This window comes from Polaromonas sp., assembly GCF_039930745.1.
GTDB lineage: Bacteria > Pseudomonadota > Gammaproteobacteria > Burkholderiales > Burkholderiaceae_C > Polaromonas.
The window spans coordinates 1-56,027 of sequence record NZ_JBDTTH010000004.1; the positions used below are offsets into that span (position 1 = coordinate 1).

Consider the following 56,027-nt stretch of genomic DNA (forward strand, 5'->3'; position numbering starts at 1 on the left):
CCTCTTCGGCCAGCACGCGGAACATCTTGCTGGCGATGCCGACATGGCTGCGCATGCCGATGCCGACGATGCTGACCTTGCAGATCTTGGCGTCGCCGGTGATCTCCTGCGCGCCGAGCTTGGGCAGCACTTCGGCCTTGAGCAGGTCGACGGCGCGCGCGTAGTCGTTGCGGTGCACGGTGAAACTGAAGTCGGTTTTACCGTCCTTGCTGATGTTCTGGATGATCACATCCACTTCGATGTTGGCGTCGGCCACAGCGCCCAGGATCTGGTACGCAATGCCCGGGGTGTCGGGCACGCCAAGGATGGAAATTTTGGCTTCATCGCGGTTGAACGCGATGCCCGATACGATGGCTTGTTCCATTTTTTCGTCTTCCTCAAAACTGATCAGGGTGCCGGACTTGGCCTCTTCGTCGATGTCGATGTCCCAGGGCGTGAAGCTTGAAAGCACGCGCAGGGGCACCTTGTACTTGCCCGCAAATTCGACCGAGCGAATTTGCAGCACCTTGGAGCCCATGGACGCCATCTCGAGCATCTCCTCGAAACTCACGGTGTGCAGGCGGCGCGCCTCGGGCACGACACGCGGGTCGGTGGTGTACACGCCGTCCACGTCGGTATAAATCAGGCACTCGTGCGCCTTCATCGCAGCCGCCACGGCCACCGCCGAGGTGTCCGAACCGCCGCGGCCGAGCGTGGTGATGTTGCCCGCCTCATCGGAACCCTGGAAGCCGGTGATGATGACCACCCGGCCGGCGTCGAGGTCGGCGCGCACGCGTTTGTCGTCAATCGACTCGATGCGGGCCTTGGTGTAGGCGCTGTTGGTCTTGATGGGCACCTGCCAGCCGGCATAACTGACGGCGTCCATGCCCTCGGACTGCAGCGCAATGGCCAGCAGCGCACTGGAGGCCTGTTCGCCGGTGGCGGCCAGCGCGTCAAGCTCGCGGTGGTAGGCATCGTTCGCCTTGGCGGGGGCCAGCTCTTTGGCCAGGCCCAGCAGGCGGTTGGTTTCGCCGCTCATGGCACTGGGAACCACGACCATCTGATGGCCGGCGCGCGCCCATTTGGCAACGCGCTTGGCGACGTTGCGGATGCGCTCTGTCGAGCCCATCGACGTGCCGCCGTATTTGTGAACGATCAATGCCATTGCAGGGTGTCAATCAGGGGTTGTTGGTTGCGAGTTGCTTGCGGCGGCCTCTCCGGTTTTCACCCCGTACAGAAGGCTTGGGCCGCCAGCAAAGCTTTCAATTATACCTAGGACAACTACCTAGCCGCCCCCGCCGGAGGCTTGTTCCGGCTGGGCGCACAGCGCTGTTCAAGGCCTTGTCCGCACAAACGAACCCTAGCCGGCGTAATGCAAGTGGTCTCCCGCGCGTGTCACATGCCCTGACGCCACTTTCAGGTGAATCTGATGGCCGCGCGTGGTGCAGGCGGCCACCTGCACCAGCAATTGCTCAAGCTGTGCGGCGCTGGGCGTGGCCTGGTGCGCATCGAGCAACCAGTGGCGCAATGCATTGGCCTGCCGTGGAGAAGACAGAAGCTGCAGGGCCTTGATCTGCGGCGGGCTCCCCAGGCGTTGAAGGTCCTCGCGCGCCACTTCCGCCAGCAGCACCTGCGCCTGCGCGGCATGCCGGGCGCTGCGCGCAAAGGTGTCGCGAAACTGCGGGAAAGTTTCCGCCAACACCGGCAGCAGGCGCGCGCGAATACGGTTGCGGGTAAATCGCTCGTCGGCATTGGTGGGGTCTTCGATGAAGGTGGCACCGCGCCGCGCCAGCCAGGCGCGGATCTCGGGCGCGGGCACCTGCAACAGGGGGCGGTGATAGTCCAGGCCGCCACGCTGCCAGCTGGCGGGCATGGCGCTCAGGCCGGGCAAACCGGCGCCGCGGCTCAGCGCCAGCAGCATGGTTTCCACCTGGTCATCGGCGTGCTGGGCAAGCGCTATGCTTTTAATAGCTGGTTGCGCCCAATCTTCATGGGCCAGGGCCCGAAAAGCCTCATAACGCGCATTGCGGGCGGCGTCTTCCGGGCTTTCGCCCGGCGCATGCCCGGCCATGACGCGGCTCACCCGCAAGGGCACGTGCAGCTGCGCACAGACTGTTTCGCAATGGCCGACAAAATCATCGGCCGCGGCCTGCAGCCCATGATGCACGTGCAGCGCCCTCACCTGCCCCGGCCATTTTTCGGCGCAGGCCAGCAACAAGGCCGTGGAGTCCGCGCCGCCACTGTAAGCCACGGCCAGTGGCAGAGCGGGGGAAAAGACGCGCAGGGCGTCATCAACGGTGGTACTCATGGCATGCCGGCTATCGGTTGGCCGGCGGGCACTTATTTCGCGTCGGCCTTGGTGTCGGTGTAGCGGCCATAACTTTGCAGGCGCTCGTAACGGCGGTCCAGCAGCTCCTTGACCTTGAGGTCGCTGACCTGGCGGAAGGCGTCGTTGAGCGCGCGCTTCAAAAAGGCCGCCATCTGCTTGTGGTCGCGGTGCGCGCCACCCACCGGTTCGTTGACGATCTTGTCGATCACGCCGAGCGCTTTCAGGCGATGTGCGGTGATGCCCAGGGCCTCGGCGGCCTCTTCGGCCTTGTCGGAGGTCTTCCACAGGATGGAAGCGCAGCCTTCGGGACTGATGACGGAGTAAATCGAATACTGCAGCATCACCACCTGGTCGGCCACCGAAATCGCCAGCGCGCCGCCTGAGCCGCCTTCACCGATGATGGTGGTGATGATGGGCACCTCGAGCTGCGCCATCTCAAAAATGTTGCGGCCAATGGCTTCGGACTGGCCGCGCTCCTCGGCGTCGATACCTGGGTAAGCGCCGGGGGTGTCCACAAAGGTGAACACCGGCAGCTTGAACTTCTCGGCGGTTTTCATCAGGCGCAGCGCCTTGCGGTAGCCCTCGGGCTTGCTCATGCCGAAGTTGCGCAGGCCGCGCTCCTTGGTGTCGCGCCCCTTCTGGTGGCCCAGCACCATGCAGGCGGTGCCGTTGAAGCGAGCCAGGCCGCCCACAATGCTCAAGTCATCGGCAAAGTGCCGGTCGCCGTGCAATTCCACAAAATCTGTGAACAGCTCGTTGACATAGTCCAGCGTATAGGGCCGTTCGGGGTGGCGCGCAATCTTGGTGATCTGCCAGGGGGTCAGGTCGCTGTAGATGTCTTTGGTGAGCTGCTGGCTTTTTTTGGCGAGCTGGTCGATTTCTTCCGAGATATCGACCGCCGACTCGGTTTGCACGTAACGCAGCTCTTCAATTTTTCCTTCAAGCTCTGCAATCGGCTGCTCGAAATCGAGGAAGGTTTTTTTGGCCATGTTATGCCTCCTGACGAGCCGCCTCTAGGGAGGCATGGTCTTGCAGACCGCACTGCTGCGAGACGCAGCAGCTCTTTGTACCGTCCAAGCCTGCGCGGGCAGGCTTGGAGCCGCGGTACTCAGCCCCCTCGGGGGGCAGTGAACGAAAGTGAATGTCGGGGCTCATTTCTGCTCCTCAGGCTTGCTTTGAAATTCAGGTCTTCTCGGTGCCCAGAACCGGCAATGGGTCCAGCGAGCGCCAAATATACCAAGTTGCGACGCTGCAGTAGGGCGCCCAGGCGGCCGCCACTTCACGGGCATCGCTGCGACTCACCGATTCGCCAGAAAAATAGTTCTGGCTGATGCCGCTGATCAGGCCTACGTCGTCCAGCGGCAGCACGTTTGGGCGTGTCAGGTAAAAAATCAGGAACATCTCGGCCGTCCAGCGGCCAATGCCGCGAATGGCCACCAGTTCGGCAATGATGGCTTCGTCATCCATCGCCTGCCAGTCCTTGACGTGCACGGTACCCGCGTCGAAATGGATGGCCAGGTCCACCAGGTATTCGATCTTGCGCGCGCTCAGGCCCGCGGCGCGCATGTCGTCCACCTTGAGCTTGAGCACATTGCCCGGGGTCATCTTTTTCGGCAAAGCGTCAAAGCGGTGCCAGACGGTCTGTGCGGCCTTCACGGAAATCTGCTGGCCGACAATGCTGCGCGCCAGCGTGCTGAAGGCATCGCCGCGCGACTGCAGGCAAGCGTCGCCAAACTGCGGAATCAGGCGTTTCATCACGCGGTCTTTCTTGACCAGGTGTTTGCAAGCCTCGGCCCAGTAGCTGGGCACGATGGTGGTGACGCGCTCCGTCACATCGGCCAGCTCGGCACGGGCCGGGCCGCTTTTTACTATCTTTTTCATAGCTGCTTGCGCCCGTCCATCAAGGGCCAGAGGCCATTTTTCCCCAAAAATTGAATCAAGACTTCGCCTCCCAGGTCGTGCCGCCCGGCGAGTCTTTCAGCACAATGCCGCGTGCCAGCAAGTCCTGGCGAATACGGTCGGCTTCGGCAAAGTCCTTTGCGGCCTTGGCGGCGGCGCGCTGCTGGATCAGGCCCTGGATGGCTGTTTCGTCAAGGCCGGCACCGGCCTGCAAAAAAGCCGCAGGATCGTTTTGCAGCAGGCCCAGGCAGCCGCCCAGCGCCTTGAGCAAGCCCGCCAGATCGGCAGACCGGGTTTTGTTGATCTCGCCAGCCAGTTCGAACAGCACGGCCACGGCTTCGGGCGTGCCGAAGTCCTCGTCCATGGCCGCCTTGAAGCGGGCGGCGAAAGGGTCAGCCCAGTCGATGCTGACGTCTACCGGCTTGACGAGGTCAAGCGCGGTGTACAGCCGCTTGAGCGAATTGCGGGCATCGTCCAGGTGCGCGTCGCTGTAGTTCAGCGCGCTGCGGTAGTGCGCGCGCACGATGAAAAAGCGCACGGTCTCGGGGTCGTACTTTGCCAGCACCTCGCGGATGGTGAAGAAATTGCCCAGGCTCTTGGACATCTTCTCGTTGTCCACCCGCACAAAACCGTTGTGCACCCAGAAGCGGGCCAGGGGTTTGCCGTTGGCCGCTTCGCTCTGCGCGATTTCGTTTTCGTGGTGGGGAAATTGCAGGTCGGCGCCGCCCCCATGGATGTCAAAAGTTTCACCCAGGGTCTGGCAGCTCATGGCGGAGCACTCGATGTGCCAGCCAGGCCGGCCGAGGCCGTAGGCACTCTGCCATTTGGCGTCATCGGGCTCGCTGGGTTTGGCCGACTTCCACAACACGAAGTCGAGCGGGTCTTCCTTGCCGTCCAGCACGGCCACGCGCTCGCCGGCACGCAGTTCGTCCAGCGACTTGCCCGAGAGCTTGCCGTAGCCGGGAAACTTGCGCACAGCGTAGTTCACGTCGCCGTTGCCAGAGCGATAGGCCAGGCCCTTTTGCTCCAGGGTTTCGATCATGCCCAGCATCTGCGGCACATATTCCGTGGCACGCGGCTCCAGTGTGGGCGGCTCGATACCCAGGGCGCCAATGTCCTGGTTCATCGCCACGATCATCTCGTCGGTCAGCGCCCGGATGGAAATGCCGCGCTCCACGGCGCGTTTGATGATCTTGTCGTCGATGTCGGTGATGTTGCGCACATAAGTGACCTGGTAACCGCTGACCTTGAGCCAGCGCTGCACGATGTCAAAGGCCATCATCATGCGGGCGTGGCCGATGTGGCACAGGTCATAAATCGTCATGCCGCAGACATACATGCGTACATGGCCGGGAACCAGGGGCGAAAAATCTTCTACGGCACGCGTCAGCGTGTTGTAAATGCGAAGGCTCATGAAATTCTGGGTGTCAGTCCGGCAGGAAGCACCGGAACGGGGAGGAGTCGCTGGAACGGGGGCAGGTCATCAAGTGCATCAGCAAAGGGAAAAGCTGCTCCGGAAATCGATCAACGGGGAACGCGTGCGGTGATTTTTCACCGGGGCTTAAACTATACCCCTCAGATACAATCGCCCAGTATATCCAGCTAGGAGCCCTTGCACCCTGCAGCCAGCTGCAGTGCCGGCTTTTTCAGACTCCTGTTTCATACCAGCCACCCCATGCGTTCCAGAGGAAATATGTCCAAGTCAGCTTATCTTTCAACCCAGGCGCTGCCGACTGTCCTGCGCTGGCTGGCATTGGCTGCAACCCTGTTCATGACGGCTGCGCATGCCGACGATTATGCCGAGGTGAACGCCCTCGTGCGTGGCGGCCAGCTGACACAGGCGCTGGCCAAGGCTGACCAGTACCTGGCCGCCAAACCGCGCGACCCGCAGATGCGCTTTATCAAGGGCGTGATCCAGACCGAAGCTGGCAAGCCGAACGACGCAATTGCCACCTTCACCAAAATCACCCAGGACTATCCGGAGCTGCCGGAGCCCTATAACAACCTCGCCGTGCTCTACGCCGGCCAGAACCAGTTCGACAAAGCCAGGGCCGCCCTGGAAATGGCCATACGCACCAACCCGAGCTACGCCACCGCCCATGAAAATCTGGGCGACGTGTATGCCAAGCTGGCCAGTCAGGCCTATAGCAAGGCCCTGCAGCTCGATGGCGGCAACAGCGCCGTGCCGCCCAAGCTGGCACTGATACGCACACTCTTCAATACCGAACCCAAGGCGCAGAAACCTGCGGCAGCCACCGCCGTACCTCCCGCCGTGACTGCCCAGGTGCCTGCGGCGCCGGCCAAACCAGCGGCAACAGCTCCCGCGGCTGCAGCACCAGCTAAACCGGCAGTGGTAGCGCCAGCCACACCACCTGTAGCTGCGGCACCGGCAGCCCCTGCGGTGACGCCAACTCCCGCGCCTGCAGCCGCGGCAACCGCCAGCGCCGCCGAACAAGACGTGGAAAGCGCCGTCAAGGCTTGGGCCGGTGCCTGGGCGGCCAAAGACCTGAATGCCTACTTCGCAGCCTATGGCAAGAACTTTGACACGCCCGGCAAGCAGACCCGCAGGGACTGGGAAGAAGAGCGGCGCGCCCGCATCGTCGGCAAGTCGCGGATCAGCGTGAAGGTGAGCGACCTGTTGATCGACGTCAAGGGCAGCAAGGCCATCGCAAAATTCAAGCAGGACTACAGTGCCGACACGCTCAATATCTCCAGCCGCAAGACCCTCGAGATGGCCAAAGCCGGAGAGCGCTGGCTCATCGTCAGGGAATCGACGGGCGGCTGATGCCCGCCACCAGACCGGCGCCCTCTCTCAGGCACTTAGCTGACTTCTCTGGCTCCTGACCATCCTTCCATGCAACGGGCATCCGCCACCCTTCTTGTCACCGCACTGTCGCTGTTCTGCGGCGCTGCGCTGGCCAAAGACGCGGAAAAGAAAAAACCCGCGAGCAAGGCAACACCGGCCAATGCGACGGCCAGCCAGCACAAGACCGGCGCACCCCGACCGTCAGCCCGACTGGTGCACCAGGACGGCGAAGCCGAAGCTCGCCTGATCGAGATCTACAAACTCGCAGGCCAGGCCAAGGGGCGCGAGGCCCTGGCCAAGGCCGAACGCCTGGTCCATGACCACCCCAACTTCCAGCTTGCCCAACTGGTCTACGGCGACCTGCTGACAGCGCAGTCACGCCCACTGCGTGCAATGGGCGACGTCTCCGAAGCGGAGGCCAAGGCCGGCGCCAGTTCGCTGGCCGAACTGCGCCAGGAATCCCTGATGCGGCTGAAGGCGCTGCGCGACCGACCCGCGCCGGGTACTATTCCCTCCCAGTTCCTGGCCCTGGCGCCGCGTAACAAACATGCGATCGCGGTCGACGCCTCGCGGTCCCGTTTGTACCTGTTCGAAAACACCGCCACCGGCCTGAAGCTGCTGAGCGACTACTACATCTCGCTGGGAAAATCCGGCATCGAAAAAGCCGTCGAAGGGGATTTGCGCACCCCGCTGGGCGTTTATTTTGTCACCAGCAACCTCGACCCGAAGTCGCTCAAGGACTTTTACGGCTCCGGCGCCCTGCCCATCAACTACCCCAATCCGCTGGACATCAAGCGCGGCAAGACCGGTGGCGGTATCTGGCTGCACGGCACCCCGCCCACCCAGTTCTCGCGTGCGCCGCTGGCCACCGACGGCTGCGTGGTGCTGGCCAACCCGGACCTGGAGCGCATCATCCGGACCGTGGAAGTGCGCAGCACCCCGGTGGTGATTGCACAAAGCCTCACCTGGGTAGCGCCGCACAGCATCAAGGCCGACAGCAAGTCCTTTGAAGACGCGCTGAACAGCTGGCACCAGGCCAAATCCGGCGGTGACCTGGCCGCGCTGGTCAGCCTGTACAGCAGCGACTTCAACAGCTACGGCAAAACCCGCGATGACTGGACCGCCGTGTTGCGCAGCGAAGTCGAAAAGCGGCGTGGCCGGACGGTGCAGCTCAAGGACTTGTCCTACCTGCGCTGGACCGACAGCGCCGATACCATGGTGGTCACCTTTGGCGAGGTACTCAGCGGCTCGCGCACCGGCCCGGTCCGGCGCCAGTACTGGGTGCGCCAGGGCAAGCAATGGAAGATATTTTTTGAAGGAGTGATTGGATGACTTTCAGCAACAAGGCCCTTGGCCGACGTGCCTGCCTGATAGTGGCGGCATTGGGCCTGATGGCCAGCCAGGCCTGGGCGCAAGGCGCGGGCAGTGCACCCAAGGTGAAGTTTGCGACCAGCGCCGGCGATTTTGTGGTCGAAGTCTATCCCGACAAGGCGCCGAAAACCGTCGAGAATTTCCTGCAGTACGTAAAAGACAAGCACTACGACGGTACGGTGTTCCACCGTGTCATCGAAAACTTCATGATCCAGGGCGGTGGCTTTGACGCTGCCTACAAGCAAAAGCCCACCCGCCCGCCGGTTGCCCACGAAGGCCGCGAAGCGCTGGCCAAAGGCGGCGACAAAAACGTGGTCGGCACGCTGGCGATGGCCCGCACCAACGACCCGCATTCCGCCTCGGCGCAGTTTTTCATCAACGTCAAGGACAACGACTTCCTCAACCCCACGCCGATCCCGCCCGGCGACCCGGTGCCGCGGTTCGAGTACCAGGGCAAGGTGTATGAAAACACCCCGCGCGCCCAACTGGTCAACGCACCGCAGCTTTTTGGCTATACCGTGTTCGGCAAGGTGGTCAGCGGCATGGACGTCGTCAACAAAATCAAGGCCACCCCCACGGGCGCAGGCGGCCCTTTTCCGGGCGACGTACCCAAAACACCCATTCTCATCAACTCTGCAACCCTTTTGAAGTAAGCCATCATGAGCAATCCCAAAGTCGAACTCCACATTGCCGGCCACGGCGTCATCACCCTTGAACTCGACCAGGACAAGGCGCCGAAGTCGGTCGCCAACTTCCTGAGCTATGTCAACAAGGGCCACTACAACAACACGGTGTTCCACCGCGTGATCCCGGGCTTCATGGTCCAGGGCGGCGGCTTCGAAGTCGGCATGAAGCAAAAGCCGACCGATGGCGAGATCGAAAACGAAGCCAACAACGGCCTGAAGAATGAGCACTACACCGTGGCCATGGCGCGCACCAATGCACCTCACTCCGCCAGCTCGCAGTTTTTCATCAACGTGTCGGACAATGCCTTCCTGAACCACACCGCGCCCAACGCTTCCGGCTGGGGCTATGCCGTGTTCGGCAAAGTGGTCAGCGGAAACGACGTGGTCGACAAGATCGCTGCCGTCAAAACCGGCCGCAAAGGTTTTCATGACGATGTGCCGCAAACCGACGTGGTGATCGAAAAAGCTGTTGCACTGGCCTGAGTTCCGTCCGGACCGAGCCTGCCGGTGAAAATTCCGTCCACCGAACCCCGGATTGCGGAGCTTCACGCGCCGCCCTCCTGGGCTACGGTGGACTTCATATCCGACCTGCACCTGCAGGCCAGCGAGCCTGCCACCTTTGCAGCATGGCAGCACTACATGGAAAGCACCCCCGCCGACGCGGTGTTCATCCTGGGCGACCTGTTTGAAGTCTGGGTCGGTGATGACGCTGTCGGCAACAAGCTGCCCGACGGCGCTGACAGCAGCTTCGAGGACCGCTGCGTCCGCGTGCTGGGCCAGGCGGCCGGCCGCCTGGCGCTTTTTTTCATGCATGGCAACCGCGACTTCCTGGTCGGCCAGCGCCTCATGGACCTGTGCAACACCACCCTGCTCGCCGACCCGACCGTGCTGGACTTCAACGGCCAGCGCTGGCTGCTCTCGCATGGCGACGCGATGTGCTTAGGCGATGTGGACTACATGCAGTTTCGCCGCCAGGTGCGCAGCCCCCAGTGGCAGCGCGCCTTCCTGGCCAGGCCGCTGGCCGAGCGCCAGGCCATCGCACGCGGCCTGCGCGAGCAAAGCGAGGCCCGCAAAAAATCCGGTGCCCCCTATGCCGACGTGGACGCCGCAGCCGCCCTCGGGCAGTTGCAGGCAGCAAAAGCGCAGATCCTGATTCACGGCCACACCCATCAGCCGGCGGTGCACGACCTCGGCCACGGCCATTCGCGCGTGGTGCTCAGCGACTGGGACGCTGCAGCCCCCGTCCCACGCGCCGAAGTGCTGCGCCTGACGGCCGGCGGCCTGCGGCGCATCGCCCTGCTGTAAGGCATGCTGAACTGGTTGCGCCAGCTGTTCGGACGTCGCAGCACGCGCCCCGGCACCATTCCCGACGCCCTCTGGCAAGCCACGCTGGCCGCCTGCCCCTTCCTGGCAGCGCGCCCGGCGGCCGAACTGCTGCAACTGCGCGGCCTGGCCAGCGAGTTTCTGGCACACAAGGAGTTCACCGGTGCGCACGGCCTGGTGGTCACCGACGAGATGGCCGTGGCCATTGCCGCGCAGGCCTGCCTGCCGGTGCTGCACCTGGGTTTGGGCTGGTACGACGATTTTGTCGGTATCGTGGTGCACCCCGGCCAGATGCTGGCGCGCCGCGAAAGGCTGGACGAGGCCGGTGTCATGCACCGCTATAGCGAGGTGCTGGCCGGCGAAGCCATGGACCGCGGCCCCGTCACGCTGAGCTGGCAGGACGTGGCCTCGGCCGGCTCCCTGGCCGGGCACGGCTACAACGTGGTGATTCACGAGTTTGTGCATAAGATCGACATGAAGGACGGTGCCGCCGACGGCTGCCCGCCCCTGCCCTCGCGCGCGGCCTACGCGGCCTGGCGCGAAGTCATGCAGACAGCCTACGACAGCTTTCGCGAGCAGGTCAGCATGGCTGAACGTTTTGGCGGCGAGGCCCCCTGGCTCGATGCCTATGGTGCAACGGCACCGGCAGAGTTTTTTGCGGTGACCTGCGAAGCCTATTTCGTCAACCGCGAGCGCTTCACCCGGGATTTTCCCGCACTGACACGCCTGTACGATCAATTTTTCAAGGTAAATTCGCCTTCAGCCCTTTAGCCACGGGCACAATCAGCTATACATTTAGTAGCAACCCCCGATCCTCCGGGTAAGCGCCTGTTTATTTTTCGCGGCTTTTAACCCCATCGCCGCGCCTCGTTCGTTTCAGTCAGCTCCACCCACTTTTTATGGAGCTCACGTGAAAACCACCCTTCTTGCCTTTTCCCTGGCACTGACCACCGCCGCCTTCGCCCTGCCGGCCCATGCCGTGGGCAGCATGGCCGACGTGACCGTGATTGACCGCCACTCCGGGGCCACGCTCCCGGTGTACCGCCACCGCGGCGAATACTGGGTGGCCGGCCAGTTCGGCGCAAAATATTCCATCATGGTGCGCAATCGGATCGGCGAACGTGTACTGGCGGTGACCACCGTGGACGGCGTCAATGTGCTCAGCGGCGAAACCGCCGCCTGGGAGCAGACCGGTTATGTGTTTTCACCCTGGCAGCGGTACGCGGTGACCGGCTGGCGCAAAAGCAGCAGCGAGGTGGCGGCCTTTGAATTTTCCACAGTAGGCAACTCCTATGCCGGACGCACCGGGCGACCCGGCAACGTGGGCGTGATCGGCGTGGCGTTGTTTCGCGAAAGGCTGCCCGAACCGGTCGCCCAGGCGCCCGCCTATTCGCAGCGGGATGAATCACGCGACAAATCTACCGGGCGCTTGCGCAGCGCCCCGCTGGCTTCTCCGGCGCCGGCATCGCCCCCCGCCACAGGCAGCGCCGGACTGGCCGACCGCAGCGAGGAATCTTCGGCTCAGGCTGAGCGCTCGGCTTCTTCGTCCGCCGGCAACCTGGCCAAAGCGGCCCCACGGCTCGCGCCCCAGCTGGGCACAGCCCATGGCCAGCGTGAGACCTCCATGGTGTCGCACACCACTTTTGAACGCCTGCAGCCGCAGCCCAACGAGATCATCCGCATTCGTTATGACAGCCGCGAGAACCTGGTGGCCGCTGGTGTCATCCGTGAGCCGGTGGTGCATTTGCCACTGCCCAACCCGTTTCCACAGTCGGCCAACACCTCTTACGTGCCGGATCCTTACTAGCCCCCACGGTTGCTCACTGCGTGTAGCGCCCTGCCCCTTGCACCGGAAAAGGGGCCGCTGCGCCTGCGGGCCGGCAAAGCCGGACCCGCGGCCGCTGCTTGAAAAAGAAAGGCCCCACGGTCACTTACTGCGAGTAGCTCCCGAGGTCTTGCGGGCCGCGATGGCGTGCTAACGTGCGGCATGCCTAGCGTCACTACGCCCGCCGACGATGCACAGGAAAGCGACGAGTCGCTGATGCTGCGCTACGCCGGCGGCGACATTGGAGCCTTCGATGCGCTCTACGCACGCCATGAAATGGGCGTGTGGCGTTATGTGTTTCGCAGCGTGCGTGTGCAGGCGGTGGCCGACGACCTGCTGCAGGATGTGTGGTTTGCAGTGGCGCGGCAGTCAGTGAGCTATCAACCGACGGCGCGCTTCAAGACCTGGCTGTTCACCATTGCGCACAACCGGATGGTCGATCATTTTCGAACGGCAAAAAACCATGTGCGCATGGATGCCCATGGCGAAGAGGATGATGAACATGGCCTGGCCGACACGCTGGCGGCCGACTCCGGTTTTGGCCCGCTGCGCCAGTTGCAGTCGCGTGAGCAAGCCGCGGCGTTGATCCATGCAGTGGAGCAGTTGCCGGCGGACCAGCGCGAAGCCTTTTTGCTGCAGGCTGAAGCCGGCATGAGCGTTGAAGACATCGCCAGCGCCACCGGCGTGAGTTTTGAAACCGCCAAGAGCCGCCTGCGTTATGCCCGGCGCAGCCTGCGCCAACAGCTACAGGAGTTTGCATGACAGAACCCCGTTCAGGCGATGAGCTGACGCGGCGCTACCACGAGGCCAGCGCGCAGGACACGCGCCGCCCCGGCACGCATGTGCGCGATGCCGTGCGCGCGCATGCCCAGGCGGTACTTGACGGAAAGGCCACCACCCACGTAGCCGCGCCGCAGGCACCCGCAGCCAACCAGTCGCGATGGAAGCTGTCGCTGCTGGCCAGCCTGGCTTTGGTGGGCCTGACCAGTCTGCTGGTGCTGCAGTTCGAACGCGGCACACCCGACGAGCAAGAACTGGTGGCTGGCCGCGGAGCAGCGCCTGCGCCAGGGCCAGTTCCCTCTGCAACACCCGCGCCCTCGACGCCCGCCTTATCGTCCGCAAAGTCGGCCGACAGCGAGGCGAAAGCCGCTGCAACGGCCCCGGCCAGCCCGCCGGTTCCGCGTCCGGCCCCGCCAAGCGCACGCGCCGGAACAGGTGCCGCAAGCGGCAGCGCGGACAAAACCGCGCGACCGGCAGAAAACGCCCCCCTGTCACCTCCGGCAGCCGCCACGCCTGCGCCTCAAGCCCCCGCGCCTCGTTCTGATCCCAGGTCTGCCGCACAAGCCGAGTCCAGCACCCAGATGGCCGACACGGCAAGTGCGGCCAACGAGCCAGCGCCAGGCTTGCAAGGCTCCGCGGCGCCTGCCGCTGCCTTGCGTGCTGCCCCCGCGACAGCCCCGCCGCCCGCGCCGCGGGGTGCGATGTCTGCCGCCCCGAATGCGCAGGAGGAACGCGCCTCGCAGATACAACGCGACCGCGCGCGAGCCGGTTTGGCGAAGGCTCAGCAGCGCTCCGCAGGGGAATCGCTGCATGAGGCTGCCCGTCTCGGCCAGCTCCCGCAGGTCGAGCGCCTAATCGCGCAGGGCGCAAGCATCAACGCACCCGACGCAGCCGGCCGAACGCCGCTGATGCTCGCCGCCATCCACGGCCACACCGCCGTAGTGCAGCGCTTGCTGGCCGCCGGGGCAAACCCGGCGCTGGTGGATCGTGAGGGTGTCAATGCGCTGGGGCATGCGCGGCGGCTGGGCCAAGAGGAGATTGTGCGGATGATGGAGGCGGGGTCTTGAGAAGGCTTTCTACAGCCGAATAGATGGCCGGCCCTTTGGATACTCAGACATGACCCGGTTCATCTCCGGGACAGCAAAAACGGGTAGAGGCCGACCCTACTTCCCCATCAGCTGATTCAGCTTCTCGGCCTCGAAGGTTTCCTGCAAAGCTGCATCATCCGGCACACAGTCCCGGTGCGCCTTGCCGCTTTCAGACAGCTTTTCGATCGCCTGCCAGAGCAGCGCAATCTGGTGCTCCTGCGAAGAAGCGTTGTCGATCAGGCCCTTCATCGCCTGGGACACCGGGTCGTCTTCCAGCGTGATGCCGTAGGCCGAAAATTTGCCCTGCGCCGTCGTGACGTCGGCGCTTTCGCCGGTTTTGGAGGGGATGATGCGCGCCGGGATGCCGACCGCCGTGGCGCCTGCCGGCACCGGCTTGATCACCACCGCGTTGCTGCCGATCTTGGCGCCATCACCGACCAGAAAGCCGCCCAGCACCTTGGCGCCGGCGCTCACCACCACGTCCTTGCCCAGGGTCGGATGCCGCTTCGTGCCCTTGTAGAGCGAGGTCCCGCCCAGCGTCACGCCCTGATAAATCGTGCAACCGTCGCCAATTTCGGCGGTTTCTCCGACCACCACGCCCATGGCATGGTCGAAAAACACGCGTTCGCCGATGACGGCACCGGGATGGATTTCAATGCCCGTCAGCCAGCGCGAAATGTGGGAAATAAAGCGGCCCAGCCACTTGAGGCCACTCGTCCAGCAAGCGTGCGCCAGCCGGTGCAGCAGGATGGCGTGCAGGCCTGGGTAGCAAGTCAGCACCTCCCAGGCGCTGCGCGCGGCAGGGTCGCGGTCGAGGATGCACTGGATGTCGGAGCGAAGTCGGGAAAACATGCTGCGAGTTTATGGCTTGGCGCTCGTCTCTGCTGGCGCGGCCGTTTGGCCGCCCGACGCGAGGGCTTTCTGGCTCATGGCCTTGGCCACGCCGCGCAGGATGTGAATCTCTTCGGGGCTCAGTTGCGCCCGGTTGAAAAGCTGGTTCAGGCGCGGCATCAGCTTCTTGGGCGAAGCCGGGTCGAGGAAACCAATGTCAGCCAGCGCACGCTCCCAGTGCCCCAGCATGCCGGCCACCTCGGCGGCATCGGCCAGCCGGTGCTCTGCCGTCGCTTCCTGCACGGCAAAACCACCCAGCGCCTGGCGCCAGTCATAGGCGATCAGCTGCACAGCGGCGGCCAGGTTGAGCGAACCGAACTTCGGGTCGGTCGGGATGCTCAGCGCCACATGGCAGCGGTAGACGTCCTCGTTTTGCATGCCAAAACGCTCGGAACCGAATAAAAGGGCCACACCTTCCGGTTTTGAAGCCAAATCGGCCTCCAGCCCATGTCCCGCGGGCGCAAGCAGCTCTCTTTTTGATAGTGAATCGGCCGTACCCAGCAGCTCGGCGAAATGTTCGCGCGGCGCCCGGGTGGGTGGACCGAAGTCGCGTGGCGTCATGGCAGTGGCGCACAAGTGCGTCATGCCGTCCAGGGCTTCGTCCAGCGTGGCGACGATGCGGGCGTTTTTCAAGACGTCCAACGCCCCGCTGGCGCGCTGTATGGTTTCCTCGCGATTCAGCACATTGGCCCAGCGCGGCGCCACCAGCACCAGGTCACCAAAACCCATGACTTTCATGGCGCGCGCGGTAGCGCCTACATTGCCGGCGTGGCTGGTATTGATCAGGATGAATCTCGTATGCATGGAACTGGATTGTCCTACGCCGGCGGTCTCAGGACACGAAGCAGTGCCTCGACCTTCGGCGACTTTGCACCCTTGCGCCAGATCAGGTCAATCTGCGCGCAGTCGCTGCCTGGCGGCAAAGCGTGGACGCTGAGCCGACCTGTCTCTGGAAAGGTTGCCAGCACGCTGCGCGGCACCAGCGAAATACCCATGCCCACCACCACACACCCCAGCATGGCATGGTAAGACGTGATTTCGATGGTTTGCACCGGCATGCTGTTTTTAAGGAGATACCAGGCTTCCAGCCGCGCGCGATGCGGACAGCCCTTTTCAAAAGCCACAATAGCGTGTGGAGGCTTGCTGTTTTTGGCAGTGATGGGCGGATGCCCGGCGCTCGCAACGATCACCAGCTCCTCGGTGTAAATCGGCTCCCGTTCAAAGGGCCCCTCCGCCACCGGTCCAGTGACCAGTGCCGCGTCCATTTCGCCAGCCAGCACGGCCGCGGCCAGTTGCTGCGGGTTGCCGGTTTTGAGCGCGAGCCTGACCTCCGGATACAGACGCACAAAATCGCTCAAGGGAGCAGGTAGCCGAACAGCCGAGGTGCTTTCCATCGCGCCAAGCACAAATGCGCCGCGCGGCTGACCGCCCTGTACCGCATCGCGGGCCTCATCAGCCAGGCTGATGAGGCGTTCCGCATAGTCCAGCAGCACGCGCCCGGCTGGTGACAGATGCAGCCGCTTGCCTTCACGGATAAAAAGCAGCACGCCGAGTTTTTCCTCCAGTTGGCGGATACGCGTCGTGATGTTGGACTGCACGCGGTGCAGGCGTTCGGCGGCACGCGTTACGCCCCCAGCTTCCACCACGGCACGGAAGATAACAAGGTCGCTTAACTCCATTAAATCTCCATTAAGGATAATAAATATCTTTATTATTCATTTTTCAGAATGATCTGTCGCGCCTATCGTCCAGCCTTCATCCCTTCACAACACCAAGGAACAAGAATGTCAAAGGCTTATTGGATCGTGCGCGTCTCGGTGCGCAACATTGAGGAATATCCTCGTTACCTCACGGCGGCGCGGCTCGCCTTCGAGAAGTTCGGGGCGCAATTCCTGGTGCGCGGCGGTGCGTATGAATGTATGGAAGGCAGCTCGCGTGAACGCAACGTCGTTGTGGAGTTCGCCGACATGGCGACCGCCCAGGCCTGTTACGCCAGCCCTGAATACCAGGCGGCCCGGGCCATACGCCAGCGACATGCAGACGCGGATTTCCTGATTGTGGAAGGCGCCTAGAACAGGTTCCTGGGGTAGAGGGGCGACATATCGCCTTTGGGAAGGGGACCGGGTATCGCGTTTATGGGAAAATACCGCCATTGCCCGTCGCCCGCATCGCCAGCGCCGGTTTATCCCGTTCTTCCCTACAAATTATGTCGTCCCCCAATCTGCATCCCATGCTCAATGTGGCCATCAAGGCTGCGCGCGCCGCCGGCGCCATCATCAACCGTGCTGCGCTGGACGTGGAATCGGTCCGTGTCTCGGCCAAGCAGACCAACGACTTCGTCACCGAAGTCGACCATGCCGCCGAAGCCGCCATCATCGAAACCCTGCTCACCGCCTACCCGGAGCACGGCATCCTGGCCGAAGAATCGGGCAGCGAACACGGCGCCAGGGATTCCGAATTTGTATGGATCATCGACCCCCTGGACGGCACCACCAACTTCATCCACGGCTTTCCCGTCTACTGCGTCAGCATCGCCCTGAGCGTCAGGGGCAAGATCGAACAGGCCGTGGTTTACGACCCCACCCGCAACGACATCTTCTGCGCCACCAAAGGGCGCGGCGCCTATATGAACGACCGCCGGGTCCGTGTCGCCAAACGCACCCGCCTGCAGGAATGCCTGATTTCCACCGGTTTTCCCTACCGGCCCGGCGACAAACTCAAAACCTACCTCCACATGCTTGGTGAAGTCATGAGCCAGTGCGCCGGCGTGCGCCGTCCCGGCGCAGCCGCGCTGGACCTGGCTTACGTAGCGGCCGGCTTCAGCGACGGCTTTTTCGAGTCCGGCCTCAAGCCCTGGGATGTGGCAGCCGGCTCGCTGCTGGTGACTGAAGCCGGCGGACTGATCGGCAATTTCACCGGCGAAGCCGACTTCATGGACCATGGCGAATGCGTGGCCGGAAACCCACGCATTTATGGCCAGCTGGTGACCACGCTGGGCAAGTACAGCAAATTTGCAGGCGCCGGCGACAAGGCCAGTGTGCGCCAAGCCGTGCTTGATGCGGCCCAGGCCGTCGATGCCGACACGGCCAGCCAGACCCTGTCGGTTCCGCGCAGCGCGCGCGCCGCCAAGTCTGTCCCGTCCGATGGGTCCGGCGAACCCCTTTAACAACGATAACAAGGGAGGCGTACACGGCGGTTTTTACGTCTTGTTTCGTTTTGAACTGACACCCCCGAGGGGTGTATGCCTACATCTCCTCTGGGAGCGCAAAACAATGTCAGTTACCATCAAACCATCACCCTGATTGGGGCGCCAAACGCGCCGTCGCAGCTTTCATATTCGAAGAAAACCAGGTCTTACACGATGCCAGAATCCTCACTACAACCCTCCGCCGTGCCCGTGGCCGCCGATGCGGCCCTGATGCACGAAGTGGCCGAACTGGTGGTCACTTCCCTGAACCTGGAAACGGCCGCCGCAGACATCCAGCCTGATGAGCCGCTTTATGGCGACGGCCTGGGGCTGGACTCGATCGACATCCTCGAAATTGCCCTGGTGTTGTCCAAACGCTACGGCCTGCAGTTACGCGCCGACCACGAGGACAACACGGCCATTTTCCAGTCGCTGCGCAGTCTGAGCGACCATATCGCCCTGCAAAGAACGAAGTGAACCTCGGCTTGACGGCAACACTGCTGCGCGGCTTGCGCTGGGCAGCCATTGCCGGCGCCTGTCTGGCTTATGCCGTTCTGTCCCACCTGGCGGCGGCAGACCCCCACCCCGACTTGTGGGACGCAGCGGTTGCCATGGCACCGCTGATCCTGCTGGCCACAGTCCTGGCCTGGCGTTCGCCGCGCAGGCTCTGGATGCTGACGCTGTGCCTGGCAGGCGCTGCCGTCCTCTATACCGCGAGCGGGTGGCTGGTGCAGCACTACAACTGGGTGTTCCTGCTGCAGCATGCCGGCATACAGGCCCTGCTGGGCCTGGCCTTCGCGCGCACCCTGCGCCCCAGCCAGACTCCCATGGTGTCGCGTTTTGCAGCCGTCATTCACGGTCCCCTGTCACCCGCGCTGGCGCGTTACACCCGGCAAGTCACCTGGGCCTGGACGCTGTATTTCGCCGTGATGACCGGCTTGTCGCTGCTGCTGTTCTGGCTGGCGCCGGTGGCCGTCTGGTCGGCCTTTGCCAACCTGCTGAACCTGCCGCTGCTGATCCTGATGTTCACCGCAGAGTATGTAGTACGCCTGTGCCTGCTCGCACCGTCTGACCGGGCCGGCCCGCTGGAAGCGATCCGCGCGTACCGGCAGGCCGGGTCGGGCCGGTCGCCCCCTGCTTCCTGACCCGTCTAGCCTGCCCGTCCCATGACCACCTACGCGCTCATCAGCCACAGCAGCGGCAACGACATCCTGGCCTGGCGCTACGGGGAGAAAATCCCGGTGCGCCAGTACATCGCCGACGTGCGGCAACTGGCAGCAGCGCTGCCCCCGGGCAGACACATGCTCAATGCCTGCAGTGACCGCTATCACTTTGCGGTCGGCCTCGGCGCGGCACTCCTGACAAGAAAAATCAGCCTGCTGCCGCCCACGCACACCCCGGAAATGATGCGCCAGCTGCGCACGCTGGCACCCGACGTGTTTTGCCTGTCTGACGCACCCCATGCCATCGACCTGCCCGGTTTTGTCTATCAGGACGCATTTGCAGACGGCCCGACGCAAACTCACCCTGAAGAGCCCTGCGACATCCCTTACCTTCCCGGCGACCAAGCCGTCGCCGATGTATTCACCTCGGGCTCGACCGGCCTGCCGCAACCGCATCGCAAGACCTGGGGCTCGCTGGTACATAGCGCGCGTGCCGAAGCGCAGCGGCTGGGCCTGAGCGAGGAGCATCCTGGCACCATTGTGGCCACGGTGCCGCCGCAGCACATGTACGGCTTTGAATCGACGGTACTGCTGCCCATGCAATGCAGCGCGGCATTACACGCCGGCCAGCCGTTTTATCCGGTCGACATCATCAACGCGGTCAAGGCCGTGACAAGCCCCTGCATGCTGGTCAGCACACCGGTGCACTTGCGCGTGTTGCTGGCCTCGAACCTGGAACTGCCCGAACTGGACCTTGTCCTGTCGGCCACGGCCCCCATGGCCACCGAGCTCGCAGAAAACTGCGAAATCCGTTTCGGCGCGCCGCTCTACGAAATCTATGGCTCCACCGAAACCGGGCAGATCGCCTCGCGCCGGACTGCACTGACCGCCGAGTGGGAACTGTTTCCGCTGGTCACGCTGACGCCCCACGACAACCGCATGTGGGCTTGCGGCGGCCATGTGGACAAGGTGGTTCCGCTGAACGACGTGCTGCAGGCGGTTGACAACCACCGCTTCCTGCTGCATGGGCGCCTGGAAGACCTGGTCAACATTGCCGGCAAACGCAACTCGCTGGCCTACCTCAACCACCAGCTCACCAACATTCCCGGCGTGCTCGACGGCGCGTTTTTCATGCCTGATGACGATGGCCACGAAACCGTGGTGCGGCTGATGGCTTTTGCCGTCGCCCCCGGCATGAGCGCCGCCACCCTGCAGGCGGCACTCAAAGAGCGCATTGATGCGATCTTTCTGCCGCGTCCCCTGGTCATGCTCGAGTCCCTGCCGCGCAATGCCACCGGCAAGCTGCCGCGCGACGTCCTGCAGGCGCTCGCCCAATTGCACCTGGTGCGTCCCGCTCAGGAAGGCGGGCCCGGTGCAGAGTGAGGAAACCACCCTGCGCTTTGCCAACGGACATCCGGCTTTTGCCGGGCACTTCCCGGGCCGGCCGATGGTGCCGGGTGTATTGCTGCTGGACGCAGCCCTGCATGCTGCGGCGCAGGCACGCACTGCCGCGGACGCAGCCAAGAGCCAGCATTCCGGACCGCCGCCGCGCTGCTTGGTCAGCTCGGCCAAGTTTCTGAGCCCGGTGTTGCCCGGCGAAACCCTGACCATTTCCTGCGCGCCTACTGCCGCGGGGCACACCCGTTTTGACATCGCATGCAAAGGCCGGCCGGTGGCCACCGGCGCTTTTGTGTTTAAAAGCAACCCATGAGTCAGGCCGCGCCGAACCAGAACAGCCAGGCCAGGTGGCAAGACCGCCCCGAAAGCAGCAACATGCTCCTGCTGCGCGTCATGACCTGGATTTCATTGCGTCTGGGTCGCGCTGCCGGGCGCTTCGTGCTGTACGGCATCACCACTTATTTCATCCTGGTCAACGCCGAAGCGCGCCGCGCATCGCGCGACTACCTGCACCGCGCACTGGCACTGCCCGCACAGGAAGCCGTGAGCTGGCACCACATCTTCAGGCATTTTTTCAGTTTCGCATCCGTTATTCATGACCGGGTCTATCTCGTCAATGAACGTTTCGGGCTTTTCGATATCCATGTCCACAACGAACACCTGGTGGCCGACCTCACCGCGGACCGCAAGGGCGTGTTCCTCATGGGATCGCATGCCGGCAGCTTCGAGGTGCTGCGCGCGGTCGGCCGCCGTCAGCCAGGCCTGCGCGTGGCCATGGTGATGTACGAGGAAAATGCGCGAAAAATCAACGCGGCACTGGGCGCCATCAACCCGGCGGCGCAACAGGACATCGTGGCGCTCGGCCATGCAGACTCCATGCTGCGGGTTCATGACCTTATCGAAGGCGGAAGCGTCGTCGGCATGCTGGCCGACCGCCGCCTGAACAACGACACCACACGCCCCGTGGCGTTTTTGGGTGAAACCGCGGAGTTTCCCGTGGGCCCCTTCCGGATGGCGGCCATCCTGCGCAGGCCGGTCCTGTTCATGGTCGGGCTTTATGGCGGCGGCAACCGCTACGATATCCATTTTGAAACGCTGGCCGACTTTTCAGTGCCCTGCGCAGGCGGACGCGAAGCGGCGGTGCAGGCCGCCATGGCTCGCTACGCAGCGCTGCTGGAGCAGCATTGCCGCCAGGCACCTTATAACTGGTTCAATTTCTTCAATTTCTGGCAAGCGGCCCTTCCGCCCGCGGCCAAACCTGACCTCGCCCATGACTGACGCATCGTCCCTGACCTCTCCCCCTTTCAAGGCCTGGCTGGCTGGCGCCGGCTTGCTGATCGGCCTGCTCTGCGGCCCCGCCCACGCGGCCTGGGATGTCGCCCAGCTGATGCAGGGCTTGGCTCAGAACAAATCGGGACGTGCCAGTTTTGTCGAAAAGAAATACATCGCCGTGCTCGAGCAGCCTGTGGAATCTTCCGGCGAGCTGCTCTACACCGCACCCGCCCGGCTGGAAAAACGCACGCTCAAGCCCAGGCCGGAATCTTTGCTGATCGAGGGCGCTAGCCTCACGGTGGAGCGCGGCCAGCGCCGCATGCAGCTGCGCCTGCAGGACTACCCCGAACTTGCGGCCTTCACCGAAAGCATACGCGGCACCCTGGCAGGCGACATTGCCGCCTTGCGCCGCGTCTACAACCTGGAACTGGAAGGCTCCGAAGAGCGCTGGACCCTGGTCCTGCGGCCCATGGAAACGCGCATGTTGCAGGTGGTACAGCGCATCCGGATTGGCGGCAGCCAGGCCGAGGTGAAGTCGATTGAAATCGAGCAGACCGACAAGGACCGCTCGGTGATGATGATCACCCCGCTGACCAAGCCATGACAGCCCGCTGGTTCCGGCGCCAGCTTCTGCCGGTCTGGCTCTGGCTCGCCTTTTTGCTGGCCTGTGGCGCCATCATCAGCCGGACCCACTTCACCACGGACCTGTCGGCCTTTCTTCCGCGCACACCCACCGCCGAGCAGCAGTTGCTGATGGACCAGCTGAAAGACGGCCTGGCTTCACGCCTGATCCTGGTGGGTATCGAAGGCGCTGACGCACCTGCTCGCGCCAGGCTGTCCAAACAGGTCGCGCACGTGCTGCGCGCCGACCCGGCTTTTGTCACCGTCAACAACGGCGAACCCATCAACAAGGAGCGCGACCAGGCTTTCCTGTTCAACCATCGCTACTTGCTGAGCCCCGCGGTAACACCCGAACGCTTCAGCGCCGATGGCCTGCACGCAGCCTTGGCGGAAAGCATAGACCTGCTGGCCTCGCCCGCCGGGCTGCTGGTCAAGTCCCTGCTGCCGCGCGACCCGAGCGGCGAAATGGTGCAACTGCTTGAGCAGCTGGGCAGCGCCAGCCAGCCCCCCCTGGTGGACGGCGCCTGGGCCTCGCGCGATGGTGAGCGCGCGCTGATACTGATGCAGACGCGCGCGTCCGGCTCCGATACTGACGCCCAGGAAAGCGCCATGGCAGCCATCCGGCAGGCCTTCAACGCGGGTTCCGCACAAAGCCCCGATGCCCGGCTGGTGATGACCGGCCCCGGGGTGTTTTCGGTAACCTCGCGGGAAACCATCAAAAGCCAGGTCAGCCGCCTGTCCATCATCAGCGTGCTGATGATCGCCACCATCCTGCTGCTGGTTTACCGTTCCTTCAGCGCGCTGGCGCTGGGCTTGCTGCCCGTGATCAGCGGCGTCCTGGCAGGTATCGCGGCGGTCAGCCTGGGTTTTGGAACGGTGCACGGCATCACCCTCGGATTCGGCACCGCGCTGATTGGCGAAGCGGTGGATTATTCCATCTACCTGTTCGTGCAATCGGAACAGGGCAGCACCGACCAGCAAGGTTGGGTTCAACGCTTCTGGCCAACCATCCGGCTGGGCGTGCTGACATCGGTCGCCGGCTTTTCCTCGCTGCTGCTGTCGGGCTTTCCCGGTCTGGCGCAACTTGGCCTGTATGCAATCACCGGGCTGCTCGCCGCTGCGACCATGACACGTTTTGTCTTGCCGCATCTGTTGCCCGCCGGTTTCCGCATCCATGACGTGACCGCCATCGGGCGCGTGTTGACCCAGCTGGTTCGTCGCGCAGGCGCGCTGCGCTGGCCAGCTGCCATCGTCGTGCTGATGGCCTGCGCCGTCCTGGCCATCAACCGTGATCATCTGCTCAATGAAAAAATCTCGGCCCTGAGCCCCGTGTCTCAGGCTGATGTGGCACTTGACGAAAGCCTGCGTACCGACATGGGTGCGCCGGACGTGCGTTACCTGGTGGTGGTTTCCGGCGGCAGCCGGGAAGCCGTGCTGCATACCGCTGGACAGGTGTCCGGCGTGCTTCAAACGCAGGTCGATCAGGGGCGGCTCGCCGGTTTCGAAAGCCCCAGCCGCTACCTTCCCAGCCAGGCGACCCAACAAGCCCGCCAGGCCAGCCTGCCTGCCACGACGCTGCTACAGGCGCGCCTGGCGCAGGCTGCCCAGGGGCTGCCGGTGCGGGCACAGCTGTTCGCACCTTTTCTGGCCGATGTAGAAGCCGCCCGCAGCGGGCCGCTGCTGCAGCCCGACGATCTGGCGCAGACATCAATGGCCATGGCAGTAGATGCCTTGCTGCTGCAGCAGCCGCGCGGCTGGACCGCCCTGCTGCCGCTGAGGGCACCGGAAGGTGGCGACATCAATGCCGACGAGCTTCGCGCGGCGTTGGGCGCCACCGGTTTGCCCCATGTGCTGTTTGTGGACATGAAGGCCGAATCCAACCGCCTGTATTCGGGTTATCTCAACGAAGCCGCCCTGCTTTCCCTGGGCGGGCTGGCGGTCATCATCGGTTTGCTGCTGCTCGTTTTCCGCTCGCCCATGCGCGTTCTGCGCATCACCACGCCGCTGGCCGCGGCCGTGGTCACGGTGACGGCCGGACTGACGCTGCTCGGCCAGCAGCTGATCATTCTTCACCTGGTTGGCCTGCTGCTGGTGGTTGCCGTGGGTTCGAACTATGCTCTGTTTTTTGACCGTCCCGACCCGCATGCACCGATTTCGCCGCGCACGCTGGCTTCCATGCTGTTTGCCAACCTGACAACCGTCGCAGGCTTCGGCTTGCTGGCATTTTCCAATGTTTCCATCCTGCAAGCCTTGGGAGTGACCGTGGCGCCGGGTGTCATCCTCGCGCTGGCTTATGCAGCCATTTTTGCGAAACCGTCCCATGCCTGATTCATCCTGGCGGCTTCCCGCATTGATCCGGGCGTCCATCGTGCTGCACGGGCTGGCGCTGGGCCTCGTCCTGGCGCAGCCTGGGCTCTGGCCCTGGGCACTGGGCGCGGTGGTCCTCAACCACGGACTGGTGGCCGCAGTCGGCTTGTGGCCGCGTAGCCACTGGCTGGGACCAAACTGGACGCGGCTGCCCGCAGCCGCCACAAACAGAAACGAAATTGCACTGACCATCGACGACGGTCCTGACCCCCTCGTCACGCCGCAGGTGCTCGACCTGCTGGATCGCTACGGCGCCCGCGCCACTTTTTTCTGCATCGGCGACAAGGCAGCGCGTTATCCGGAGCTGTGCCGGGAAATCGTGCACCGCGGCCATGCGGTTGAAAATCACAGCCAGCACCACCGCCACCATTTTTCGGTCATGGGCCCGCGCGGCATGGCGCGGGAGCTCCAGGCCGCGCAGGACACGCTGGCAGCGATCACCGGGCAGCGGCCGCTGTTTTTTCGCGCGCCTGCAGGTCTGCGCAACCCCTTTCTCGACCCGGTGCTCACGCGGCTGGGGCTGCGCCTGGCCAGCTGGTCGGCCCGCGGTTTCGACACCCGGATCGGCAATGCGGCGCAAGTTGCAAGCAAATTGCTGCGCGGCCTGAAGGCCGGCGCCATCCTGCTGCTGCACGACGGCAACGCCGCCCGCACCGAGGCCGGCGTACCGGTTATCCTGGAGGTATTGCCGGTGGTTCTTGAATCCGCGGCAGCCGCCCACTTGCGGCCCGTGACCCTGTCTCAGGCCCTCGCATGACCACGCCCCTCCACAAGGAATTTTTGCCCTGGTACCGCCAGGCTGCACGGCTTATACCCCTGGACCTGGGCCTGAAAAGTATCGGCATCCCGGTTTTTATTGCTGTGTTTTTTGCCGCCTACTTCTATGTTCTCAAGAATCCGGCCTATCCCGTCACCGTGATGCCCGTCACATGGCTGGACCGGCTGATCGGCTTTCAGCCCATGGCCCTGCCCCTGTATGTTTCCCTGTGGGTGTATGTTTCCCTGCCACCGGCCTTTCTGGCAAACCGGCATGAACTCTATGTCTACGGTCTGGCCATGGCCGGCACCTGTCTGACCGGCTTGATCATCTTTTATTTCTGGCCCACTACCGTTCCCGTGGCCGATATCGACTGGGCCCTGTATCCGGGTGTGGACTTCCTCAAAAACATGGACGCGTCGGGCAATGCCTGTCCGTCCCTGCACGTCGCCACCGCTGCTTTCTCGGGGTTCTGGATGCACCATCTGCTGCGCCGCTTCGGCGCGCCGCTGTGGGTCCAATTGTTCAACGCGCTGTGGTGCATCGGTATTGTTTACTCCACGGTCGCTACCCGCCAGCATGTGGCCGTTGACATGTGGGCCGGGCTCGCGCTGGGCACGTTCGCTGCGTGGTGGGCCTTGCGCCATGTACAAGGTGCCGCAGCCCGCCATCACAGGCCTTCCACCCCCGCCTGACCCGTGTTCGGTAAAAATCAGCACCTCCTCATCGTCCATCAGGCCGAACTTCAACCGGTCACGTTACCTGCGACCCAGTCATGAATCCCACGCCTTCCGTTTTCATCAAAAAACTCATCTCGCTGGCTGCGGCGCCCTACAAGCCGGTCGGACTCTTCACCTGGATGTTTGCCCGCGGCAAGCTCGGCGGTGATCCGGTGTTTGTCCATCTGCTGGCCGCAGGCCTGCTGGCCGGCCGCTCACGCATCCTGGACATCGGCTGCGGCCAGGGTTTGTTGACCTCCTGGCTGCTCGCCGCGAAAACATGCGCCGCGCGCGGCCAGTGGCCGGTTGCCTGGCTGCCCGCGCCTTCGGCATCTCATGTACGGGGTGTTGAGCTGATGGCCCACGATGTCGAACGGGCGGAACGTGCCCTGGCCGGTGCCGTCCGCGGAGGACATGCCCACTTCCTGCAGGCAGACATGTGCCGCACCGAGTTCGATCAAGCCGATGCGGTGGTGATTCTGGATGTGCTGCATTACGTTCCGGTTGCCGCGCAGGACGAAGTGCTGCAGCGCGTGCGCCGGTCTCTGGCACCCGGTGGCGTGTTGTTGTTGCGTGTGGGCGATGCCGCCGCCGGCTTGCCCTTTGCCATCAGCAACTGGGTTGACTATGTGGTGACCACCTTGCGCGGTCATCGCCTGGGAACGCTGCATTGCCGTACCATCGCCGAGTGGCAAACGGTGTTGCAAAAGCTGGGGTTCACGGTTGAAGCCAAAGCCATGAGCCAGGGCACCCCTTTTGCCAATGTACTGCTGGTGGCTCGCCTGCCAGCCGCTTGAGCGGTTATCCCCGCGTTTGCTACCATGAATTCATCATCCAGCTTACCCCCCGGCACTGTGCGACCCCTTCTGCTTTCCCACTTCACTGCAACAAGCTGTATTGGGCAGGGCCTGCAGCCGACCCTGGCCGCGCTGCAAGCGCAGCGCAGCGGACTCCAGCCCTGTGATTTCGATTCGGTCGACCTGGCCACATGGACAGGCACCGTGGAAGGCCTGGACGACGAAGTCTTGCCTGCGGCACTGCAGGCCTACGATTGCCGCAACAACCGCCTGGCCCAACTCGGCCTGCGGCAAGACCACTTTGACGAAGCCGTGCAGGCCCTGGCTTCGCGCATCGGGCGCAAGCGCATTGGCGTGTTCCTCGGTACCAGCACTTCCGGCATCCTGCAAACTGAAATGGCCTACCGCCAGCTTGATCCCGTGACGGGCAAACTGCCCGACAGCTTCAAGTATGCAACCACGCACAACTCCTTTTCCGTCACTTCTTTTGTGCGTGAATTTTTCCAGCTGGAAGGCCCGGCCATGACGGTGTCCTCGGCCTGTTCTTCCAGCGCCAAAGTGTTTGCTTCGGCCCGCCGCATGATGGCTGCGGGGCTGATTGACGCGGCCATCGTCGGCGGTGTGGATTCGCTGTGCCTGACGACCCTGTACGGGTTCAACTCCCTCGGCTTGACGTCCACCCGGGCCTGCCGGCCGTTCGACGCAGAACGCGACGGCATTTCCATCGGCGAAGCTGCCGCTTTCGCTCTGCTCGAATGGGCACCCGAACACCTGGACGGGAAGGACGTGCTTTTGCTGGGTGTGGGTGAATCCAGCGATGCCCACCACATGTCCTCGCCCCACCCCGAAGGCCTGGGCGCGCGCATGGCGATGCAGAGCGCCCTGGATATGGCCGGGCTGGCCGCAGCGGATATCGGCTACATCAACCTGCACGGCACCGCCACACCAAGCAACGACGCGGCAGAAACCAAAGCCGTGGTCGCGCTGTTCGGGTCCGGCACGCCCTGCAGCTCCACGAAGGGCGCAACCGGTCACACCCTGGGCGCCGCAGGCGGTGTCGAAGCCGTGATCAGCGCGCTGGCCCTGCAAAATGGCCTGTTGCCCGGAGGCCTGAACACGCAAGTGCTGGACCCGGCGCTGCCCCTGAATTACCTGCTGGAAAATCGTGACGACGCCGTGACCCGCGTGCTGAGCAATTCCTTTGGTTTCGGCGGCACCAACTGCAGCCTGGTTTTTGGCCGTGCCGGATAGAACACCCATGACACCTCCATCCACTGCACAGCCTCTCACGGTTTTTGTCGAAGGCATTGGCCTGCTGGGGCCCGGTTTGTCGGGTTGGGAAACCGGCAGCAACCAGTTGGCGGACCGCGCCCCTTATGAAGCGGCGCACTGCGTGCTGCCACTGCCCATGGCCCTGCCCGCGGCAGAACGCAGGCGCGCAGGCGCCGTGGTCAAGGTGTCGCTGGCGGTCGGCCAGGAAGCGGTGACGGCGTCAGGCCGCGCTGCGACCGACCTGCCCTCGGTTTTTTCATCGTCCAGCGGCGACGCCATCAATTGCCATGAAATCTGCAGCGCCCTGGCATCGGGCGACAAGCTGATTTCTCCCACGCGTTTCCACAACTCGGTGCACAACGCCTCCTCCGGCTACTGGAGCATTTCAAGCGGGGCCATGGCCACCTCCTCGGTGCTGTGTGCCTATGACGCCAGTTTTGCTGCCGGTCTACTCGAAGCCATGACCCAGGTAGTGGTGGAACAGACCGCGGTGCTGCTGATCGCCTATGACACCGACTACCCCGAACCCTTGCGCAGCGTGCGCCCCCTGTCTGACACATTCGGCACCGCGCTGGTGCTGGCACCCCAGCGTAGCGAGCGCAGCCTCGCCCAGTGGACACTGGCGCCGTCAACCTGCCTGACAGGCGCCAGTGCCACCGTTATGGCAAACAGTGCACTGGAACACCTGCGCACGGGTATTCCCGCGGCGCGCTGCCTGCCGCTGCTGCGCAGTGTCGCCACGCACAATGCGGGCGACATCGTGCTCGATTACCTTGATGGCCTGCAGTTGGCCGTGCAGGTGGCTCCGTGCTGATACCGGCGCATCTTCCATGCACCCTGCAGCACGCGGATATTGCACGTCGCATTCCCCATCAGGGTGCCATGTGCCTGCTCGATAGCGTCAGCACCTGGGACGCGCAACATATTGTTTGCCAGGCCAGCAGCCACCGCGCACCCGACCATCCCCTGCGGGCCCACGACCGCCTGGGGGCGGCCTGCGGCATTGAATATGCAGCGCAGGCCATGGCCGTGCACGGCACCCTGGTGGCCCAGGCCCAGGCTGGCGAAGGTGCTGAAAACACACCGCCGCGCGCCGGCTACTTGGCCAGCGTGCGCAGTGTCACCTTGTGGGTCGAACGGCTGGACACCATAGATGGCCCACTGACCATCCGCGCCGACCGGCTGACAGGGGACGACAACACCATTCTCTATAGTTTCAGCGTTCAAGCCGGTGAACAGGATCTGCTCGCCGGACGAGCTGTGGTGGTGCTCGACGCCTCGGCGCTTGCGCTCTCCCCATCAACACAACAAACTGCAGCAGCAGGCGCATCTCCATGACATCAACCCCCAAACGCGCACTGGTCACCGGTGGAAGCGGCGGACTCGGCTCCGCCATCAGCCGGCGGCTGGCGGCTGATGGCTTTCACGTCATCGTTCACGCCAACAGCCACCCGGCAAAGGCGCAGGAAGTCGCCGACGGCATCGCGGCTCAGGGCGGCCTGGCGCAGGCTGTGGCTTTCGACGTCACCGATGCGGCAGCGACGGGCGCAGCTCTGGAGGCGCTGCTCGAAGAAGGCGCCATCCAGGTGCTGGTCAACAATGCCGGCATCCACGACGATGCCGTGTTTCCCGGCATGCAGCTGGCCCAGTGGCAGCGCGTGCTCGATGTATCGCTCAATGGTTTCTTCCACGTCACTCAGCCACTGACCATGCCGATGATCCGCACCCGATGGGGCCGCATCATCACCATCACGTCGGTGGCAGCGGTAGCCGGCAACCGTGGCCAGGTGAACTACTCGGCGGCCAAGGGCGCCCTTCATGCGGCCACGAAATCCCTGGCACTTGAAGTGGCCAGCCGCGGCATCACAGTCAATGCCGTGGCGCCGGGCATCATCGATACCGCCATGACCCAGGGTGCCTTCAGCAAGGACGTCATCGATCGCATGGTTCCGATGAAACGCGCCGGCAAGGCCGAGGAAGTGGCCGACCTGGTCGGCTTTCTGGCCTCGGAACGGTCAGCCTATATCAGCGGGCAAGTTATTTCCATCAACGGCGGCATGATCTGACCCGCTGTCGGGCCCTTGTCCGATTGACACCAAAAAAAAAACGCCAGAGACTTGTGAATTCGGCGTTCAGGGCAATGACCTTCAAGTAGTTCCCTTTTTATCCTTCCCGGCAGGCATCCACCTGCTTTTCAACGCACCTTGCCAACGCATGCCCATGGCGGCCATTCCAGGGCGTGTCCAACTGCCGCTCCAGGTTCAAAGGTAACAACTCCATGAAAACTTCCGTGCCCATCCCTGCGGCCCATGCTCCCCACCATCCGCTCACCGACTATTACCAGACCGAGCAGGACCGACAAGCGTATTTGCGCAAGATTTTTGACACGACTGCGGCCGACTACGACCGCATTGAGGCCATGCTGGCGTGGGGCACAGGTTCCCGCTACAGGCGTCAGGCCCTGATCCGGGGTGGCTTGAAAGCGGGCATGCGTGTGCTCGATGTAGGCGTTGGCACAGGTCTGGTTGCCGCGCAGGCCTGCCTGCTGGCCGGTGATCCCGCTCTGGTGACCGGCGTCGACCCCAGCCCCGGCATGATGGCGGCCAGCAAACTGCCCAGGACCATGGTGCTGACCGAGGGCCGGGCCGAATCATTGCCTTTCCCGGACAACCACTTTGATTTCCTGAGCATGGGTTACGCGCTTCGCCACATCAGCGACCTGGGGGTGGCGTTTGCAGAGTTTCAGCGGGTGCTGAAGCCCGGCGGCCGCCTGTGCATCCTTGAAATCACGCAGGCCAAAACCGCTCCAGGGCGGTGGCTGCTCAAAACCTATATGCGAAGCGTGATACCGCTGCTGACACGTCTGGTTTCCCGGCAGAAGGACACCGCGACAATCTGGCGCTACTACTGGGACAGCATAGAAGCCTGCGTTCCTCCGGAGCAGGTCATGGCGACGCTGAACGCGGCCGGGCTGGTACAGGTCAGGCAGCACCTGGAAGTGGGCGTGTTTTCCGAATACCAGGCGATCAAACCCGGCTGAGAAAGCTGCCCCACCCCCCAGCCCCCAGGAAAGCAGGCGCACGTCCGGCGCCTGCTCAGACCTGCTCGCGCAACCACTGCGCCAGCTCCGTCATGACCTGCAAGCCGATGGGTGAAACCGCCGTGAAATGAATGCATGCGTGTATCGCCTCTGGATAGTGGCGGTGTGTCATAGCCACTTCGGCAGAGGCCAGCTCTTCAGCCAGCGCATGCCCTTCGTCGCGCAGTGGATCGTGGCCCATGGTGGCGACCCAGGTCGCAGGCAGTGACTCTAGCCCCGCAGAGCCCAACAACGCATAGTCCGGGTGGTACACGGCCTCGGCCCGACCGCCCAGATAGCTGGCCATGAACCATCGCACGACCCCGGTGGTGAGAAATTTTCCTTCACCGTTCTCGCGGTAGGACGCGCTGGATTCGTCAGGGTGTTGTGCCACCGGGTAGATGAGTCCCAATGCGCGGACGTTCGCCGAACGCACACGGCGCGCGGCCACCAGCGCCAGTTGCGCGCCAGCGCTGTCACCGGCCACAGCGATACGGCCGGCATCGCCACCCCAGGTGGCTGCGTTCGCCAGCACCCATCGCAACGCGGCTTCGGTGTCGTCGGTCGCGGCGGGGAAGGGATGCTCCGGTGCCAACCGATAGTCCACGGCCACCACCAGCATGCCCGCGTGATTGCACAGGGTGCGACAGACCTTGTCATGGGTTTCCAGGTCGCCAATCACGAAGCCACCGCCGTGCACATACAGCAGCACAGGCCATGGGCCAGTGGTGTCGGGGCTGTACACGCGCAGGGGCAGCGGACCCGCCCGGCCCCGAAAAAGTGGTGTCGCCCACCTTCCCTACGGCCGGGGCCGGCAAACCCAACGCACCGGCCAGATCACGGTAAATCTGCCGTGCCACCACAGGCGGCAGGCTTTCCAGTGGCGGATGACCCTGGGCAGCGGCCTGGGCCAAAAAACCGGCCAGGGCGGGGTCCATGGCGGCCGTTTCCAGCACGGAATTGACAACAGCATTCATTCGGGTTTCTCCAATGGGTCGGGGGGGTACTTCAACGCTGCAGCACGAACTGCCCGCCTTCGATCTTCAACATCACGGCTGCGCGTTCGTCAAAGCCGATGTGATCGGCCGGCGTGAAATTAAGGACGCCATGCGAAATGACGATTTCCTTTTCACTCTCCAGCGCATCGCGCAGCGCCTGGCGGAATTCCGGCGTACCCGGTTTGGCCTTCTTCAAGGCCAGCGGCACGATGCGTTGCAGCACTTTCAGCGCGTCGTGGGCGTGCGCCCCGAACTGCGTGCGCGAGTTGACGCCATGGGCCTTTTCGAAGGCATTCACGTAGTCCATCGCTACCGGCCTGATCGGATTGCTGGCGGCCAGTTGCTCAGCCACCAGTACGGGCCCCGCTGGCAGGATGGCCCCATTCATGGCCTTGCCGCCTACGCGCACCAGGTCGGGTGAGGCCGCTCCATGGGTCTGGTAGATGGGTCCGCTCCAGCCGCGCTCGCGCAGGTTGATCTGCGGCATGGCAGCGGCCGAGCCGGCGCCCACAATCAGCACTGCATCGGGCCTGGCCGCAATAGCCTTCAGCGCCTGCGCGGTAATGGCGGTGTCCTGTGGCGCGAAGCGCTCGGCGGCAATGATCTCCAACCCGGCTTTCTTCGCTGAGGCGGTGAAGGCCTGCAGCCACATTTCGCCATAACCCTCGTTCCACCCCAGGAAAGCCACCCTCTTGACCTTGTCCGCCACCATGCGGCTGGCCACGGCATCGGACATCAGCGGCACGGGCTGCGGCAAGGGAAAGGTCCAGTCGTCCTTGCCACCGGGACGCGGCGCCGGTGCAAAAGCCAGTTGCACAGTTTTGGCCTCTGAAGCCACCGGAGCCATGGCCAGCACCGCCGGCACGCCCGAGGAGCCCAGCAGCACATCGACCTTGCTTTCGATGACCAGGCGGCGCGTATTTTTGACGGCAGCCGTGGTGTCGGATGCATCGTCAAGTACCACCAGCTTGATCTTTTCGCCCGCAATGCGCTCGGGCCAAAGGTCCAGCGAGGCCTTGATCGGCAGCCCCAAGGAGGCCAGCGGCCCGGTCAGCGACAGGCTCACACCAACGGTGATATCGGCGTGTGCGGTGCCCGCCAGTGCGAGCAGCGCTGTCATGGCTGTTTTTGCAAGAATGTGTTTCATGATGTCTCCGTGGGTCAGTGTTTATTTTTTGAAGTGCTTCAGAGGTAGGTCGAGGCCAGGCCACCATCGACGGGAATGTTGCTGCCGCTGACCCAGCGCGCCGCGTCGCTGCAAAGCCAGGCAATCACGGGCGCGATCTCATCGGCAAAACCGGGACGCAGCATGCGGTGGGCATCCGCCTGGACCCGTTCCTGGCCAAGCATGGTGACGAAGTCACCTAGGATCGGCGTGAACACCGGTCCAGGAGCCACGCAGTTCATGCGCACGCCCTTGCCCATGAACCATTCTTGCGATCGCGTGGCATTCCAGACAATCAAGGCTTCCTTAAAATACTGGTAGCAGGTAGCGTGCGGCACGGGGTGGTCGCGCAACCAGGCAGCACCTGCCTCAAAACTCCTCGCCGCCGCCAGTTCCTTGTGCAGGTCCAGCCGCAGCGGCCATTCGGCCCCGAGAATGGAAGCTACGTTGACAATGCTGCCGCCACGTGGAATGCGCGCCAGCACTTTCTCCGTCAAATGCCTCAAGCCCAGGTAGTTCACACGGGCCACCAGGTCGCCATCTGCCGTGCCCGGCACGCCAGCAATATTGCAAAGCGCATCAACATGCGCTGGCAACTGGGCCACGGCGGCATCGATAGCTGCGACGATTCCCAGGTCAGCCTTGACGAAACCGTCCAGCGTCAGGCCAGGGTCGTTGCGGTCCATGCCAATGACTTTGGCACCGTGAAAGCGTGCAAGCCGGGCCACCTCGGCACCGATTCCAGACGATGTGCCGGTGACAACAATGGTCTTTCCGTGCAGGCTCATACAGCCCCCTCGGTGAGAGGGAGGCAAATGGCATCATGTGGATTCATGGGATCTCCTTGAAGTAGTGGATCGAAAAAGTGCGGTTCAAAACGGAAACATCGGCGCGGTGTCCTTGATGGTCATCCACTGCCATTGCGTGTACTCCTCCCAGTCGGATGGGCCGCCCACGCTGGTGCCGTTGCCCGCGATGCCAGGTCCGCCGAAGGGGTTGACGCAGTCGTCATTGACGGTCTGGTCGTTGATGTGGACCATGCCGGACTTGAGCTGTTGACCCAATGCCATCGCACGGCCAACAGATTTAGAAATGACGGCGGAAGCCAGGCTGCCGGTGTTGTTGTTGGCCAGCGCAACCGCTTCCTCGTCGGTGGCAAAAGTGACGATGTTGGCCACCGGGCCAAAAGTCTCTTCGTCAAACACACGCATACCGGGCTTGACACCCGACAACACCGTTGGCTTGTAGAACAGGCCGTCATAAGTGCCGCCGGCTTCCAGCCTGGCACCCGCCTTGATGCTGTCCTGCACCACGGCATGCACGCGGTCGCGCTGTTTCGCATCGATAAGCGGCCCCAGGGCCACCTGGCCGCTGGCACCATCGCCCACCGGAAGATGTGTGGCTTTGGCAACCAGGCGCTGTGTCAGGGCGGCAGCAATGCTTTCATGCACAAGAATGCGGTTCGAAGCCATGCAGATCTGCCCTTGGTGCAGATAGGCGCCCCAGGCAGCGTTGCTGGCCGCAACATCCAGGTCGGCGTCGTCCAGAATGATCAGCGAGTTGGCTCCGCCCAACTCAAGCGACACCTTCTTCAGGTGTTTGCCAGCGAGTTCACCGATGCGCCGGCCCACCGCGGGCGAGCCGGTGAAGGCGATCATCGGCACCAGCGGGTCGGTGACCAAAGCCTCGCCGGCTTCGGCGTCGCCGGGCAGAACCTGCAACAAGTCCTTGGGCAAACCGGCTTCCGCAAAAATGCGCGCAATCATCAGGCCACCCGTCACCGGCGTGCGGGTGTCGGGCTTGATCACCACGGCATTGCCGGCGGCCAGCGCCGGCGCCACGGCGCGAAGTGTCAGGATCAATGGGAAGTTGAACGGTGAAATAACGCCCACCACGCCGTGCGGCATGCGGCGGGCGATACTGATGCGCCCAGGCACGCTGGGCAGGACCTGACCTTGAGGCTGCAAAGGCATGGCGGCCGCCAGATGGCAAATCGTGATGGCTTCACGGATCTCATGCTGTCCCTTCGGAAGGATGCCGCCGGTTTCCCGCGTGGCGTACAGCGCAAGTTCGTCGAAATGCTGCTGAAACAAGGCACCGGCGCGGCGGAAGACCTCGGCTTTTTCACGAGGCGGTATGGCAACCCAGGCTTTTTGCGCGTTTGCCGCCGCCTGCGTGGCAGTGGCCACATCGGCCGCATTGGCAATTCCCACCGTGCACATCACTTGCCCAGTTGCAGGCTCCACCACATTGCGCTCTCCGCCGCCCAAAGGCGCGTGTGCCGATGCAGAAAAATTCAGAAATACCATTGCGTCCGATGCACCCATTTGCTTGTCCTTCCGGTTGTTTGATCAGCTCGCCACATTGGCTCGTCGTGCTTCTCTATCGCAATGCATGTACCAGCGACCCGCGCAAAGACCCGGTTGATGCGCTGCAGCATGCTCTTTTTCAGTTGAAAAATCAGGACATACCCTAGGTGCGATTGCTGCAATGCAGCACATGGAAATTACTCATTATTTTTTTATCAAATGGTTATAAAGTCGAAACAAATTTCACCAATTGAGCAAATCAAGGAGCAACACCATGCGCGCATCGGATCGCATCTCCCTCGTCGACGTGGCCCGGGTGACGGGTGCCGCGCTGGGCAACTTCGACAGTGCGTCGGTCACCAAGGCCCTGGGCGGTTTTGCCAGTACCCACATCGGCGGCGATACGCATCCAACAATTGCGGACATCGGTGAATGCCTCTTCTTTTCACCGGGAGACGGCCGCATCTGGCTGCAGGATCAGCGCATGGTCTTGTTGCACACCGAAGCGCTAGGCTCCATGCGGCGCGAAATGATCGACAGTCTGGGTGTTGAAAAGGCCAGAGGCCTCTTTACCCGCGCGGGTTACGTCAGTGGTGCCCGCGATGCCCAACTGGTACGCAAGCATTGGCCCGACGCCGATCCACTGGCGGCGGCCATCGCAGGCACACGCCTGCATGCGCTGGAAGGTGTGGTGAAAGTTGAGTTGGTGAGCGTCACCTACGACCCGGACACCAGCGGTTACGAGGGCGAATTCCTGTGGCACAACTCCAGCGAAGACGATGAACACATTGCCGCCTACGGAATTGGCGGCTCACCGGCCTGCTGGATGCAGGTGGGTTATGCCACCGGCTACGTCAGCACGCTGTTCGGCCGCCTTATTGTCTTTCGCGAAACCATGTGCCGATCCATGGGTGACGCGCACTGCCGTGTGGTGGGCAAGTCGGCCGACAAGTGGGACGATATCGAACAGGACATGCGTTATCTGAACGCCAGGGAGTTTGTCGATACTGCGGCCTATGCGCGCCCGCTCCCCCGTGCCGCCGAGCTTCCACTCGCCGACGCGCCCGCGGGCGATGCCATGGTGGGTGCTTCGTCCGCATTCAATGCCGCCTGCCACCAGCTCAGCCGCGTGGCACGAACTTCCGCCACAGTGCTGTTTACGGGCGAGTCAGGCGTTGGCAAGGAAAAATTTGCCAGCATGCTGCACAAGATCAGCCCGCGCAAAGATCAGCCTTTTATTGCCGTGAACTGTGCCGCCATCCCGGAGACCCTGGTCGAATCCGAACTCTTTGGCGTGGAACGAGGTGCGTACACAGGGGCCAGCCACTCGCGGCCGGGCCGCTTCGAACGGGCCAGCGGCGGTACTCTTTTCCTGGACGAGATCGGTGCGCTTAGCTTGGTCGCCCAGGGCAAGCTGCTGCGCGCCCTGCAGGAAGGCGAGATCGAACGTGTGGGCGGAACACGCAGCATTGCGGTGGATGTGCGGGTGGTGGCTGCCACCAACGAAGCCTTGCGTCAGGCTGTGCGGGACGGCAGATTTCGGGAAGATCTGTTCTTCCGCCTCAACGTTTTCCCCATCCACCTGCCGCCACTGCGCCAGCGGCGCGACGACATTCCCCTGCTGATGACCCACTTCCTGAACCATTACCGGCACAAGCACAGCTGCAATGCCGGCGGCTTCACCCAGGCGGCGGTGCGGGCGCTGCTGAACTATGACTTTCCAGGCAACATTCGTGAACTGCAAAACCTGATCGAGCGAGCCGTGATCACCGCCGATGCCGACGGATTGATCGATGTTCATCATCTGTTTACGGGTGGGGAAGCCCTGAATGCGGACATCATGACTCTGCGGATGCAGGGAAGCTCGGGCACCTTGAATTTTTCCGCATCCGTGGCCGCTACAGCGGCGCCATCAAACGCGGCGCCATTACCGCAGTCGCTGGATCAAACCGAGCGCGACATGCTGCAGCGGGCAATTTCCGCATCTCAAGGCAACCTATCCGCCGCCGCACGGCAGCTCAAGACGACACGGGCAAAGCTGGCCTACCGGGCCAGGAAACACGGTCTCATTTGATCCGGCGCCAACTACGCCTTGGGTGAAGTTCCTTGCTGCCGGCCAAGCCGCCGTGCCAGCAGCACTGGCAGGCGCAGAACAAAGCCCAGAAACAGGCGCGAGTGCATCCAGGTCAGCAGCAGGTTGTCGCGCAGGTAGTTGAAGTGCGACACACCGCCTTCGTCCGGCCTGAAATATTTGACGGTAGCCGGCAGGTTAACCGGTTTGATGCCCAGCCAGCACATGCGCACCACGGCCTCGGGGTCGAAGTCGAAACGACGCATCCAGCGCTGGCCGTGCATGACACGCTGCAGCGGTGCTATCGGATAAACACGAAAACCGAACAGCGAGTCCCCAATGCCGGCCCACAAGGTTTCCAGGTCGGCCCAGGCGTTTGACAGCTTGCGCCCGTTCACGCGAATACGGGGTGCATCGGCGGCAAACACCGGCAGCCCCAACACCATGGCAGCAGGCTGCGCGCTGGATGCTTCCATGAATTGCGGAATCAGGTGCGCCGGATGCTGGCCGTCCGAATCCATGGTCAACACATGCGTGAAGCCCTGCGCCGCTGCCAGTTCGATGCCATGAAGCACCGCAGCGCCCTTGCCGACATTGTGTGGCAGCACAATCACGCGCAGGCCCTCATCCTCGGTTGCCATGGCCCGCAGGCCGGCGGCACTGTCGTCGGTGCTGCCATCCACCACCACCCAGACCGGCGTCCACTGCGCGCGTGCCGAGCGAACGGTATCGTAGACCTTGGGGCCGGGGTTGTAGCTGGGTATCAGCACCAGATGGGTGGGGTGCGCGCTCGGAATGGGAACAGTCATCGCTGGAACCTGGCGAAAAATAAAGCCAGGCCCTGGGATCAGGGTGGCAGTGAAACTGGAAAACCGGGCAACTGCGCGTGCGCCAGCTCGGTCTGGAAATACTGCTCGAGCTCACTGACAAAACGCGCGGTATGCTGCGGCGGGTCAAAACGCTTGCCGAGGCGAACCCGGTAAGTGATGGGCATTTTAGGGGCATGCAGCAAGGGCCAGCCTTTTCCCAGAAAGCCGGAGCTGGTTTCGATGAAAACGGTCTGGACTGGCACACCGGCTTTTTTCGCAATCAACCCCGTGGTGCCTTGTAAAGAGCCCACAGGGAAACGCGTGGTGCGCGTGCCTTCCGGAAACAGCAGCAAATGGCTGCCCTGCTGCAGGTCATCCACCGCCAGATGAACCATGGTGCGCAATGGCGTATTGCGTATGTAGCCAGCCAGCCGCGCGCCCGCGCCATAAAACACGCTGTTAACGAGTTCCGCCTTCATGACGCAGGCCGCGCCGGGCAGGCGCGACAGGATCATCAAGGCATCGAGCAGGCAGGGATGATTGGGGGCAATGACCATGGCTGGTTCATCCCGCAATGCATCCAGCTCGGAAAGGTCGAAGCGGCAGGCGCCCATCAGCACCAGGAATCGCAGGTAGCGCCGTGTCATGAGGCTCACCAGCCGACGGCCTATCCGCCTGCTCATCAAGCGCGGAAGCATCGCGCGCATCGGAAACGCCAGCAAGGTCACAACCAGAGACATCAGGCCCAGCAACAGGTAGCCCAGGTGCAGCCGGACTGCTTCATGCAAGGCCCTGCGGCGCACGGGCAGCGCCAGCGGCTCGTTCAGAAGGACATTCGACTTGTTTTCCATACAACTGCCTTGCGCGCCGTCAGCGCGCGGCCGGCGTCGCATCCTCGACCACGCGGATGTTAGCCTTGCGCAGGCGCAACGCCTGCCACGAACGCTTGAAGTTCAGGATGGAGGCCACGTAAAAAATGCCTTTGAGCACGGCCAGCGAACGCCAGATCGGCGTTTTGCCGTAAATGTCGCCCGCCAGCATGGACAGCAGGGCTTCCTTGACACGCCATACATTGCTCGGCGCCATGAACATATCGCGCATGGTCGGGTTGGTCACGCGGTAGATGAACCACGAAAACTCTTTCGGCCCCTTGCGTACCTCCCGGTCGAAATGCGCCAGCGCCGCGGCGGCTTTGGCCGGCTCACGCAGGCAGGTGTCCACCGTCTCGGCACCGACAAAACCGCCCTGCATGGCCAGCATGACGCCCGACGAAAACACCGGGTCGATGAAGGTGAACGCATCGCCGATCATCAGGTGGCTGGGGCCGTGGGTACGTTCGCAGACATAGGAAAAATTGCCAGTGGCTTCGACTTCAGACGACAGCGTCGCATGGGCCAGCCGCTCGCCAAGCGCGGGACACAGGGCAATCGTGTCGAGGAAAAAATCCTTCACGGGCTTGCTGCGGCTCTTGAGGTAATGCGGCCAGACCACCGCACCGATGCTGGTAGCGCCGTCGGCCAGCGGGATGAACCAGAACCAGCCATGGTCAAACCAGAAAATCGTGATGTTGCCTTCATCCTGCCCCGGATGCCGGGTGGCACCGGTGAAGTGGGCATACAGCGCCGAGCTGTTGTGTTTGGGATTGCGCCGCTTGATATCGAACTGCTTGCCCAGCAAGGTGTCGCGGCCCGAAGCATCAACCACGAAGCGTGCGCGCCACTGGCGGGCACCGCCGTCTTCGTGTTCGGCATACACAGTGGCACCGCTGTGGCCGGGCGCAAAAGCAACTTCGCGCACGCGGCAGCCTTCAATCACTTCGGCGCCTACCTTCGCGGCATTGCGAATCAGGATTTCGTCGAACTCGGAACGCCGCACCTGGTAGGAAAAAGGCATGGACTTGTCCCAGGCCTCACCAAATTGGAAGGTCTGGCTCTTGCTCTCGTGCCAGGGAGAAACGAATTCGGCGCCCCATTTTTCAATGCCGATCGCCCGGACGGCATCGGCGACCCCGAGTTTTTCAAAGAGGGGCAGGTTGGCCGGGAGCAGGGATTCGCCGATATGAAAGCGCGGATGGTGGTCTTTTTCGAGAAGGACCACTTTGTGGCCGCGCTGCGCCAGCAATGCACCTATGGTTGAACCTGCGGGGCCGCCGCCAATGACCAGGACATCACACTCGCCAAAGGCTGTGGGAGATGATGAAGCAGTCGGTGAATTCAGCTCGGGCATGGGTTTCCTTGATGGAGTTTTCGAGCTCGCCGCAGACCGCTGGCGGCCTGCTGCACTGTTATCGGGCATTGTCAGGGGCAACCCGGCAAGTTTACGTCGCGAAACCGTCTCTTTTTGTAGTGAAATGTCTGGTTTCACGGATTCGAAGCGGCGTGGGCGGCCAAGCAGTGCTTCTTGATCCACGTCTCCGGCCAATTTTCCGCGTGGTCCGGCGACGACCTGGCGGCAAGTGCTATTATTTTCCCGCCCCTGCTGGCTCCCCGCCGCCGCGCTGAGTTCACCCGTGTATTCAGTCATTTACCGCCATCGCCTGAGAACCAGTGAACCATCCAGCGCTACCTCCCGACATCACCGACCCGGTTCTCGCCGGCAACGGTAAACACACGCCCATGATGCAGCAGTATCTGGGCCTGAAAGCGGACTATCCCGACACCCTGCTGCTCTACCGCATGGGTGATTTTTACGAATTGTTTTATGCGGATGCCGAAAAAGCCGCGCGCCTGCTCGACATCACGCTGACGCGGCGCGGCCAGTCAGCCGGCGAGCCGGTGGTCATGGCCGGCGTGCCCTTTCATTCGCTGGAAGGCTACCTCGCCAAACTGATCAAGCTGGGAGAATCGGTCGCCATCTGTGAGCAGGTCGGCGACGTCGCCACGGCCAAAGGGCCGGTCGAGCGCAAGGTCGTGCGGGTGGTGACACCGGGCACGCTGACCGATACCGAATTGCTCAGCGACAAGACTGAATCCATATTGCTGGCCGTGCACCAGGGCCTGCGCAATACCTGCGGCCTGGCTTGGCTCAGCGTCACCCAGGGCGAAATCCACCTGGCGCACTGCGCAAATGACGAGATCGAGACCTGGATCGCGCGGATTGCGCCCAGCGAGCTGCTCTACAACGTCGATGTCACGCCCGCTTTTGAGCAGCGCCTGAAAACCCAGCGCTGCGCCGTCAGCGCCCGCCCGGCCTGGCAGTTCGATGCCACCCTGGGTGCGCGCCGGCTGCTGGCACAACTGCAGGTGGCCTCGCTGGCTTCATGGAGTGCCGAAGCCCTCCCTGAGGCCCACGCCGCGGCGTCTGCGCTGCTCGGTTATGCCGAGCACACCCAGGGCCGCGCCCTGTCCCATGTGCACAGCCTGCAGGTCGTGCGCTCCGGCGAGCTGATCGAGCTGCCGCAGACCACGCGGCGCAACCTGGAACTGACCCAGACCCTGCGCGGCGAGGATTCCCCCACCCTCTTTTCGCTGCTGGACACCTGCAGCACCGGCATGGGCAGCCGCGCCCTGAAAAGCTGGCTGCTCAACCCCCGTCGCGACCGCGCCCAGGCACAGGCGCGCCTCGACACCATCACCGCGCTACGCGACGGTGGCCTGCAGCAGAAAATACGCACCGGGCTCAAGGGTTGCAGCGACGTCGAACGCATCACCGCCCGCATTGCCTTGCGCCAGGTGCGCCCGCGCGAGCTGGTGGCACTGCGCTGCACGCTACAAAAAACAGAGCTGCTCGCGCCCGTCCAGAAAGGGCTACCGGCACTTTTGACCACTATTTTGGAAGATTTGCAGGCACCACCGGCCTGCGAGGCACTGCTGGGCCGCTATGTGCTGGACGAACCTGCCGCGCTGATCCGCGACGGCGGCGTGATCAACCACGGCTGCGATGCCGACCTCGACGAGCTGCGCGCCATCCAGACCAATTGCGACGACTTTTTGCTGGACCTGGAAGGCCGCGAAAAAGCCCGCACCGGCATCACCAACCTGCGCGTGCAGTTCAACAAGGTGCACGGTTTTTACATCGAAGTCACACAGGGCCAGCTCGACAAGGTGCCCGACGACTACCGGCGCCGCCAGACCCTGAAAAATGCCGAGCGCTACATCACGCCCGAACTCAAGGCTTTTGAAGACAAGGCCTTGTCGGCGCAGGAACGGGCGCTGGCCCGCGAGAAATGGCTGTACGAGCAACTGCTCGACGAACTGCAGCAGTTTGTTCCCACCCTCACCCGCCTGGCGCGTGCGCTGGCCTCGCTGGACGCGTTGTGCGCGCTGGCCGAACGCTCACTCACACTGAACTGGTCGGCTCCGCTGTTTGTGAAGGAGCCCTGCATCGAGATCACCCAGGGCCGACACCCGGTGGTCGAAGCGCGGCTGGCCGAAACCACAGGCGGCTCGTTTATTGCCAACGATTGCGGGCTGAGCGGCAAGAGCCGCATGCAGATCATCACCGGCCCGAACATGGGCGGTAAATCCACCTACATGCGCCAGGTGGCCATCATCGTGCTGCTGGCCAGCGTCGGCTCGTATGTGCCGGCCGGTGCCTGCCGCCTGGGGCCCATCGACGCCATCCACACACGCATAGGCGCGGCCGATGACGTGGCCAACGCGCAATCGACCTTCATGCTCGAGATGACCGAGGCCGCGCAAATCCTGCATGCGGCCACACCGCACTCGCTGGTGCTGATGGACGAAATCGGCCGCGGTACTTCCACCTTCGACGGTCTGGCACTGGCCGGCGGCATTGCCGCCCATCTGCACAACAAAACCCAGGCCTTCACGCTGTTTGCCACGCACTATTTTGAGCTGACCGAGTTTCCGGCCCGCCACCATGCGGCAGTCAACGTGCATGTGAGTGCGGTCGAGTCCGGCGCCAGCATCGTGTTCCTGCACCACATCGAACCCGGCCCGGCCAGCAAGAGCTACGGTATTGCCGTGGCCAAACTCGCCGGCGTGCCGGCTGGCGTGGTCAACCATGCGCGGCATGCGCTCGATGCGCTGGAGACCCAGCAAACCGCCAGCCGCGCGCAGGTGGACCTGTTTGCCGCCCCGCCCGAGCAGCCTGCCGCCGAACCCAGTGCCGTGGAAAAAGCGCTTCATGGCATCGACCCCGACGCCCTGAGCCCCCGCGAAGCCCTCGATGCCCTTTATCAACTCAAAAAACTTTCTGCAGCGGATTGACCTACCATCGCTTTCATGACTTACTGCGTCGCCATCAAACTCAACGCCGGCCTGGTGTTTCTTTCTGACTCGCGCACCAACGCCGGGCTGGACCAGATCAGTACCTTCCGCAAGATGATCATTTATGAGAAGCCGGACGACCGCTTCATGGTGCTGCTGTCGGCGGGCAATCTGTCCATTTCCCAGTCCGTGCGAGAAATCCTGCAGGTCGAGCAGCTCAAGGACCCCGACGGCGGCCCGCCCATCACCATCTGGAACGCCAAGAGCATGTTCGACGCCGCACGTGTGCTGGGGGCGGCCATACGCCGCGTGCACGAGCGCGATGCGGACGACCTCAAACACGCGGGCGTTGAGTTCAATGTCTCGCTGATCTTCGGCGGCCAGATCCGCGGCGAAGGTATGCGCCTGTTCCAGGTCTATTCGGCGGGCAACTTCATTGAAGCCACCCCCGAGACGCCTTACTTCCAGGTCGGCGAATCCAAATACGGCAAGCCCGTGCTCGACCGCGTGATCACACCCGAAACACCGCTGGACGAAGCCGCCAAGTGCGCACTGGTGTCCATGGACTCGACGCTCAAGTCCAACCTGTCCGTCGGCCTGCCGCTGGACATGGTGGTGTATGAAGTCAATTCGCTGCAAAGCGACAAGGTGGTCTGCATTGACCACGAGAACCCTTACTTCCGCATGCTGCACAACAACTGGGGCAAAAAGCTGCGCGAGGTTTTCGACAGCATTGAAGACCCGATGTGGACCGGCGGCGAAACCCAGGTGCCGCTTCTGACGCCGCTCACGCGCAATCAGCCCCTGAAAAAGATCACTTCGCCCGAAGAAAAATTGATCTGACCCCGTGCCCGTTTCTCCCAAGCCCCTCATCGTTTTCTCCCACGGCAACAGCTTTCCCGCAAGCACCTACGGCGTGCTGTTCCAGAGCCTGAAATCGCGCGGCTTCCAGGTCAAGGCGATCGAAAAATTCGGCCACGACCCACGCTACCCGGTCACCAGCAACTGGCCGCACCTGGTACAGCAGCTGGCTGACTTCACCAGCGAGCAGGTTGAAAAGACCGGACAGCCGGCTTTTCTTGTCGGTCATTCCCTGGGTGGCTTCTTGAGCTTGATGTGCGCCGCGCGCAACCCGGTGCTGGGCGGCCAGCCGGTGCGCGGGGTGTTGCTGATTGATTCACCGATTCTCGGCGGCTGGCGCGCCGCCGCGCTCAGTGTGGCCAAACGTGCCCAGCTGGTGGGCTCCATCTCCCCGGGTGCCATCAGCCGCAAGCGCAAGCACCAATGGCTGGGGCTGAACGACGTGCTGACGCATTTCCGCAGCAAGAAGGCCTTTGCGCGCTGGGACGAACAGGTGTTGCGCGACTATATCGAACATGGCACCCACGACGCCCAAGGCGAGGATGGCACCCAGCGCCAGCTGAGTTTTGACCGCGACGTGGAAACCGCCATCTACAACACCCTGCCGCACAACCTGGAAGGCCTGCTCAAGCGCCATCCGCTGAAATGCCCGGTCGCCTTTATCGGCGGCCGCCAGTCGGCGGAGATGAAGCAGGTCGGCATGGCCATGACCGAACAGGTCACCAAGGGCCGCATCATGATGCTCGATGGCAGCCACCTGTTTCCGATGGAAAAACCGGTGGCCACGGCGGCCGCCATCGAAGCCGCGTTGCTGGACATGCAGTCATGACCGGAGGCCTCGCGCCGCCAGAAAAAATTATCTCGAAGCGCCGGCGCCCACCCGCCGCACACTGGCGGCATCGGCACGTGTCGCCACATCGGGCTGCCACACCACCTGGTCGTCTACCGCATACAGCCAGCATCTTGATTTCGCCCTCGCACACTGCTGGAAGGTCGTCGCGATCGCCTCGGGCTCGCCTGCGTTGAAGTACCAGCCGCCCTTTTCCGTCACGGCAAAGGCTTTGGGAGACGGCAAGGTACGGAAGTGGGCATAACGCGCCTTGCCGGCGTCGCTGAGCGGCACGGCAGCCGTGTCATCGGCCGCTGCAAAGCCCGAAACCGACGGCACCGCGTAGTGATGTCCTCTAAAGCGCTGGGCGTGCGACAGCAGCAATGGCTGGTCCAGTTGCGCCGAGAGAAACTCAAACATGCGCGCATGCGACGCTTCCCGCGCCGCAGGGTTGCCGCCTACCGTGGCCTTGCCGGTTTTGGTGTTGCCCAGGCCTTCCATTTGCCTGACGGGGCCAGGACCGTCAAAGCCGTGGTAACTGCCGGGGTAGACCACCAATTCCACTGGCGCATTCGCCTTGCTCTTTTGCAAGCGCCCATGCAAGGTAACGCACTCCGGAGCCAGTGTCCAGTCGTCGAGCTCACCAATCATGATCAGCAGCGGCACATGGACTTCATAGTTCCACATCCTGTTGTTACGCAGGCAGCCAGGGTAAAAAGCCACGGCGGCGCGTGGCTGCACTTTCTGCGCCTGCACGTATTTGTCCGTGGCGTCGAGGGTGCTGAGCACCGTCTGCGCACCGTGCGACCATCCCAGGACCACGATGCGGGAAGCATCGACAGACGGCTGCTTTACCAGCCAGTCGATGGCAGCGAACACGTCCTCTCGCCTGTCGTTTTCATGGATGGTCCGAAGCTTGTTGGGCGTCTCGCAAATCGATTTCTGGCCGCGCGGGGTAAAACTGTCCAGTGCGAGGAAGTGCATGCGCTCCGCGTTGAAGTACCCTCCATAGCGAAAGAGCCGTTCAGCGAAATTGCCTTTATTGTCCAGCCCGCCGCCGCACCCGTGCAAGCCGATGACGACAGGCCGCGGGTCCTTGTCGCCTGCGTCGAACCAGTGGCCGGGAATCTGCAGCTTTCCGTCCTGCGACAGGATGGATACCGGACCTCCCGCGTGCGACAGCTGTGCAAGCAGCAGACCAAAAAGAAAGGCAGAAAAATTTCGAAACCAGCTCATGACGGTCCCCCTATTTTTCCGGACGCACAGTTTTTATTGCGACCAGACCACCAGCCCGCTCCACGCAGTGGCCAGCACCACGATGCCAAAGGCAATCCGGTACCAGGCAAATGGCACAAAGCTGTGGGTGGCGATGTAACGCAGCAGCCAGCGAATGCACAACCAGGCGCTGATGAAGGAAAACAGCAGGCCGACGCCGAACATCGGCAAGTCCGCCACCGACAGCAGGGCGCGGTCTTTATATAGGCTGTAAACGCCGGCACCTATCAGCGTCGGAATCGCAAGGTAAAAGGAAAAATCGGTCGCGGCCTTGCGTGACAGGCCCAGCAGCATGCCGCCGATGATGGTGGCACCGCTGCGGCTGGTACCAGGAATCATGGCCAAGCACTGCACCAGACCGACCTTGAGCGCGTCCATCACGGTCATGGCCTCAACCTCATGGATGCGCGCCGTTGCCGGGTTGGCCTGCTGGCGCCGCTCGGCCCAGAGGATGATGAATCCCCCGATGATGAACGTACTGGCCACCACGACCGGCGTGAAGAGGTTGGCCTTGATGGCCTTGCCGAACAGCAGGCCCAGGATCACGGCCGGCACAAAAGCCACGAACACATTGAGCGCAAACTGCTGCGCCTGTTTCTCCGTCGGTAGCGCCACCAGCGTATCGCGGATTTTTTGCCAGTACACCAGGATCACCGCAAAAATGGCGCCGGTCTGGATCGCGATGTCAAAGACCTTGGCCTTGTCGTCGTCAAAACCCAGCAGCGCGCCAGCAAGAATCAGGTGGCCGGTGGAAGAAATGGGCAGGAACTCGGTCAAACCCTCGACGACGCCCATGACGGCCGCCTTGATCAGCAATGCAATGTCCACTCATGCTCCAGAAAGTAAGGGGGGATTATCGCCGCAGCCTGTTGGCGCCGTTTGCACCCCTGACCGGCTTTGCGGCCGAAATTCTGGTTCATGTCGGCCTTGCGACTACAGCTCGTTACAGACTTGAGAACTTGCCCCTCAGGAATTCATGGCCTTGGCCCCTCCGGGCCCCGAACAAACGACTTTTCGGGCTGCGTTTCGCGCCGGCAGGGCGCAACTCGCGCCCCGCTTTCTGCATTTCGTCGCACAGCCCTCGCCGCGGCAGCGGCGCTTGGGCACAGTCCGCTTCATCCACTCCCGGAGAAGCCCCATGGACATGTCGCCTCTTATTGCCGTTCACCTGACTGCCACTCTTGGCGCCCTGGCCACTGGCCCGGTCGCCATCTGGGCCCGCAAGGGCGCCACCCAGCGGCCCAAACTGCACCGTGCTTCGGGTTACGCGTGGGTGACGCTGATGCTGGTGGCCGCCACCTCCGCCATTTTCATCCGCGACTTCCGGCTGCCCAACATCAACGGCTACACGCCCATCCACCTGCTTGTCCCGGTGGTATACGGCATGCTTTTCCTCGCCTTCTGGTTTCTGGCCAAAGGCAACATCGACGGCCACCGCAAAACCATGCAGCGCCTCTACATCGGCGCCTGCGGGGTGGCGGGTGCCTTCACCCTGCTGCCCGGCCGCTACCTTGGCAACCTGGTTTTCGGCCAGTGGCTCGGACTGATTTCCCCAACCTACCAACCTCCTCAAGGAACACCCATGATTGCTCAAATCCTCATCAACACCCCCTTATGGGTCTGGGGCCTGCTGGCCGCACTGCTGGTGCTTGGCCTCAGCCAGACACGCAGCCGCAGCGCCGGCCTCACCCGTGTGACACTGCTGCCTCTGGGCCTGGGCGCCTTTTCCCTGTACGGCACCATCTCGGCCTTCGGCGCCTCGCCGGCCGTGCTGGGCAGCTGGTTCGCCGCCGGCACCCTGCTGGTGCTCGCGGTCACGCAACTCCCCCTGCCGGCTGGCGCCCGTTACGACAGTGCCACCCGCCAGTTCCAGCTTCCGGGAAGCTGGGTTCCCATGGTGCTGATCATGGGCATCTTTCTGACCAAATACGCCGTTGGCGTCAGCCTGGCGATGCACCCGGAACTGAAGATCCACGCCAACTTCAGCCTGGCCATAGGCACGCTTTACGGCGTATTCAGCGGCATTTTTGCCGGCCGTGCCATCCGTCTGGTTCGCCTGGCGCTACGGCCCGCAGCCGGCCCGGTCCTTCCCGTCCTCAACGCCTGAAAAAGGAGATCATCATGAACGCGTCAACCGTGCAAGACAAACATCTCGAACAACTCGCCCGCAAGCGCGCGAGCGCCAAAATGGGCTGGTATATCCACGCCACCGTTTTCATCATCGTCAACCTCCTGCTGGCGGGCCTGTCCGCCATGAGCGAGCGCCACTGGGCGATGTTCCCGGCCTTCGGCTGGGGCATAGGCCTGGCGGTCCATGGCTTCGTGGTGTTCTTCGTCACTGGCGGGGCCTGCCTGCACGAGCGGCTGGTCCAGCAAGAGCGCAGCCGCCTGCAGCTGCAGCGGGACCCGTGGTGAAAAGCATGGCTATGCACTACCTTCCTCTCCATGGCGTCGTCGCCTGTATGGCCGCGCTGCTGGCCTTCCTCTCCCCCGAACGGGCGATAGCCCAGACCGGCATGACGACGCTGCAAGCGCCCAACCTGCCGATTACCCTGGTCTATCCCACCGCCGCGAAGGAAAGCGCCCAAGCCATGGGCCCCTTCACCCTGCAGGTAGCGCCGAACGCGGCTCCGACGCGCGGCAACGGCCGACTGGTCGTCCTATCGCACGGCACCGGCGGCAGCGCCCTGAGCGACCATGACCTGGCACGCACTCTGGCCAACGCCGGCTTCGTGGTGGCCCAGCCCGAACACCAGGGCGACAACTGGCAAGACCAGCAGCGCAGCGGCCCCGAGTCGTGGAAGCTGCGCCCCGGCGAAGTCAGCAAGGCAATCGATGCCGTGATGGCGGACCCGCGCTTCGCGCCCCTGCTGGACGCGAGCAAGGTCGGAGTGCACGGCATGTCGGCCGGCGGCGGCACCGCGCTGGCGCTGGCCGGCGGCCAATGGAGCGTGAACCAGATGGTCGCGCACTGCGCCGCGCACCTGGTCGATGACGCGGGCTTCTGCTTCTACGGCCTGCGCACGGCGGCCGAGCGCCAGCAGCGTGCCGCCGAGTACGCTCGCGCAGCGGTCACTCCGCAGCCGCCGGTGCTGTTTGGCGGTGCGCAGGTGCGCGATGCCCGCATCGCCGCGGCTGCGGCCACTGTGCCGCTGGGCGCCGCCTTCACCGCCGACAGCCTCAAGGGCATCGCCATCCCGGTGGCCATCGTGGAAGCTTCGGCCGACCAGGTGCTGTTGCCCGCGTTCCATTCCGGCCGCGTGCTGGCGCTGTGCTCGAACTGCAAGCCGCTGGGCGTGCTGCCGGGCGCCGGCCATTTGGACACGCTCTCGCCCTGGCCCGACTCGATCGCGCAGCGGCTTGCGAATGTCCCCGGCTTCGCGCGGTCGCCCAATTTCGACCACAAGCTGCTAATGGCCAGCTACCAGCGCATCGCCGCCTTCTTCCAGCAAACCCTGGTGGGTGCGCCATGAGCCCGCGCAAACTCGCGGCGGCGGCCATGCTGGCGGCGGCGGTCGCCGCGCACGCCGGTGACCTGACCATCACCGTCGAGAACGTGCAAAGCGACGATGGTCAGGTGATGGTGGGCCTGTTCGACTCGGCCGCCTCCTTTCCCAAGCAGGTCGCGCGCGGCCGGTCGGTGGGCGCGGCGCAGCGCGATGCCACCGGCAAGATCCAGGTCGTGTTCGCCGGGCTCGCGCCCGGCACCTACGCCGTCTCGGCTTTTCATGACCGCGACAACAGCGGCAAGCTCAACGTCAACATGATCGGCGTCCCCAGCGAACCTTACGGCTTCTCGGGCAAGCCCGCCGGGCGCATGGGAGCGCCGGCTTTTTCCGACGCCGCGATTCAGGTGCCCGATACCGGCGCCGCCATCAGCATCGAAGTGAAGTGAGGTCCGCCATGACACAACAACTCTCACGCCGCGCCTTGCTGCAAGGCATCGCCGCCGCCGGCTTGCCGCTGTCGCTGTTGACCCGCGCCGCCACGCCGCAAGGCGCCATGGCCAGCTCGTACGCCCCTTACGACGGTCCGTTCAACGCGCGTTTCTCCGGCGAACTCCAGGCGCAAAGCCTGCCCATCGAAGGCCGGCTGCCAACGGAGCTGCGCGGCACGTTGTACCGCAACGGCCCGGCACGCATGCGGCTGGGCACCACCGAATACCGCCACTGGTTCGATGGCGACGGCATGGTGCAGGCCTTCGCGCTGGCGGACGGGCGGGCCCGGCATCGCGGCGTGCTGCTGCGCACGCCCAAGCTGGTCGAGGAAGAAGCCGCGGGCCGCTTCCTGTACCCCGCTTTCGGCACCAACTTTCCCGACGCGCACGACGCGCGCACGCCCGATTCGCTCAACACCGCCAACATCAACCTGCTGGCGATGAAGGGCGGGCGCGAACTCTACGCGCTGTGGGAAGGCGGCTCCGCGCTGCAGATCGACCCGCAGACGCTGGCCGCGGGCGGCTTCAAGACCTGGTCTCCCGAGACGGCCGGCGCACCCTTTTCCGCGCACCCGCGCATCTCGCCCGATGGCACCGTGTGGAGCTTCGGCTACATGGCCGGCTCGGGCAAGCTCGTCGTATACGAGATCACGCCCGATGGGCAACTGCGGCGCCAGTCGCTGCTGGCCGCGCCGCAGGCAGACATGGTGCACGACTTCGCCGTCACCACGCGCCACCTGGTGTTCCTGCTGATGCCGCTGCAATACGACCGCGAACCAAAAGCCGGTACCAGCTTTGCCGACCGCTTCGACTGGAACGCCCAGGCCCCCATGATCGCGCTCGTCGTAGACAAGTCGGACTTCTCGACGCGCCGCTTCGAGCTGCCCAACGGCGGCGTGTTCCACCTGGGCAATGCCTGGGAGGACGGCGGCACGATCCGCCTGTCCTACGTCCGCCATCCCAACCTGGCGCAGACGCTGCGCAGCCTGCGCATATTGCAGGACACGCGTGAAGCCTCGGCCGGGCCCACCGCCTTGGTGGAAGTGCAGCTCGATCTTGCGAGCGGCCGCGCCAGCCAGCAGAAAGTCGACGGCATGGACAACGTCGAATTTCCGCGCTTCGACACCCGCCGCACCGGCGAAAAGACCGCAATGAGCGTGCTGATGCAGCGCAGCGCAGCGATGCCGCCGGCCGTGCGGGGCTTCGACACCGTGCTTAAGCTGCGCGAGGGCCGCATTCAGCGCCACGTCTACGGGGGCAACTGGATCGCGGAAGAACACCTGTTCGTTCCGCGCTCCGCATCAGCCCGTCCAGACGACGGCTGGATACTCGGAACCGCGTACGACTGGGCCAAGGAACGCACGGCGCTGTCGGTGTTCGACGCCGGCAACGTCGCAGCCGGACCGCTGGCGCGGATTCACTTGCCGTACGGGTTGCCGTTGGGGCTGCACGGGCAGTTCGTGCAGGCGCTCTCCTAGAATAACTTCATGAGCCAGCCGTTGTCCCCCGAAGAGATCGAACGCCTCGCGCACAAGCGCGCGGGCGCCAAGCTCGGCTGGTATGTCCACGCCGCGGTCTAGGTGCTGGTCAACTTCTTCCTCTTCGCGACGGCGTACTTCGGACTGCGCTCGCGGCCCTGGACCCCCTACGCCACAATGGGCTGGGGCCTGGGCCTGGCGCTGCACGGCATTTCGGTCTTTGTATTGGGTACTGACGGGAGCTTGCGCGAACGCATGGTGCAAAAAGAACGTGAACGCCTGCAGCGCGAGCGCGGCGGTGGTCCACCCCGATGAAAATCGACTGGATCGCCAAGCTGCGGCACATGCTGCAGGTTCTGGCATTTGCCCTGGCCATCGCCACCATCCAGTACGCCTTCATGCCGGAGCGGCCCTACGGCCCGCCGCTGGTGTACTCGCTGCTCATCGCCAGCATCACCTGGGCTGTGATTGACCTCGGCCGCGAGTTTTTCCCCTCCAGCGCCAAACCCGGCTGGCCGCAAGCGCGCGAGCGCCACTGGGCGGTATTCGCGGCCTTCGGCTGGGGCATAGGCCTGGCCTTGCAGCGCGACCCTTGGTAAAAGAAAGAACCGCCATGAAAAAACACCTGCTCACCTGCGTACTCCTCTTCGCCTTCGCAAATGCCCAGGCGGGCATCGGTCTTACCGAACTTCCCGGTCAGGAAGGCGACGGGCCGGTCAGCGTTTTTTACCCTTCCAGCGATGAAGACAAGGCGCTGCAGCGAGGCCCCTTCGCCTTGCAGCTCGCCTGGCAAGGCGCGCCGGTACGGGGCAACGGTCGCCTGGTCGTCATCTCGCACGGCTCGGGCGGCAACCCCTGGGTGCATGCAGACCTGGCGCGCACGCTGGTTCAAGCCGGTTTCGTGGTGGCCTTCCCCCAACACCGGGGCGACCACACCGGGCAGTTCACCGATCCCGGCCCCGTCAGCTGGAAGCTGCGCCCGGCCGAAGTATCGCGCGCCATCGATGCGGTGGCACAAAGCCCGCAGTTCGCAACGCTGCTGGCGCTGGACAAAACCGGCGTGTACGGCGGATCCGCAGGCGGCCATACCGCGCTGACACTGGCCGGCGGGCGCTGGTCACCGGCGGCGTTTCGCCGGCACTGCGATGCCCACATTGCCGACGACTTTTCTTCATGCGTGGGCTTTATCACCCGCCTGCGCGGCAACATCCTGGACGGGCTCAAGAAAACCGTGGCATTGGGCGTGATTCGCCAGCGTTTTGACGACACCAACTGGTACAGCCACAAGGACCCACGCATCCAGGCCGCTGTGGCCAGCGTTCCTTTTGCCGCCGACTTCGACATGGCCTCGCTGGCCGCACCACGCATTCCGCTGGGGCTGATCGTGGCGCACCAGGACATCAACCAAGCGCCGCGTTTTCACATCGATGCCGTGCGCGCCGTGTGCGCGTCATGCACCATCATTGCCGACCTGCCCAACGCGGGCCACGGCGCCATGCTGTCTCCGTTGCCCCCATTCAAGCCTGGCACGATCGAAGCCGAATTGTTGGGCGACCCGCCCGGTTTTGACCGCAGCATGCTGCCCGAGGTAGACCGCAAAATCACCGCTTTTTTCCGCCAACACCTGCTGCCCACACCATGAAAACTTCAAGCCTCATTCCCCGCATCCTCGGCATCGTCGTGTTTGCCGCACTGGCGCTCCTGATGGCCGCGCTGGCTGCCGCCATCGCTTTCGGCGGGCCAGCGCCGATTGCGCCCTTGGCCAGCGTCAACGACCCGTTTGCCAAAGCCGATTTTTCAGGCGTGCCTTCCCCGCGCAGCTTTACCGCGCGTGACGGCACCGCACTGGCCTGGCTGCACTACCCGGCCGCCGGCCCTGTGCAGAACGCGCGCCGTGTGGTGCTGGTCCACGGCTCGTCGGCGCGGGCGCACAGCATGCATGTGCTGGCGCGCGCCCTGGCAAGTGCCGGCTTTGAAGTGGCCGCGCTCGACATGCGCGGCCACGGCGACTCGGGTCCCCGCGGCCAGGCCGCTTACGTGGGCCAGCTGGAAGACGATGTGGAAGACTTCATGCGCGCGGTTCCCCATGCGGGGCCCAGCACCCTGGTGGGCCACTCGCGCGGCGGCGGCTTTGTGCTGCGCTTCGCAGGCAGCGCCAGGCAATCTTTGTTTGACCGCTACGTGCTGCTGTCGCCCTACCTGCGCCACGACGCACCCACAGCCCGGCCCAACGACGGCGGATGGGCAACAATGGGCTTGCCGCGGCTCCTGGGGCTGCACCTGATCAACCTCGCCGGTGTAACCACCTGGAACCACCTGCCCGTACTCAATTTTGCGCTGAACGACGCAGCACGCCCCATGCTCACCCCCTCGTACTCATACAACCTCGCTAACAGCTTCGGACCGCACAACGACTACGTGGGCGACATCCGCGCCGCCCGCGGTGCGCTGCACATCGTCGCCGGCCGCGACGACGAACTTTTCCACGCCGAACGCTTTGCTGAAGTATTTAGCGCCGCAGGCAAAACGGTGCCGGTGACGCTGGTTCCCGGTGTCAACCACATGGGCCTCACCCTGGACAGCGCCGCTTTTGACGCGGTCATCCATGCCTGCTGCACCTGAGCGGCCTCACCGGAAAACGCCGCCCCCATGAACTGTGAAAACGTCAATAGAATGCTTCATCACCTTCCCCTATGAACACTCCACTGAACTCCGAACAGATAGAACGCCTGGCGCACAGGCGTGCGAGCGCCAAGCTGGGCTGGTATTTCCACGCCGCGGTTTACGTGCTGGTCAACTTCTTCCTTTTCGCGACGGCATACTTCGGGCTGCGCTCGCGGCCCTGGAACCCCTACGCCACAATGGGTTGGGGCCTGGGCTTGGCGCTGCACGGCGTCTCGGTGTTCGTGCTGGGCAAGGGCAGCGGCCTGCGCGAGCGCATGGTCGCGCAGGAACGCGAGCGCCTCAAGCGCGAGCACGGCGGCCAGTGAAGCCCCGGCCGTGAAGACCGACTGGCATTCCAAGCTGCAGCGCATGCTGCAGGTCTGGGCCTTCAGCTTGGTTATCGCGACCATCCTGTACGCCTTCCAGCCCGAAAAGCCCTACGGCCCGCCGGTCGTCTACTCGATCTTGATCGGCACTTTCACCTGGGCCATCATCGACTTGGGCCGCGACCTTTTCCCTTCCAGCGCGGAAACGGGCTGGCCGCAGGGCATCGCCGGCCTGGGCCTGGTGCTGGGTGGCATCGCAGGCGGCTACTTCCTGGGCTTCCTCATCGCCGACAAGTTGTGCGTGTTCTTCCAGTTCTACCCGGCTGGGCCGGCGCCGGAAAGGGAAGGGCAGCTGCGCTTGTCCATCCTCATCAGCGGGCTGGCCGGCATCGCCGGCAGCTACTACTTCTACAGCCGCAGCAAGAGCGCCTACCTCCAGCGCAAGATGACCGAGGCCACCAATCACGCGAGCGAGGCGCGCCTGAAGCTGCTGGAGACGCAGCTGGAACCGCACATGCTGTTCAA

The 56,027-nt window shown here is 63.6% G+C and carries 57 protein-coding genes and 2 pseudogenes (1 of these 59 running past the window's edge); 42 read left to right on the forward strand and 17 right to left on the reverse strand.

Annotated elements, in window-relative coordinates; translation table 11 throughout:
* The 5 genes from ABI660_RS02465 to cysS form a co-directional block, all read right to left on the reverse strand.
* The coding region (locus ABI660_RS02465; RefSeq protein ID WP_348064604.1) for an aspartate kinase at positions 1-1,144 on the reverse strand (1,144 nt) is incomplete at its 3' end.
* Positions 1,145-1,339: 195 nt separating this feature from the next.
* Positions 1,340-2,287: a tRNA lysidine(34) synthetase TilS gene (gene tilS / locus ABI660_RS02470; protein WP_348064606.1), complete on the reverse strand. Its 948-nt coding sequence runs from the start codon at positions 2,285-2,287 to the stop codon at positions 1,340-1,342.
* Between the two features lie 32 nt (positions 2,288-2,319).
* Positions 2,320-3,297 carry an acetyl-CoA carboxylase carboxyltransferase subunit alpha gene (locus tag ABI660_RS02475; protein WP_077595674.1) on the reverse strand — a complete coding sequence of 326 codons (978 nt, stop codon included), beginning with the start codon at positions 3,295-3,297 and terminating at the stop codon, positions 2,320-2,322.
* 193 nt (positions 3,298-3,490) lie between these two features.
* Positions 3,491-4,189, reverse strand: coding sequence for a DNA-3-methyladenine glycosylase 2 family protein (locus tag ABI660_RS02480; RefSeq protein ID WP_348064608.1), 699 nt, complete (start codon positions 4,187-4,189; stop codon positions 3,491-3,493).
* A gap of 55 nt (positions 4,190-4,244) precedes the next feature.
* The gene (cysS, locus tag ABI660_RS02485) at positions 4,245-5,621 is read right to left on the reverse strand and encodes a cysteine--tRNA ligase (protein WP_348064610.1); all 1,377 of its coding nucleotides are present in this window, start codon (positions 5,619-5,621) and stop codon (positions 4,245-4,247) included.
* A 279-nt stretch (positions 5,622-5,900) separates the two neighbouring features.
* Between cysS and ABI660_RS02490 the strand changes: the two genes are divergently transcribed.
* From ABI660_RS02490 to ABI660_RS02530, 9 genes are all read left to right on the forward strand, one after another.
* A complete protein-coding gene (locus ABI660_RS02490) occupies positions 5,901-6,992 on the forward strand; it encodes a tetratricopeptide repeat protein (RefSeq protein ID WP_348064612.1) in 1,092 nt (363 codons plus the stop codon).
* A 69-nt stretch (positions 6,993-7,061) separates the two neighbouring features.
* On the forward strand, positions 7,062-8,345 hold the full coding sequence (locus ABI660_RS02495; protein WP_348064613.1) for a L,D-transpeptidase family protein: 1,284 nt from the start codon (positions 7,062-7,064) through the stop codon (positions 8,343-8,345).
* A 59-nt stretch (positions 8,346-8,404) separates the two neighbouring features.
* On the forward strand, positions 8,405-9,037 hold the full coding sequence (locus ABI660_RS02500) for a peptidylprolyl isomerase (protein ID WP_348064841.1): 633 nt from the start codon (positions 8,405-8,407) through the stop codon (positions 9,035-9,037).
* Between the two features lie 6 nt (positions 9,038-9,043).
* Positions 9,044-9,553, forward strand: coding sequence for a peptidylprolyl isomerase (locus tag ABI660_RS02505; RefSeq protein ID WP_348064615.1), 510 nt, complete (start codon positions 9,044-9,046; stop codon positions 9,551-9,553).
* Between the two features lie 24 nt (positions 9,554-9,577).
* Positions 9,578-10,375: a UDP-2,3-diacylglucosamine diphosphatase gene (locus ABI660_RS02510; protein WP_348064617.1), complete on the forward strand. Its 798-nt coding sequence runs from the start codon at positions 9,578-9,580 to the stop codon at positions 10,373-10,375.
* A 3-nt stretch (positions 10,376-10,378) separates the two neighbouring features.
* On the forward strand, positions 10,379-11,164 hold the full coding sequence (locus ABI660_RS02515) for a M90 family metallopeptidase (RefSeq protein ID WP_348064619.1): 786 nt from the start codon (positions 10,379-10,381) through the stop codon (positions 11,162-11,164).
* A gap of 139 nt (positions 11,165-11,303) precedes the next feature.
* On the forward strand, positions 11,304-12,200 hold the full coding sequence (locus ABI660_RS02520) for a hypothetical protein (protein WP_348064621.1): 897 nt from the start codon (positions 11,304-11,306) through the stop codon (positions 12,198-12,200).
* 180 nt (positions 12,201-12,380) lie between these two features.
* Positions 12,381-12,980, forward strand: coding sequence for an RNA polymerase sigma factor (locus tag ABI660_RS02525; RefSeq protein WP_348064623.1), 600 nt, complete (start codon positions 12,381-12,383; stop codon positions 12,978-12,980).
* On the forward strand, positions 12,977-14,065 hold the full coding sequence (locus ABI660_RS02530) for an ankyrin repeat domain-containing protein (protein ID WP_348064625.1): 1,089 nt from the start codon (positions 12,977-12,979) through the stop codon (positions 14,063-14,065). The genes ABI660_RS02525 and ABI660_RS02530 overlap by 4 nt, the downstream gene beginning before the upstream one ends.
* Positions 14,066-14,161: 96 nt before the next feature.
* Here the strand turns inward: ABI660_RS02530 and cysE are convergent, their stop codons facing one another.
* The 3 genes from cysE to ABI660_RS02545 are packed head-to-tail and all read right to left on the reverse strand — an operon-like array spanning position 14,162 to position 16,656.
* Positions 14,162-14,938: a serine O-acetyltransferase gene (gene cysE, locus ABI660_RS02535; protein WP_348064626.1), complete on the reverse strand. Its 777-nt coding sequence runs from the start codon at positions 14,936-14,938 to the stop codon at positions 14,162-14,164.
* 9 nt (positions 14,939-14,947) lie between these two features.
* Positions 14,948-15,781: an RNA methyltransferase gene (locus ABI660_RS02540; RefSeq protein ID WP_348064628.1), complete on the reverse strand. Its 834-nt coding sequence runs from the start codon at positions 15,779-15,781 to the stop codon at positions 14,948-14,950.
* Positions 15,782-15,795: 14 nt separating this feature from the next.
* The gene (locus tag ABI660_RS02545; RefSeq protein WP_348064630.1) at positions 15,796-16,656 is read right to left on the reverse strand and encodes a LysR substrate-binding domain-containing protein; all 861 of its coding nucleotides are present in this window, start codon (positions 16,654-16,656) and stop codon (positions 15,796-15,798) included.
* A 105-nt stretch (positions 16,657-16,761) separates the two neighbouring features.
* Here ABI660_RS02545 and ABI660_RS02550 point away from each other — a divergent pair, with 105 nt between their 5' ends.
* The 17 genes from ABI660_RS02550 (at position 16,762) to ABI660_RS02630 (ending at position 31,570) form a co-directional block, all read left to right on the forward strand.
* Complete coding sequence (locus tag ABI660_RS02550) at positions 16,762-17,049, forward strand: DUF1330 domain-containing protein (RefSeq protein ID WP_348064632.1); 288 nt, start codon at positions 16,762-16,764, stop codon at positions 17,047-17,049.
* A gap of 134 nt (positions 17,050-17,183) precedes the next feature.
* Positions 17,184-18,143 carry an inositol monophosphatase family protein gene (locus tag ABI660_RS02555; RefSeq protein WP_348064634.1) on the forward strand — a complete coding sequence of 320 codons (960 nt, stop codon included), beginning with the start codon at positions 17,184-17,186 and terminating at the stop codon, positions 18,141-18,143.
* A gap of 195 nt (positions 18,144-18,338) precedes the next feature.
* Positions 18,339-18,641, forward strand: coding sequence for a phosphopantetheine-binding protein (locus ABI660_RS02560; RefSeq protein ID WP_348064636.1), 303 nt, complete (start codon positions 18,339-18,341; stop codon positions 18,639-18,641).
* Entirely contained in the window at positions 18,638-19,309 is a 672-nt protein-coding gene (locus ABI660_RS02565; protein ID WP_348064638.1) for a hypothetical protein, read from the forward strand. The genes ABI660_RS02560 and ABI660_RS02565 overlap by 4 nt, the downstream gene beginning before the upstream one ends.
* 21 nt (positions 19,310-19,330) lie before the next feature.
* Positions 19,331-20,710, forward strand: a complete 1,380-nt coding sequence (locus ABI660_RS02570; RefSeq protein WP_348064640.1) for an AMP-binding protein — start codon at positions 19,331-19,333, stop codon at positions 20,708-20,710.
* The gene (locus ABI660_RS02575; RefSeq protein WP_348064642.1) at positions 20,700-21,038 is read left to right on the forward strand and encodes a hotdog domain-containing protein; all 339 of its coding nucleotides are present in this window, start codon (positions 20,700-20,702) and stop codon (positions 21,036-21,038) included. The genes ABI660_RS02570 and ABI660_RS02575 overlap by 11 nt, the downstream gene beginning before the upstream one ends.
* The gene (locus ABI660_RS02580) at positions 21,035-22,003 is read left to right on the forward strand and encodes an acyl-CoA synthetase (protein ID WP_348064644.1); all 969 of its coding nucleotides are present in this window, start codon (positions 21,035-21,037) and stop codon (positions 22,001-22,003) included. Before ABI660_RS02575 ends, ABI660_RS02580 begins: the two co-directional genes overlap by 4 nt.
* Complete coding sequence (locus ABI660_RS02585; RefSeq protein ID WP_348064646.1) at positions 21,996-22,601, forward strand: LolA-related protein; 606 nt, start codon at positions 21,996-21,998, stop codon at positions 22,599-22,601. Before ABI660_RS02580 ends, ABI660_RS02585 begins: the two co-directional genes overlap by 8 nt.
* Positions 22,598-24,946: an MMPL family transporter gene (locus tag ABI660_RS02590; RefSeq protein WP_348064648.1), complete on the forward strand. Its 2,349-nt coding sequence runs from the start codon at positions 22,598-22,600 to the stop codon at positions 24,944-24,946. The genes ABI660_RS02585 and ABI660_RS02590 overlap by 4 nt, the downstream gene beginning before the upstream one ends.
* Entirely contained in the window at positions 24,939-25,742 is an 804-nt protein-coding gene (locus ABI660_RS02595; RefSeq protein ID WP_348064650.1) for a polysaccharide deacetylase family protein, read from the forward strand. Before ABI660_RS02590 ends, ABI660_RS02595 begins: the two co-directional genes overlap by 8 nt.
* Positions 25,739-26,437: a phosphatase PAP2 family protein gene (locus ABI660_RS02600; RefSeq protein ID WP_348064652.1), complete on the forward strand. Its 699-nt coding sequence runs from the start codon at positions 25,739-25,741 to the stop codon at positions 26,435-26,437. The genes ABI660_RS02595 and ABI660_RS02600 overlap by 4 nt, the downstream gene beginning before the upstream one ends.
* 80 nt (positions 26,438-26,517) lie before the next feature.
* Positions 26,518-27,258 (forward strand): class I SAM-dependent methyltransferase, encoded by a 741-nt coding sequence (locus tag ABI660_RS02605; protein ID WP_348064654.1) that lies wholly within the window; start codon positions 26,518-26,520, stop codon positions 27,256-27,258.
* Between the two features lie 57 nt (positions 27,259-27,315).
* Entirely contained in the window at positions 27,316-28,509 is a 1,194-nt protein-coding gene (locus ABI660_RS02610) for a beta-ketoacyl-[acyl-carrier-protein] synthase family protein (protein ID WP_348064843.1), read from the forward strand.
* 7 nt (positions 28,510-28,516) lie between these two features.
* Complete coding sequence (locus tag ABI660_RS02615) at positions 28,517-29,344, forward strand: beta-ketoacyl synthase chain length factor (RefSeq protein ID WP_348064656.1); 828 nt, start codon at positions 28,517-28,519, stop codon at positions 29,342-29,344.
* 68 nt (positions 29,345-29,412) lie between these two features.
* Entirely contained in the window at positions 29,413-29,868 is a 456-nt protein-coding gene (locus ABI660_RS02620) for a 3-hydroxylacyl-ACP dehydratase (protein ID WP_348064845.1), read from the forward strand.
* Positions 29,865-30,596 (forward strand): 3-oxoacyl-ACP reductase FabG, encoded by a 732-nt coding sequence (gene fabG, locus ABI660_RS02625; RefSeq protein ID WP_348064658.1) that lies wholly within the window; start codon positions 29,865-29,867, stop codon positions 30,594-30,596. The genes ABI660_RS02620 and fabG overlap by 4 nt, the downstream gene beginning before the upstream one ends.
* Positions 30,597-30,808: 212 nt before the next feature.
* Positions 30,809-31,570 (forward strand): class I SAM-dependent methyltransferase, encoded by a 762-nt coding sequence (locus ABI660_RS02630; RefSeq protein WP_348064660.1) that lies wholly within the window; start codon positions 30,809-30,811, stop codon positions 31,568-31,570.
* Positions 31,571-31,625: 55 nt separating this feature from the next.
* On the opposite strand, the gene ABI660_RS02635 is transcribed toward ABI660_RS02630, so the two are convergent.
* The 4 genes from ABI660_RS02635 to ABI660_RS02650 form a co-directional block, all read right to left on the reverse strand.
* Positions 31,626-32,354, reverse strand: a complete 729-nt coding sequence (locus ABI660_RS02635) for an alpha/beta hydrolase (RefSeq protein ID WP_348064662.1) — start codon at positions 32,352-32,354, stop codon at positions 31,626-31,628.
* A gap of 263 nt (positions 32,355-32,617) precedes the next feature.
* The gene (locus tag ABI660_RS02640; RefSeq protein ID WP_348064664.1) at positions 32,618-33,754 is read right to left on the reverse strand and encodes an ABC transporter substrate-binding protein; all 1,137 of its coding nucleotides are present in this window, start codon (positions 33,752-33,754) and stop codon (positions 32,618-32,620) included.
* A gap of 38 nt (positions 33,755-33,792) precedes the next feature.
* Complete coding sequence (locus tag ABI660_RS02645; RefSeq protein WP_348064666.1) at positions 33,793-34,560, reverse strand: coniferyl-alcohol dehydrogenase; 768 nt, start codon at positions 34,558-34,560, stop codon at positions 33,793-33,795.
* Positions 34,561-34,644: 84 nt separating this feature from the next.
* Positions 34,645-36,099, reverse strand: a complete 1,455-nt coding sequence (locus ABI660_RS02650) for a benzaldehyde dehydrogenase (RefSeq protein WP_348064668.1) — start codon at positions 36,097-36,099, stop codon at positions 34,645-34,647.
* Between the two features lie 256 nt (positions 36,100-36,355).
* Between ABI660_RS02650 and ABI660_RS02655 the strand changes: the two genes are divergently transcribed.
* The gene (locus ABI660_RS02655; RefSeq protein WP_348064670.1) at positions 36,356-38,155 is read left to right on the forward strand and encodes a sigma 54-interacting transcriptional regulator; all 1,800 of its coding nucleotides are present in this window, start codon (positions 36,356-36,358) and stop codon (positions 38,153-38,155) included.
* Positions 38,156-38,166: 11 nt separating this feature from the next.
* On the opposite strand, the gene ABI660_RS02660 is transcribed toward ABI660_RS02655, so the two are convergent.
* From ABI660_RS02660 to ABI660_RS02670, 3 genes are read right to left on the reverse strand one after another with little or no spacing between them, the layout of a single operon-like run.
* Positions 38,167-38,961, reverse strand: a complete 795-nt coding sequence (locus ABI660_RS02660) for a glycosyltransferase family 2 protein (protein WP_348064672.1) — start codon at positions 38,959-38,961, stop codon at positions 38,167-38,169.
* A 38-nt stretch (positions 38,962-38,999) separates the two neighbouring features.
* Positions 39,000-39,812: a lysophospholipid acyltransferase family protein gene (locus tag ABI660_RS02665; protein ID WP_348064674.1), complete on the reverse strand. Its 813-nt coding sequence runs from the start codon at positions 39,810-39,812 to the stop codon at positions 39,000-39,002.
* Between the two features lie 19 nt (positions 39,813-39,831).
* Positions 39,832-41,187, reverse strand: coding sequence for an NAD(P)/FAD-dependent oxidoreductase (locus ABI660_RS02670; protein WP_348064676.1), 1,356 nt, complete (start codon positions 41,185-41,187; stop codon positions 39,832-39,834).
* Between the two features lie 389 nt (positions 41,188-41,576).
* Here ABI660_RS02670 and mutS point away from each other — a divergent pair, with 389 nt between their 5' ends.
* The 3 genes from mutS to ABI660_RS02685 are packed head-to-tail and all read left to right on the forward strand — an operon-like array spanning position 41,577 to position 45,822.
* The gene (gene mutS / locus ABI660_RS02675; protein WP_348064847.1) at positions 41,577-44,132 is read left to right on the forward strand and encodes a DNA mismatch repair protein MutS; all 2,556 of its coding nucleotides are present in this window, start codon (positions 41,577-41,579) and stop codon (positions 44,130-44,132) included.
* 15 nt (positions 44,133-44,147) lie between these two features.
* Positions 44,148-44,975 carry a proteasome-type protease gene (locus tag ABI660_RS02680; protein ID WP_348064678.1) on the forward strand — a complete coding sequence of 276 codons (828 nt, stop codon included), beginning with the start codon at positions 44,148-44,150 and terminating at the stop codon, positions 44,973-44,975.
* Between the two features lie 4 nt (positions 44,976-44,979).
* Positions 44,980-45,822: an alpha/beta hydrolase gene (locus ABI660_RS02685; RefSeq protein ID WP_348064680.1), complete on the forward strand. Its 843-nt coding sequence runs from the start codon at positions 44,980-44,982 to the stop codon at positions 45,820-45,822.
* Between the two features lie 27 nt (positions 45,823-45,849).
* Here ABI660_RS02685 and ABI660_RS02690 read toward each other — a convergent pair whose 3' ends face one another.
* Both ABI660_RS02690 and ABI660_RS02695 read right to left on the reverse strand, forming a co-directional pair.
* Entirely contained in the window at positions 45,850-47,058 is a 1,209-nt protein-coding gene (locus tag ABI660_RS02690; protein ID WP_348064682.1) for a dienelactone hydrolase family protein, read from the reverse strand.
* Positions 47,059-47,091: 33 nt separating this feature from the next.
* Positions 47,092-47,925 carry an undecaprenyl-diphosphate phosphatase gene (locus ABI660_RS02695; protein ID WP_348064684.1) on the reverse strand — a complete coding sequence of 278 codons (834 nt, stop codon included), beginning with the start codon at positions 47,923-47,925 and terminating at the stop codon, positions 47,092-47,094.
* 310 nt (positions 47,926-48,235) lie between these two features.
* On the opposite strand from ABI660_RS02695, the pseudogene ABI660_RS02700 reads away from it, so the two are divergent.
* From ABI660_RS02700 to ABI660_RS02755, 12 genes and pseudogenes are all read left to right on the forward strand, one after another.
* Positions 48,236-48,646: pseudogene (locus ABI660_RS02700) on the forward strand (DUF2306 domain-containing protein); the annotation flags it as partial.
* A 39-nt stretch (positions 48,647-48,685) separates the two neighbouring features.
* Positions 48,686-49,204, forward strand: a pseudogene (locus tag ABI660_RS02705) (DUF6622 family protein); the annotation flags it as partial.
* Positions 49,205-49,218: 14 nt separating this feature from the next.
* Positions 49,219-49,512, forward strand: a complete 294-nt coding sequence (locus tag ABI660_RS02710; RefSeq protein WP_348064686.1) for a 2TM domain-containing protein — start codon at positions 49,219-49,221, stop codon at positions 49,510-49,512.
* Between the two features lie 5 nt (positions 49,513-49,517).
* Positions 49,518-50,570: a dienelactone hydrolase family protein gene (locus ABI660_RS02715; protein ID WP_348064688.1), complete on the forward strand. Its 1,053-nt coding sequence runs from the start codon at positions 49,518-49,520 to the stop codon at positions 50,568-50,570.
* Complete coding sequence (locus ABI660_RS02720; RefSeq protein ID WP_348064690.1) at positions 50,567-50,992, forward strand: DUF2141 domain-containing protein; 426 nt, start codon at positions 50,567-50,569, stop codon at positions 50,990-50,992. The genes ABI660_RS02715 and ABI660_RS02720 overlap by 4 nt, the downstream gene beginning before the upstream one ends.
* Positions 50,993-51,000: 8 nt before the next feature.
* A complete protein-coding gene (locus tag ABI660_RS02725) occupies positions 51,001-52,512 on the forward strand; it encodes a carotenoid oxygenase family protein (protein WP_348064692.1) in 1,512 nt (503 codons plus the stop codon).
* A 102-nt stretch (positions 52,513-52,614) separates the two neighbouring features.
* Positions 52,615-52,827 (forward strand): 2TM domain-containing protein, encoded by a 213-nt coding sequence (locus ABI660_RS02730; RefSeq protein WP_348064694.1) that lies wholly within the window; start codon positions 52,615-52,617, stop codon positions 52,825-52,827.
* Complete coding sequence (locus ABI660_RS02735) at positions 52,824-53,111, forward strand: hypothetical protein (RefSeq protein ID WP_348064696.1); 288 nt, start codon at positions 52,824-52,826, stop codon at positions 53,109-53,111. Before ABI660_RS02730 ends, ABI660_RS02735 begins: the two co-directional genes overlap by 4 nt.
* Before the next feature lie 14 nt (positions 53,112-53,125).
* Positions 53,126-54,154: a dienelactone hydrolase gene (locus ABI660_RS02740; protein WP_348064698.1), complete on the forward strand. Its 1,029-nt coding sequence runs from the start codon at positions 53,126-53,128 to the stop codon at positions 54,152-54,154.
* Positions 54,151-55,134, forward strand: a complete 984-nt coding sequence (locus tag ABI660_RS02745; protein ID WP_348064699.1) for an alpha/beta fold hydrolase — start codon at positions 54,151-54,153, stop codon at positions 55,132-55,134. The genes ABI660_RS02740 and ABI660_RS02745 overlap by 4 nt, the downstream gene beginning before the upstream one ends.
* A 71-nt stretch (positions 55,135-55,205) precedes the next feature.
* Positions 55,206-55,502 (forward strand): 2TM domain-containing protein, encoded by a 297-nt coding sequence (locus tag ABI660_RS02750; protein WP_348064701.1) that lies wholly within the window; start codon positions 55,206-55,208, stop codon positions 55,500-55,502.
* Between the two features lie 10 nt (positions 55,503-55,512).
* On the forward strand, positions 55,513-56,027 hold the beginning of the coding sequence (locus tag ABI660_RS02755; RefSeq protein ID WP_348064703.1) for a histidine kinase. The gene runs 529 nt beyond the window's last position; 515 of the gene's 1,044 nt are visible here — the first part of the coding sequence; the start codon lies at positions 55,513-55,515; the stop codon falls past the right edge of the window.

Bases quoted from the DNA above. Each gene is read 5' to 3' on its own strand.
- tilS (WP_348064606.1), bottom strand. From the start codon at position 2,287: ATGAGTACCACCGTTGATGACGCCCTGCGCGTCTTTTCCCCCGCTCTG.
- ABI660_RS02475 (WP_077595674.1), bottom strand. From the start codon at position 3,297: ATGGCCAAAAAAACCTTCCTCGATTTCGAGCAGCCGATTGCAGAGCTT.
- ABI660_RS02480 (WP_348064608.1), bottom strand. From the start codon at position 4,189: ATGAAAAAGATAGTAAAAAGCGGCCCGGCCCGTGCCGAGCTGGCCGAT.
- cysS (WP_348064610.1), bottom strand. From the start codon at position 5,621: ATGAGCCTTCGCATTTACAACACGCTGACGCGTGCCGTAGAAGATTTT.
- ABI660_RS02490 (WP_348064612.1), top strand. From the start codon at position 5,901: ATGTCCAAGTCAGCTTATCTTTCAACCCAGGCGCTGCCGACTGTCCTG.
- ABI660_RS02495 (WP_348064613.1), top strand. From the start codon at position 7,062: ATGCAACGGGCATCCGCCACCCTTCTTGTCACCGCACTGTCGCTGTTC.
- ABI660_RS02500 (WP_348064841.1), top strand. From the start codon at position 8,405: ATGGCCAGCCAGGCCTGGGCGCAAGGCGCGGGCAGTGCACCCAAGGTG.
- ABI660_RS02505 (WP_348064615.1), top strand. From the start codon at position 9,044: ATGAGCAATCCCAAAGTCGAACTCCACATTGCCGGCCACGGCGTCATC.
- ABI660_RS02515 (WP_348064619.1), top strand. From the start codon at position 10,379: ATGCTGAACTGGTTGCGCCAGCTGTTCGGACGTCGCAGCACGCGCCCC.
- ABI660_RS02525 (WP_348064623.1), top strand. From the start codon at position 12,381: ATGCCTAGCGTCACTACGCCCGCCGACGATGCACAGGAAAGCGACGAG.
- ABI660_RS02530 (WP_348064625.1), top strand. From the start codon at position 12,977: ATGACAGAACCCCGTTCAGGCGATGAGCTGACGCGGCGCTACCACGAG.
- cysE (WP_348064626.1), bottom strand. From the start codon at position 14,938: ATGTTTTCCCGACTTCGCTCCGACATCCAGTGCATCCTCGACCGCGAC.
- ABI660_RS02540 (WP_348064628.1), bottom strand. From the start codon at position 15,781: ATGCATACGAGATTCATCCTGATCAATACCAGCCACGCCGGCAATGTA.
- ABI660_RS02545 (WP_348064630.1), bottom strand. From the start codon at position 16,656: ATGGAGTTAAGCGACCTTGTTATCTTCCGTGCCGTGGTGGAAGCTGGG.
- ABI660_RS02550 (WP_348064632.1), top strand. From the start codon at position 16,762: ATGTCAAAGGCTTATTGGATCGTGCGCGTCTCGGTGCGCAACATTGAG.
- ABI660_RS02555 (WP_348064634.1), top strand. From the start codon at position 17,184: ATGTCGTCCCCCAATCTGCATCCCATGCTCAATGTGGCCATCAAGGCT.
- ABI660_RS02560 (WP_348064636.1), top strand. From the start codon at position 18,339: ATGCCAGAATCCTCACTACAACCCTCCGCCGTGCCCGTGGCCGCCGAT.
- ABI660_RS02570 (WP_348064640.1), top strand. From the start codon at position 19,331: ATGACCACCTACGCGCTCATCAGCCACAGCAGCGGCAACGACATCCTG.
- ABI660_RS02580 (WP_348064644.1), top strand. From the start codon at position 21,035: ATGAGTCAGGCCGCGCCGAACCAGAACAGCCAGGCCAGGTGGCAAGAC.
- ABI660_RS02585 (WP_348064646.1), top strand. From the start codon at position 21,996: ATGACTGACGCATCGTCCCTGACCTCTCCCCCTTTCAAGGCCTGGCTG.
- ABI660_RS02590 (WP_348064648.1), top strand. From the start codon at position 22,598: ATGACAGCCCGCTGGTTCCGGCGCCAGCTTCTGCCGGTCTGGCTCTGG.
- ABI660_RS02595 (WP_348064650.1), top strand. From the start codon at position 24,939: ATGCCTGATTCATCCTGGCGGCTTCCCGCATTGATCCGGGCGTCCATC.
- ABI660_RS02600 (WP_348064652.1), top strand. From the start codon at position 25,739: ATGACCACGCCCCTCCACAAGGAATTTTTGCCCTGGTACCGCCAGGCT.
- ABI660_RS02605 (WP_348064654.1), top strand. From the start codon at position 26,518: ATGAATCCCACGCCTTCCGTTTTCATCAAAAAACTCATCTCGCTGGCT.
- ABI660_RS02615 (WP_348064656.1), top strand. From the start codon at position 28,517: ATGACACCTCCATCCACTGCACAGCCTCTCACGGTTTTTGTCGAAGGC.
- ABI660_RS02620 (WP_348064845.1), top strand. From the start codon at position 29,413: ATGTGCCTGCTCGATAGCGTCAGCACCTGGGACGCGCAACATATTGTT.
- fabG (WP_348064658.1), top strand. From the start codon at position 29,865: ATGACATCAACCCCCAAACGCGCACTGGTCACCGGTGGAAGCGGCGGA.
- ABI660_RS02630 (WP_348064660.1), top strand. From the start codon at position 30,809: ATGAAAACTTCCGTGCCCATCCCTGCGGCCCATGCTCCCCACCATCCG.
- ABI660_RS02640 (WP_348064664.1), bottom strand. From the start codon at position 33,754: ATGAAACACATTCTTGCAAAAACAGCCATGACAGCGCTGCTCGCACTG.
- ABI660_RS02645 (WP_348064666.1), bottom strand. From the start codon at position 34,560: ATGAGCCTGCACGGAAAGACCATTGTTGTCACCGGCACATCGTCTGGA.
- ABI660_RS02650 (WP_348064668.1), bottom strand. From the start codon at position 36,099: ATGGGTGCATCGGACGCAATGGTATTTCTGAATTTTTCTGCATCGGCA.
- ABI660_RS02655 (WP_348064670.1), top strand. From the start codon at position 36,356: ATGCGCGCATCGGATCGCATCTCCCTCGTCGACGTGGCCCGGGTGACG.
- ABI660_RS02660 (WP_348064672.1), bottom strand. From the start codon at position 38,961: ATGACTGTTCCCATTCCGAGCGCGCACCCCACCCATCTGGTGCTGATA.
- ABI660_RS02665 (WP_348064674.1), bottom strand. From the start codon at position 39,812: ATGGAAAACAAGTCGAATGTCCTTCTGAACGAGCCGCTGGCGCTGCCC.
- ABI660_RS02670 (WP_348064676.1), bottom strand. From the start codon at position 41,187: ATGCCCGAGCTGAATTCACCGACTGCTTCATCATCTCCCACAGCCTTT.
- mutS (WP_348064847.1), top strand. From the start codon at position 41,577: ATGATGCAGCAGTATCTGGGCCTGAAAGCGGACTATCCCGACACCCTG.
- ABI660_RS02680 (WP_348064678.1), top strand. From the start codon at position 44,148: ATGACTTACTGCGTCGCCATCAAACTCAACGCCGGCCTGGTGTTTCTT.
- ABI660_RS02690 (WP_348064682.1), bottom strand. From the start codon at position 47,058: ATGAGCTGGTTTCGAAATTTTTCTGCCTTTCTTTTTGGTCTGCTGCTT.
- ABI660_RS02710 (WP_348064686.1), top strand. From the start codon at position 49,219: ATGAACGCGTCAACCGTGCAAGACAAACATCTCGAACAACTCGCCCGC.
- ABI660_RS02715 (WP_348064688.1), top strand. From the start codon at position 49,518: ATGGCTATGCACTACCTTCCTCTCCATGGCGTCGTCGCCTGTATGGCC.
- ABI660_RS02720 (WP_348064690.1), top strand. From the start codon at position 50,567: ATGAGCCCGCGCAAACTCGCGGCGGCGGCCATGCTGGCGGCGGCGGTC.
- ABI660_RS02725 (WP_348064692.1), top strand. From the start codon at position 51,001: ATGACACAACAACTCTCACGCCGCGCCTTGCTGCAAGGCATCGCCGCC.
- ABI660_RS02735 (WP_348064696.1), top strand. From the start codon at position 52,824: ATGAAAATCGACTGGATCGCCAAGCTGCGGCACATGCTGCAGGTTCTG.
- ABI660_RS02740 (WP_348064698.1), top strand. From the start codon at position 53,126: ATGAAAAAACACCTGCTCACCTGCGTACTCCTCTTCGCCTTCGCAAAT.
- ABI660_RS02745 (WP_348064699.1), top strand. From the start codon at position 54,151: ATGAAAACTTCAAGCCTCATTCCCCGCATCCTCGGCATCGTCGTGTTT.
- ABI660_RS02750 (WP_348064701.1), top strand. From the start codon at position 55,206: ATGAACACTCCACTGAACTCCGAACAGATAGAACGCCTGGCGCACAGG.